The 57,671-nt window shown below is 63.6% G+C and carries 52 protein-coding genes; 18 read left to right on the top strand and 34 right to left on the bottom strand.

The genetic code is table 11. The features are described from left to right. Nucleotides 1–365: 365 nt before the first annotated feature. Nucleotides 366–1,463 (top strand): porin, encoded by a 1,098-nt coding sequence (locus RV1423_RS20060; protein WP_034300493.1) that lies wholly within the window; start codon nt 366–368, stop codon nt 1,461–1,463. Between the two features lie 226 nt (nt 1,464–1,689). Here RV1423_RS20060 and RV1423_RS20055 read toward each other — a convergent pair whose 3' ends face one another. The 19 genes from RV1423_RS20055 to RV1423_RS19965 form a co-directional block, all read right to left on the bottom strand. Beyond that, nucleotides 1,690–4,101: a xanthine dehydrogenase family protein molybdopterin-binding subunit gene (locus RV1423_RS20055; protein ID WP_034300490.1), complete on the bottom strand. Its 2,412-nt coding sequence runs from the start codon at nt 4,099–4,101 to the stop codon at nt 1,690–1,692. Then, nucleotides 4,098–4,601 carry a (2Fe-2S)-binding protein gene (locus RV1423_RS20050; RefSeq protein WP_051516808.1) on the bottom strand — a complete coding sequence of 168 codons (504 nt, stop codon included), beginning with the start codon at nt 4,599–4,601 and terminating at the stop codon, nt 4,098–4,100. Before RV1423_RS20050 ends, RV1423_RS20055 begins: the two co-directional genes overlap by 4 nt. After that, nucleotides 4,594–5,499 (bottom strand): xanthine dehydrogenase family protein subunit M, encoded by a 906-nt coding sequence (locus tag RV1423_RS20045; protein ID WP_051516807.1) that lies wholly within the window; start codon nt 5,497–5,499, stop codon nt 4,594–4,596. The genes RV1423_RS20050 and RV1423_RS20045 overlap by 8 nt, the downstream gene beginning before the upstream one ends. Nucleotides 5,500–5,588: 89 nt before the next feature. Continuing rightward, on the bottom strand, nt 5,589–6,299 hold the full coding sequence (locus RV1423_RS20040) for an ABC transporter ATP-binding protein (RefSeq protein WP_034300488.1): 711 nt from the start codon (nt 6,297–6,299) through the stop codon (nt 5,589–5,591). After that, complete coding sequence (locus RV1423_RS20035) at nt 6,292–7,062, bottom strand: ABC transporter ATP-binding protein (protein WP_034300486.1); 771 nt, start codon at nt 7,060–7,062, stop codon at nt 6,292–6,294. Before RV1423_RS20035 ends, RV1423_RS20040 begins: the two co-directional genes overlap by 8 nt. Beyond that, entirely contained in the window at nt 7,059–8,072 is a 1,014-nt protein-coding gene (locus tag RV1423_RS20030; protein ID WP_034300484.1) for a branched-chain amino acid ABC transporter permease, read from the bottom strand. Before RV1423_RS20030 ends, RV1423_RS20035 begins: the two co-directional genes overlap by 4 nt. Then, entirely contained in the window at nt 8,069–8,977 is a 909-nt protein-coding gene (locus RV1423_RS20025) for a branched-chain amino acid ABC transporter permease (protein ID WP_034300482.1), read from the bottom strand. Before RV1423_RS20025 ends, RV1423_RS20030 begins: the two co-directional genes overlap by 4 nt. A gap of 12 nt (nt 8,978–8,989) precedes the next feature. Continuing rightward, on the bottom strand, nt 8,990–10,165 hold the full coding sequence (locus tag RV1423_RS20020; RefSeq protein WP_034300480.1) for an ABC transporter substrate-binding protein: 1,176 nt from the start codon (nt 10,163–10,165) through the stop codon (nt 8,990–8,992). Nucleotides 10,166–10,237: 72 nt separating this feature from the next. Next, the gene (locus tag RV1423_RS20015) at nt 10,238–10,783 is read right to left on the bottom strand and encodes a carbon monoxide dehydrogenase subunit G (RefSeq protein ID WP_034300478.1); all 546 of its coding nucleotides are present in this window, start codon (nt 10,781–10,783) and stop codon (nt 10,238–10,240) included. Between the two features lie 40 nt (nt 10,784–10,823). Continuing rightward, nucleotides 10,824–11,843, bottom strand: coding sequence for an asparaginase (locus RV1423_RS20010; protein ID WP_081768906.1), 1,020 nt, complete (start codon nt 11,841–11,843; stop codon nt 10,824–10,826). Between the two features lies 1 nt (nt 11,844). Then, a complete protein-coding gene (locus RV1423_RS20005) occupies nt 11,845–12,183 on the bottom strand; it encodes a non-heme iron oxygenase ferredoxin subunit (RefSeq protein WP_034300474.1) in 339 nt (112 codons plus the stop codon). Then, entirely contained in the window at nt 12,180–13,118 is a 939-nt protein-coding gene (locus RV1423_RS20000; RefSeq protein WP_034300472.1) for a dihydroorotate dehydrogenase, read from the bottom strand. The genes RV1423_RS20005 and RV1423_RS20000 overlap by 4 nt, the downstream gene beginning before the upstream one ends. After that, nucleotides 13,112–13,975: a dihydroorotate dehydrogenase electron transfer subunit gene (locus RV1423_RS19995; protein WP_034300470.1), complete on the bottom strand. Its 864-nt coding sequence runs from the start codon at nt 13,973–13,975 to the stop codon at nt 13,112–13,114. Before RV1423_RS19995 ends, RV1423_RS20000 begins: the two co-directional genes overlap by 7 nt. Further along, the gene (locus tag RV1423_RS19990; protein WP_034300468.1) at nt 13,972–14,538 is read right to left on the bottom strand and encodes a nuclear transport factor 2 family protein; all 567 of its coding nucleotides are present in this window, start codon (nt 14,536–14,538) and stop codon (nt 13,972–13,974) included. The genes RV1423_RS19995 and RV1423_RS19990 overlap by 4 nt, the downstream gene beginning before the upstream one ends. Continuing rightward, the gene (locus tag RV1423_RS19985) at nt 14,535–15,767 is read right to left on the bottom strand and encodes an NAD(P)/FAD-dependent oxidoreductase (protein ID WP_034300466.1); all 1,233 of its coding nucleotides are present in this window, start codon (nt 15,765–15,767) and stop codon (nt 14,535–14,537) included. The genes RV1423_RS19990 and RV1423_RS19985 overlap by 4 nt, the downstream gene beginning before the upstream one ends. Continuing rightward, nucleotides 15,764–16,132 (bottom strand): cupin domain-containing protein, encoded by a 369-nt coding sequence (locus tag RV1423_RS28625; RefSeq protein ID WP_051516806.1) that lies wholly within the window; start codon nt 16,130–16,132, stop codon nt 15,764–15,766. The genes RV1423_RS19985 and RV1423_RS28625 overlap by 4 nt, the downstream gene beginning before the upstream one ends. Nucleotide 16,133: 1 nt before the next feature. Beyond that, complete coding sequence (locus RV1423_RS19975) at nt 16,134–16,547, bottom strand: cupin domain-containing protein (protein WP_034300464.1); 414 nt, start codon at nt 16,545–16,547, stop codon at nt 16,134–16,136. A gap of 39 nt (nt 16,548–16,586) precedes the next feature. Further along, nucleotides 16,587–16,937 (bottom strand): hypothetical protein, encoded by a 351-nt coding sequence (locus RV1423_RS19970; RefSeq protein WP_034300462.1) that lies wholly within the window; start codon nt 16,935–16,937, stop codon nt 16,587–16,589. Between the two features lie 10 nt (nt 16,938–16,947). Next, the gene (locus RV1423_RS19965; protein ID WP_034300460.1) at nt 16,948–18,225 is read right to left on the bottom strand and encodes an SRPBCC family protein; all 1,278 of its coding nucleotides are present in this window, start codon (nt 18,223–18,225) and stop codon (nt 16,948–16,950) included. 359 nt (nt 18,226–18,584) lie between these two features. Here RV1423_RS19965 and RV1423_RS19960 point away from each other — a divergent pair, with 359 nt between their 5' ends. The 3 genes from RV1423_RS19960 to RV1423_RS19950 all read left to right on the top strand — a co-directional run bounded on the left by RV1423_RS19960 (nt 18,585) and on the right by RV1423_RS19950 (nt 21,141). After that, the gene (locus tag RV1423_RS19960; protein ID WP_231502431.1) at nt 18,585–19,241 is read left to right on the top strand and encodes a TetR/AcrR family transcriptional regulator; all 657 of its coding nucleotides are present in this window, start codon (nt 18,585–18,587) and stop codon (nt 19,239–19,241) included. Between the two features lie 156 nt (nt 19,242–19,397). Then, nucleotides 19,398–20,330, top strand: a complete 933-nt coding sequence (locus RV1423_RS19955; protein WP_034300458.1) for an AEC family transporter — start codon at nt 19,398–19,400, stop codon at nt 20,328–20,330. 1 nt (nt 20,331) lies between these two features. Further along, entirely contained in the window at nt 20,332–21,141 is an 810-nt protein-coding gene (locus RV1423_RS19950) for a metallophosphoesterase (RefSeq protein WP_034300456.1), read from the top strand. Nucleotides 21,142–21,160: 19 nt separating this feature from the next. Here the strand turns inward: RV1423_RS19950 and RV1423_RS19945 are convergent, their stop codons facing one another. From RV1423_RS19945 to RV1423_RS19930, 4 genes are all read right to left on the bottom strand, one after another. Continuing rightward, the gene (locus RV1423_RS19945) at nt 21,161–24,013 is read right to left on the bottom strand and encodes an EAL domain-containing protein (protein WP_034300454.1); all 2,853 of its coding nucleotides are present in this window, start codon (nt 24,011–24,013) and stop codon (nt 21,161–21,163) included. 294 nt (nt 24,014–24,307) lie between these two features. Continuing rightward, a complete protein-coding gene (locus RV1423_RS19940; protein ID WP_034300452.1) occupies nt 24,308–25,444 on the bottom strand; it encodes a GTP-binding protein in 1,137 nt (378 codons plus the stop codon). Between the two features lie 29 nt (nt 25,445–25,473). After that, nucleotides 25,474–26,121 (bottom strand): GTP cyclohydrolase II, encoded by a 648-nt coding sequence (gene ribA / locus RV1423_RS19935; protein ID WP_034300450.1) that lies wholly within the window; start codon nt 26,119–26,121, stop codon nt 25,474–25,476. A 180-nt stretch (nt 26,122–26,301) separates the two neighbouring features. Further along, entirely contained in the window at nt 26,302–27,552 is a 1,251-nt protein-coding gene (locus RV1423_RS19930; RefSeq protein WP_034300448.1) for an MFS transporter, read from the bottom strand. Nucleotides 27,553–27,648: 96 nt separating this feature from the next. Between RV1423_RS19930 and RV1423_RS19925 the strand changes: the two genes are divergently transcribed. Next, complete coding sequence (locus RV1423_RS19925; RefSeq protein WP_034300447.1) at nt 27,649–28,626, top strand: LysR family transcriptional regulator; 978 nt, start codon at nt 27,649–27,651, stop codon at nt 28,624–28,626. A gap of 15 nt (nt 28,627–28,641) precedes the next feature. Here the strand turns inward: RV1423_RS19925 and RV1423_RS19920 are convergent, their stop codons facing one another. Both RV1423_RS19920 and RV1423_RS19915 read right to left on the bottom strand, forming a co-directional pair. After that, entirely contained in the window at nt 28,642–29,685 is a 1,044-nt protein-coding gene (locus tag RV1423_RS19920; protein WP_034300533.1) for a DUF4105 domain-containing protein, read from the bottom strand. 5 nt (nt 29,686–29,690) lie between these two features. Beyond that, on the bottom strand, nt 29,691–30,392 hold the full coding sequence (locus RV1423_RS19915) for a hypothetical protein (protein ID WP_231502422.1): 702 nt from the start codon (nt 30,390–30,392) through the stop codon (nt 29,691–29,693). Nucleotides 30,393–30,671: 279 nt separating this feature from the next. Between RV1423_RS19915 and RV1423_RS19910 the strand changes: the two genes are divergently transcribed. After that, complete coding sequence (locus RV1423_RS19910) at nt 30,672–30,962, top strand: DUF4148 domain-containing protein (protein ID WP_034300446.1); 291 nt, start codon at nt 30,672–30,674, stop codon at nt 30,960–30,962. 24 nt (nt 30,963–30,986) lie between these two features. Here RV1423_RS19910 and RV1423_RS28620 read toward each other — a convergent pair whose 3' ends face one another. Then, nucleotides 30,987–33,707, bottom strand: a complete 2,721-nt coding sequence (locus RV1423_RS28620) for an EAL domain-containing protein (protein WP_155835180.1) — start codon at nt 33,705–33,707, stop codon at nt 30,987–30,989. A 332-nt stretch (nt 33,708–34,039) separates the two neighbouring features. Between RV1423_RS28620 and RV1423_RS19900 the strand changes: the two genes are divergently transcribed. The 4 genes from RV1423_RS19900 (at nt 34,040) to RV1423_RS19885 (ending at nt 38,003) form a co-directional block, all read left to right on the top strand. Continuing rightward, complete coding sequence (locus RV1423_RS19900; RefSeq protein WP_034300445.1) at nt 34,040–35,101, top strand: sensor histidine kinase; 1,062 nt, start codon at nt 34,040–34,042, stop codon at nt 35,099–35,101. A 13-nt stretch (nt 35,102–35,114) separates the two neighbouring features. Then, a complete protein-coding gene (locus RV1423_RS19895; protein WP_051516810.1) occupies nt 35,115–35,756 on the top strand; it encodes a response regulator transcription factor in 642 nt (213 codons plus the stop codon). 151 nt (nt 35,757–35,907) lie between these two features. Beyond that, nucleotides 35,908–36,315, top strand: a complete 408-nt coding sequence (locus RV1423_RS19890) for a response regulator transcription factor (protein WP_231502420.1) — start codon at nt 35,908–35,910, stop codon at nt 36,313–36,315. Next, entirely contained in the window at nt 36,312–38,003 is a 1,692-nt protein-coding gene (locus RV1423_RS19885; RefSeq protein ID WP_081768904.1) for a bifunctional diguanylate cyclase/phosphodiesterase, read from the top strand. Before RV1423_RS19890 ends, RV1423_RS19885 begins: the two co-directional genes overlap by 4 nt. Nucleotides 38,004–38,194: 191 nt before the next feature. Here RV1423_RS19885 and RV1423_RS19880 read toward each other — a convergent pair whose 3' ends face one another. The 5 genes from RV1423_RS19880 to RV1423_RS19865 all read right to left on the bottom strand — a co-directional run bounded on the left by RV1423_RS19880 (nt 38,195) and on the right by RV1423_RS19865 (nt 47,227). Continuing rightward, nucleotides 38,195–40,432 carry an NADP-dependent isocitrate dehydrogenase gene (locus RV1423_RS19880; protein WP_034300442.1) on the bottom strand — a complete coding sequence of 746 codons (2,238 nt, stop codon included), beginning with the start codon at nt 40,430–40,432 and terminating at the stop codon, nt 38,195–38,197. Between the two features lie 252 nt (nt 40,433–40,684). Then, nucleotides 40,685–40,822 carry a hypothetical protein gene (locus tag RV1423_RS29960; RefSeq protein WP_155835179.1) on the bottom strand — a complete coding sequence of 46 codons (138 nt, stop codon included), beginning with the start codon at nt 40,820–40,822 and terminating at the stop codon, nt 40,685–40,687. Between the two features lie 41 nt (nt 40,823–40,863). After that, complete coding sequence (gene chrA / locus RV1423_RS19875; RefSeq protein ID WP_034300441.1) at nt 40,864–42,231, bottom strand: chromate efflux transporter; 1,368 nt, start codon at nt 42,229–42,231, stop codon at nt 40,864–40,866. 59 nt (nt 42,232–42,290) lie between these two features. Continuing rightward, on the bottom strand, nt 42,291–45,878 hold the full coding sequence (locus RV1423_RS28615; protein ID WP_051516803.1) for a response regulator: 3,588 nt from the start codon (nt 45,876–45,878) through the stop codon (nt 42,291–42,293). Between the two features lie 389 nt (nt 45,879–46,267). Further along, complete coding sequence (locus tag RV1423_RS19865; RefSeq protein ID WP_034300439.1) at nt 46,268–47,227, bottom strand: LysR family transcriptional regulator; 960 nt, start codon at nt 47,225–47,227, stop codon at nt 46,268–46,270. A gap of 162 nt (nt 47,228–47,389) precedes the next feature. Between RV1423_RS19865 and RV1423_RS19860 the strand changes: the two genes are divergently transcribed. The 8 genes from RV1423_RS19860 to RV1423_RS19825 all read left to right on the top strand — a co-directional run bounded on the left by RV1423_RS19860 (nt 47,390) and on the right by RV1423_RS19825 (nt 54,715). Next, entirely contained in the window at nt 47,390–48,055 is a 666-nt protein-coding gene (locus RV1423_RS19860) for an RraA family protein (RefSeq protein WP_034300436.1), read from the top strand. Between the two features lie 44 nt (nt 48,056–48,099). After that, on the top strand, nt 48,100–49,320 hold the full coding sequence (locus tag RV1423_RS19855; RefSeq protein ID WP_034300516.1) for a pyridoxal phosphate-dependent aminotransferase: 1,221 nt from the start codon (nt 48,100–48,102) through the stop codon (nt 49,318–49,320). A gap of 25 nt (nt 49,321–49,345) precedes the next feature. Beyond that, complete coding sequence (locus tag RV1423_RS19850; RefSeq protein WP_034300434.1) at nt 49,346–50,164, top strand: ABC transporter substrate-binding protein; 819 nt, start codon at nt 49,346–49,348, stop codon at nt 50,162–50,164. A 117-nt stretch (nt 50,165–50,281) separates the two neighbouring features. After that, complete coding sequence (locus tag RV1423_RS19845; RefSeq protein ID WP_034300431.1) at nt 50,282–50,980, top strand: amino acid ABC transporter permease; 699 nt, start codon at nt 50,282–50,284, stop codon at nt 50,978–50,980. A gap of 20 nt (nt 50,981–51,000) precedes the next feature. Next, the gene (locus RV1423_RS19840) at nt 51,001–51,735 is read left to right on the top strand and encodes an amino acid ABC transporter permease (RefSeq protein ID WP_197034970.1); all 735 of its coding nucleotides are present in this window, start codon (nt 51,001–51,003) and stop codon (nt 51,733–51,735) included. 64 nt (nt 51,736–51,799) lie between these two features. Beyond that, nucleotides 51,800–52,528: an amino acid ABC transporter ATP-binding protein gene (locus RV1423_RS19835; protein WP_034300429.1), complete on the top strand. Its 729-nt coding sequence runs from the start codon at nt 51,800–51,802 to the stop codon at nt 52,526–52,528. 72 nt (nt 52,529–52,600) lie between these two features. Continuing rightward, nucleotides 52,601–54,226, top strand: a complete 1,626-nt coding sequence (locus tag RV1423_RS19830; RefSeq protein WP_081768903.1) for a methyl-accepting chemotaxis protein — start codon at nt 52,601–52,603, stop codon at nt 54,224–54,226. 90 nt (nt 54,227–54,316) lie between these two features. Then, nucleotides 54,317–54,715 (top strand): OsmC family protein, encoded by a 399-nt coding sequence (locus RV1423_RS19825; protein ID WP_034300426.1) that lies wholly within the window; start codon nt 54,317–54,319, stop codon nt 54,713–54,715. A 19-nt stretch (nt 54,716–54,734) separates the two neighbouring features. Here RV1423_RS19825 and RV1423_RS19820 read toward each other — a convergent pair whose 3' ends face one another. From RV1423_RS19820 to RV1423_RS19810, 3 genes are all read right to left on the bottom strand, one after another. After that, entirely contained in the window at nt 54,735–55,598 is an 864-nt protein-coding gene (locus RV1423_RS19820; RefSeq protein ID WP_034300423.1) for an NmrA family NAD(P)-binding protein, read from the bottom strand. 159 nt (nt 55,599–55,757) lie between these two features. Beyond that, entirely contained in the window at nt 55,758–56,648 is an 891-nt protein-coding gene (locus RV1423_RS19815; protein ID WP_034300420.1) for an EamA family transporter, read from the bottom strand. A gap of 148 nt (nt 56,649–56,796) precedes the next feature. Next, the coding region (locus RV1423_RS19810; RefSeq protein ID WP_034300416.1) for an alpha-hydroxy acid oxidase at nt 56,797–57,671 on the bottom strand (875 nt) is incomplete at its 5' end.

Below are 57,671 nucleotides of genomic sequence, written 5' to 3'. Positions count from 1 at the left end.
TGCGCTGACCGGACGATATTTCAGACTTGAGAATCTTGTAACTATCAGATTAATTTCAATATTTTTTATAAAATTTGCACCAAAACCGCAAACAAAAATACGCCGGCATAATTTTCGAGTGCATATCCTTCGATATCTGCACCATTTGTTTTCGTTCAGCGTCTGCCGTCCCCTCCTTCGCCATTTCCCGCCGGCCTCATGCGTGCTCTTCACACCGACAATAACGATTGAGATTCATTTTATTCATATTAAATAATGATGTTCATTATTAGAAAGAACGCATTGCAGTCTGATTCACCAGTACGCCCACCGTCGCCGGTGGTTTCCAAAGACGTCTCGACTATCAACTTGAAGGGGAACTAAAAGTGAAAAAAAGTTTGTCAGCCGCGGTCTGCACCGGGCTCTTCCTCGGCGCGGCAAGCGCCGCGGCCGTGGCCCAGAGCAGCGTTACCATCTACGGCATCATCGATACCGGCGTCGAATACCTCAACCACACCAATGCCGCGGGCCAGGGCAAGCTGCGCACGCTGCCGTTGACCGGCCTGCTGCCTTCGCGCATCGGCTTTCGCGGCACGGAAGAGCTGGGCGGCGGCCTGCGCGCCTTCTTCAACCTGGAAAGCGGCTTCGTTCCCACCACCGGCGGCATGGGCCAAGGCAACCGCCTGTTCGGCCGCCAGTCTAACGTGGGCCTCGCCGATTCCGTATGGGGCACGGTCACGCTGGGCCGCCAGTACAACATGACAGCCATCTCGATGATCAACGCCGACATCATGGGACCCGCCAACCACGGCCTGTCCAACATGGACTCCTACCTGCCCAACACCCGCAGCGACAATGCCCTGGGTTACATGAACAAGATCGGCAACACCACCGTCGGCGCAACCTACAGCTTCGGCCGCGACACCTCGACCGCCGGCGGTCCCGCGGCCACCAGTTGCGCGGGTGAAACTGCCGGCGACTTCCAGGCCTGTAAGCAATGGACGGCCCTGGTCAAGTACGACACCGCCACCTGGGGCGTCGCCACCGCCTACGACACCTTGCGCGGCGGTCCCGGCGCAGGCAACCTGCTGACCAGCAGCAACTACAAGGACAACCGCGCTTCGTTCAACGGCTGGTTCAAGGTTGGCGACCTGAAGCTCGGCGGCGGCCTGATCGCCCGCCATCTGCAACGCGCCGTCGATATCAACTACAACCTCTGGTACCTTGGCGCCAGCTATCCGCTGTCGCCGGCATTGCAGATCGAAGGCCAGGTCGCCCATCTGGACACCCGCAACTCGCCGGACGACAGCACGCTGGGCACCGCCCGTGCGATTTACTACCTGTCCAAGCGCACCAGCCTGTATGCCTCCTACGCGTATATCAAGAACCGCGGCAACGCGGCCATTGCCGTCAGCTCGGGCAGTACCGTGGGCGCCGGCCAGAACCAGTCCAGCGTGATGGCGGGCATCCGCCACACCTTCTGAACCGGCTGCTGCGGCAAGGCCCGCCATCCCGCATGGCTGGCCGCGACCGCAGCGGCGGGAGCAAGCAGCACGGCAGCACCGGTAGTTTTTTCGTTTGTTTTGAGGTCCCTCTTTTGCGGGGCATGCCAATGCATGTCCCGTTTTTTTATGGGCGCGCCGGAATGCCCTGAACAGGCAAAAAAAAGCGCCGGCAAGCCGGCGCTGCGCAACAGCCTGGCAACGGCCCTCAGAACGGGCGCATCTTGACCGGCTGCTGGCGTGCTTCGGAATGATGAAGCACATCCAGCACATGCGCCGGCGTGAACGGCTGGCGCCACACCGCCTGCGAAGTCGGCCGCAACGCATCGTTGACGGCGCACCAGATCGCGCCGATCGCGCCCACGGTGCCGGCCTCGCCCACGCCCTTGGCGCCCAGGCTGGTTTCACGCTCGGGCGTACTGACGTGGCCGACATGGATCTGCGGCATCTCCGAGGCCATGGGGATCAGATAGTCGGCCAGTGAGGCATTGCTCATCTGGCCGGTGTCGGAGTAGATGCAATGCTCGTAGAGCGCGGCGCCTATGCCCTGCACCACCCCGCCGCGCACCTGCTCGTCCGTCAGCAGCGGATTGACGATGCGTCCGCAGTCTTCCACCACCCAGACATCCAGCACCTTGACCAGGCCGGTCTCGATGTCGACTTCGACATGCGCGGCCTGGATGCCGTTGGCAGCGAAATATGGTTTGCCGGCGGGCGCGTAGCTGCGCTCGACGCTCATCTCGGGAATGCTCGACAGCTTGATGCCGGTGGAATCATAGTGCGCGCGCAGCGCGATCTCCTGCAGCGTGTAGAGGCGCAGGCCTTCGCCATCGACCACCACGCCGTCTTCGATGCCGAGCGTGGCGGCGTCAATGCCCGCCAGGGACGCGGCGATGGCCAGGATGTTGGCGCGCAACTGCGCCGCAGCCAGCAAGGCGGCTTCGCCGGCCAGCGAAATGCCGCGCGAAGCCCAGGCCCCGCCACCCAGCGGATCGCGTCCGGTGTCGCCGGCCGCCACCGCCACGTCGTCCAGCGACGTTCCCATGGCCTGGGCGATGATCTGGGTCAGGCCGGTGCGCGTCCCCTGGCCCTGATCGGTAGCGCTGGTGCGGCACACGATCTTTCCCGACGGCTGCAACGTCAGGCGAACGCCCTCCTTTCCCGCCACGCGCACCTGGTTGGGACCGTACAGCCCGGCGCCCACGCCGGTCAGTTCAACGAAGGTGCACAGCCCGATACCGCGGTAGATGCCTTTGCCGCGCAAGCTATCCTGGGCCAGGCGCAGGCCGCTGTAATCCATGTTCGTCAAGAGCTGGTCGAGGCAGGCATCCAGCGACAAGGGGCCGAGCGGAATACCGGCGGCCGACGGCAGCAGCGGCGCGTCATCGGGACGTGCGGGCAGATGGTTCTTGCGGCGGATTTCCACCGGGTCGATGCCGATGCCGGCAGCCGCGTCGTCAAGCAACTGTTCGATGATGGCGCTGGCGATCGGTTGGCCGACCGCCCGATAGGCGCCGGTGGGCACCTTGTTGACGAAGGCGCCGCGCACGCGGCCGCGAAACGCCGGCACCTGGTAGGCCGAACCGCACAGGTCCAGCGCCTGCAAGGCTTCACCGATGCTGGAGCGAGGATAGGCCGAGACGGCGCCGAAACAGAACAGCAAATCCACGTCCAATCCGCGGATGCGGCCGTCGGCATCCACTGCCAGGCGCGCCTGCGCGCTGGCATCGCGGGCATGCACGTCGGACACGAACGACTCCAGCCGGTCGGCCTGGAACTTGACCGGCCGCCCCAGCAACATGGCGATGGCGGCCACGGCGATCTCGTCGGCGTAGGCGTGCAGCTTGATGCCGAAAGCGCCTCCCACATCCGGGCTCATCACCCGGACCTTGTCCAACGGCAGGTTGAGCTGGGTGGCGAAGATGTCCTGCATCTGGAACGGCACCTGGTGCGACTGGTAGACCTCCAGCTCGCCGGTGCGCCGGTCGAAGCTGGCCAGGATGCCGCGCGGCTCCAGCGGCACGCCGGTCTGGCGGCCGAATTCGAAACGCCGGCCGGCCACATGCGCCGCACCGCCGAAAGCGGCGTCCAGGTCGCCCTTGCTGGTGTTGCGATCCAGCGCCAGATTGTGCTGAATGGCCGGGTGGCAGGGCCTGGCACCCGGCTCCAGGGCGGCGGCGGCATCCACCACCGGCTCTCCTTCTTCCCAATCGATCTCGATGGCCTCCAGCGCATCCTCCGCCTGGGCACGGGTCGCGGCGACTACCGCCACCACCGCCTCGCCCTGCCAATACGCTTCATCGATGGCCAGCGGATTCTGCGGGGCCGACACATGCGATGGCCACATCGCAAAGCGCGTGGTCCACGATGCGCACACCCGGGCCAGGTCGGCCCCGGTGAACACCGCCAGCACGCCCGGCATGGCCGCGGCGTTGTCCACATTGAGCGAATGGAAGCGCGCACGAGCGAAAGGGCTGCGATAAAACGCCACATGCTGCATGCCGGCCAGCGCAATATCGTCGAGGTAGCGTCCGCGTCCGGCGACGAAACGCTCGGCATCGGGACGGGCGACGCTGCGGCCTATCCACTGGCCTTCGGCCTGGCGCGCAGTGTCCTTCATGGCTGCTCCCCGCTGGCGGTCTCGATGGCGTCGACAATGGCCTGATAACCCGTACACCGGCAATAATTGCCGGAGATGGCGTCGCGGATCTCTTCACGGCTGGGGCAGTTGTTATGCTTAAGCAGTTCGCACGCGGTCATCAGCATCCCCGGCGTGCAAAAACCGCACTGCATGGCGTTGCGGGCGACGAAGGCGCGCTGCAGGCCGGCGATCTCGCCGGAATCGGACAAGCCTTCGATGGTGTCCACTTCCAACCCGTCAACCTGCACCGCCAGCATCAGGCAGCCGCGCACCACGGCGCCGTCGACACGCACATTGCAGGCGCCGCACACGCCGGCTTCGCAGCCGACGTGCGCGGCCGTCAGGCCCAGGTCCTGGCGCAGGAAATCGACCAGGTTGCGGCGCACCGGCACGCTATGGGCGGCAGGCCGGCCATTGAGGATGAAGGAAATTTCAGCGACATCGGTGACGATATCGGTGGCGATGAGCGCGTCATCCATGAGTGACTCCGATAGTGGCGGCAGGCTGGCGGGGAACATTGAAGGTGGACGACAGCACGCGGCGGATCATGGCGCGCGCCTGCAGGCGCTTGACGGCCGGGCTGCCGAAATGGTTTTCGTCGGGATTGAGTTCGGCCACCGCGGCCTCGGCGACGGCCTCGCCCAATGCCTCGCTCCAGGCCTGGCCTTCGGCCAGCGCGGCGGCGGCTTCCGAGAGGATGGGCCGGGGATCGGTGGCGAAGGTGGTCAGACGCAGATTGCTGATGACGCCTTCATTGAAACTGGCCCTCGCCGCCACACCGACCATGGCGAAATCGCCATGGCGGCGGCTCAGCTCATCGAAGCCGCAGACCTCATCCTCCAGGCACGAGGGATACAACACCTCCACCAGCATTTCGTCGTCGCGCCGCGCGGTTTCATACAGGCCGAAGAAATAATCCACGGCCGGCACTTGGCGCACGCCTCCATCGCGACTTTGCAAGATCAGCAATGCATCGAGCGTAACGGCGCAGGCCGGCATCTCGGCCGAGGGATCGGCCAGCGCCAGACTGCCGCAGGTGGTGCCGCGGTTGCGCACGGCCGGATGCGCGACGTGGCGCATCGCCATGGCAATGAGCGGCAGGTGGCGCGCCACCTCGATCGACGCTGCGGTTTCGGCATGGCGCACCAGCGCGCCGATGCGCACGTAGCTGCCATCTTCGGCCACCACGATGCCCTTGAGCGACTCGATGCGGTTGATGTCGATCAACAAGGCCGGCGCCGACAGACGCAGGTTGAGGGTGGCGAACATACTCTGGCCGCCGGCCAGAATGCGGGCGTCGCCGCCATATTCGGCCAGCAGCGCGCAAGCCTCTTCGACCGAAGAGGGACGGGCATAGTGGAAGCCGGAAGCCTTCATGCAAATTCCGATACAGTCAAAACCGTGAAACCCAAAAAACTAACAGTTACCGCGCGCCGGTGAAAGCTGCGGCGCAACACACGCGGCAGCTAGACCCCCATGTAACGATGCACCAGCGCCGGGTCGTCGCGCAATTGCTGCGAGCCGCCGCTCCAGGCCACACGGCCCTTTTCGATGACGTAATGGCGATCGGCCAGCGTCATCAGCGACTGGATGTTCTTGTCGATGACGATCATCGACAAGCCTTCGCGCTTCAATTCATGCAGCGCGCGCCAGATGTCGGCGCGCGCTACCGGCGCCAGGCCTTCCGTGGCTTCGTCCAGCACCAGCAGCGAAGGATTTGTCATCAGCGCCCGCGAGATTGCCAGCATCTGCTGCTCGCCGCCGGAGAGCTGCGCCCCCATGTTCTGGCGCCGCTCGGCCAGGCGCGGAAAGAATTCATAGACGCGCTTCAGGTTCCAGCGGCGCTGTTTTCCGCAACCGGCGCGCGCGGTGGCGACCAGGTTCTCTTCCACCGTCAGGTCGGCGAAGATCTGCCGCCCTTCCGGCACCAGCCCCAGCCCGCGCCGCGCGACTTCATGGCAGGGCAGGCGCTCGATGCGCTCGCCGCCGAAACTGATGCTGCCGGCCTTGGCCGGCAACAGGCCGAACAGGCATTTGACGGTAGTGGAGCGCCCCATGCCGTTGCGCCCCAGCAAAGTGATCACCTCCCCTTCGGCCAGCTCCAGCGAGATATCGAACAAGGCCTGGGCTTGTCCGTAAGCGGCTTGCAAGCCGCGAATGCCTAACAGTTCAGCCATGGGCGACTCCCGTGAATTCACCTTGTTCATCGCCCAGGTAGATGGCGCGGACTTCAGGATGGTTGCGAATCTCGTCGGGGGTGCCGCAGAAGGCGGCGCGCCCCGATACCAGTACCGTGATGCGGTCGGCCAGGGCGAACACGGCATCCATGTCGTGTTCGATAAGCAACATCGAATAGCGCCCCTTGAGCGATTGCAAGAGTTGTACCACCGCCGCCGATTCTTCGATGCTCATGCCGGCCATCGGCTCGTCCAGCAACAGCAGCCGCGGCTGCGCCGCCAACGCCATGGCCAGCTCCAACTGGCGTCGTTCGCCATAGCCGAGTTCGCCGGCGGCCGCATCGCGGCGCGCTTCCAGGCGCGTTGCGTGCAGGGCGTCCTCGGCCTGGCGACGGGCGTCCTCCTGCCCCATCATCGCGCGCCAGAAGCCATAGCCGCCGCCCTTGGCGCCGATTGCGGCCAGCACGGCGTTCTCCAGCACGGTGAATTCCTCGAAGATGGACGTGATCTGGTAAGAACGCAGCAAGCCGCGGCAGGCGCGCCCGTGCAGCGGAACCGCGGTGACATCCTCATCGCCGAGCCAGACTGCGCCGGCGTCGGGCCGCAGTTCGCCGGAGAGCTGATTGACCAGCGTGGTCTTGCCGGCGCCATTGGGTCCGATGATGGCATGCAGCTCGCCGGGGCGGATATCCAGCGAGACATCGTCGGTGACCAGCAGGCCGCCGAAGCGCTTGGTCAAGCCTTGGGTACGCAAGCCGATCATCGTTCGCCTCCGTTGGCCGGAGCGATGTTGCCGATTGCCGCCTTGCGCGCCGGGCGCGAGCGCCAAGCATCGAGCCAGACCAGCGCGCCCATCAGACCATCGCGACCGGCCAGCGCGATCACCACGATCATGGGGCCGAACACCAGCATCCAATGGTCGGTATAAGACTTCATGATTTCTTCGATGCCGATGAAGGCGAGCGCCCCAAGCAACGGACCGAATACCGTTCCCATGCCGCCCATCACCACCATCACGATCAGCTCGCCCGAGACTTGCCAGCTCATCAGGCCGGGAGACGCATAGGCGTTCAGGTTGGCCAGCAGGAAGCCGGATAAGCCGCACAGCACGGCCGATATCACATAGACGATCAGTTGGAAGCGCTTGGCGGGAAAGCCCAACGCATTGACCCGCGCCAGGTTCTGGCGCGAGCCGCGCAGGGCCATGCCGAAAGGCGCGCTGCGCAGCTTGTGCATCCACAGCAGCGTGGCGGCCAGCACCAGCCAGGCGGCGTAGAACAACGGCGTGGCCGCCCCCAGGTCGATGCCCGCTCCCAGCCGGCTGGTAGCGATGATGGACATGCCGTCGTCGCCGCCGAACTGCTTCAGGCTGACGAAGACGAAATAACCCATCTGCGAAAACGCCAAGGTGATCATGATGAAGCCGATGCCGCGCGTACGCAGGCTGATGGCGCCGGTGACAAGTCCCGTACAGGCGCACGAGAGCAGCACCAGAAGCAACTGCGGCCAGGCCGACTCCACCCCGGCCAGCGACGCCAGCGATACGCAATAGGCGCCCAGGCCGACGAACAGCGCATGGCCGAAGCCGATCAGGCCGGCGTAGCCCAGCACCAGGTTGAGGGCGCTGGCGGCCAATGCGTACACCAGGATGCGCGCCAGGAAACCGACATAGAATTGCGCCCCCAGCGCGGCGGCTGCCGGCGGAACGAACAGGAAGGCCAGCAGCAGCAACAGCGGCAACCACTGGCTGGGACGGGACAGAATAGGATTCATCGCTTGGCCACGAAAAGGCCCTGCGGACGCAACGCCAGTACGGTCGCCATCAGCAGGTAGATCAAAAGGGAAGCCAGCGCCGGGCCGGCCGCATCGGCCAACTGGCGGCTGACCATTTCACGCAGGACCATGGGCAGGAAGGCCCGTCCCATGGTGTCGACCACACCGACAATCAGGGCCGAATAAAATGCGCCCTTGACCGAGCCGATGCCGCCGATGACGATCACCACGAAGGTGGCGATCAGGACCGGCTCGCCCATGCCCACCTGCACCGACAGGATCGGGCCTGCCACGGCGCCGGCCAATCCGGCCAACGCCGCGCCGACCGCGAACAACAAGGCATTGAGGAACTTGATGTTGATGCCCAGCGCGCCGACCATCGCGGCATTGTTGGCGCCGGCGCGGATGAGCATGCCCAGGCGCGTCCGGTGAATCATCCAATAGCAGAGCACCGCGACCAGCAGGCCCACGGCGATCACGGCGAAGCGGTACAGCGGGTAAGCCATGCCGAACAGATCGATGCTGCCGTCGAGGAATTCCGGCACCGAGACGAACAGCGGCTGCTTGCCCCATAGCATGGACGACAGTTCATTGAAGAACATGATCATGCCGAAGGTCGCCAGCACATGGTTCAGGTGGTCCTTGCCATACAGGCGCGCCACCGCCACGCGCTCCAGCGCCACGCCGATGGCCAGGCAGCCGGCCAGCGCGGCGACCAGCCCCAGCATGAAACTGCCGGTGGCGTTGGCGACCGAAGCCGCGATGTAGGCGCCCATCATGTACAGCGAACCGTGGGCCAGGTTGACGAAGCTCATGATGCCGAACACCAGGGTCAGGCCGGCTGCCAGCAGGAACAGCAGGACCCCGTATTGCAGCCCGTTGAGCAATTGCGCGAACAGTAGCATGGCAGGCTCCGCTCACTTCAACGGACAGGCGCCGACATAGGCATCCTTGTGGTCCACCAGCGGCGTGGCCACCAGCTTGCCCTTGACCTGGCCGCCTTCCTTGACGATCTCGAAGGCGTAGTAATTCTCGATGGGCATGTTGTTGGTATTGAAGCGGAACGGTCCGCGCACGGACTTGAATTCGGCGCCTGCGGCCTTGACCGCGGCGGCGAAGGCCGCCTTGTCGCCGGTGTTGCCATTGACCTTGCGTACCGCCACATCCAGCAGGTAGGCCGCGTCGTAGGCGTTGGCGGCATAGGTGCTGGGCATGCGCTTGTACTTGGCTTCGAAGGCCTTGACGAATTTCGCGTTGGCGGGATTGTCCAGCGCCGGATTCCAGGTATTGCCGCTGACGACGCCCACGGCCGCCTCGCGCAGCGCCGGCAGGTTGGTGCCGTCAACGGTGAAGGTGGAGTACACCGGCACCTTGCCGATCACGCCGGCCTGCTTGAGCTGCTTGGTAAAGTTCACGCCCATGCTGCCCGGATAGAACATGAAGATGGCGTCCATCTTGCTCATCTGCAGTTGCGTGATTTCAGCCGAATAGTCGGTCTGGTTGATCTGGGTGTAAACCTCGGCGGCGATGCCGCCCTTGTACCAGCGCTTGAAGCCGGCCAGCATGTCCTTGCCGGCCTGGTAATTGGGCCCCATCAGATAGACGTTCTTGTAGCCCCTGTCCTGCATCAGCTTGCCGATGGCCTCGCCCGAGCCGTCATTGGGATAGGCGATGGAAAACACGTTGGCGCCGCATTCCGCGCCGGCCATCGGCGAAGGGCCGCCGGCCACCGCGATCGACACCACGCCCGACTCCTTCAGGCGGCGCAGGTTGGCCATGATGATGTTGGAATAACCCAGGCCGACGATGGCATCGACGCGGTCGAGCTCGATGAATTTGCGCATGACCTGGGAGCCCACGTCCGGCTTCATCTGGTCATCGCCTTGCAGCACCGTGACCGGCTGGCCGCCGAGCTTGCCGCCCAACTGCTCCACGGCCAGGCCGAAGCCGTCGATGTACTCCTGGCCGTCGGCGGCCATCGGGCCTGAGAACGGACCCGACAAGCCGATCTTCACATCAGCCATCGCATTGAGGCAAACCACCATGGCGCCGATGGCGACCAGCATCGACTTCACTTCAGCAGATTTATTCATCTTCATTCCTGTTCGTGGCGTAAGGTTGAACTGCGGGTGCTGCTTGCTGCGTAGGAGGGGAAGGCGCCGGGCTCAACGCGTCATGCGCGACCACATGCTCCTGACGGCTCCGGGCGCCTTCGCTGGCGCGTCGGCGGGAGGTGTTTCGGCCGCGACATCGGGCGCTTCGGCGGCAGGGTCGAATACCTTGACGAAGCGTGCGAAGAAGTCGTCGGCCATCTTTTTGGCCGAGCTGTCGATGAGGCGTGCGCCGAGTTGCGCCAGCTTGCCGCCGACCTGTGCACGCACTTCGTATTGCAGCAGCGTGCCCTCGCCTTCGGCGGGCTCGGCCAGCTTCACGGACGCCGTCCCCTTGGCGAAACCGGCCATGCCGCCCTGCCCTTCGAAGACGATGGCGTAGGCATCCGGCGCGACGATGTCCCTGAGCGTCATCCTGCCCTTGAACTTTGCCGCCACCGGGCCGATCTTGATCGCCATGGCGACGTCGTATTCGTTCTCGCCGACCAGTTCCAGCTTCTCGCAGCCGGCGATGCAGCCGCGCAGGGTTTCGGGCGCGTTCAGCGCTTCCCAGACGGCCTGGCGTAGTGCGGGGACGATGCGTTCGCTAATCATTTCCATGGTGCTGCGCTCCTTATTGAATGGTGATTCCCGCCTGGCCTCAATGGGCCAGCAGCAGGCGTTGTATGTCGGCCGTGTCGGGCGTTGGTGCGTGAGCCAGGATCAGCATCAGCAGGATGCGCAGCTTGGCGGGCGCCAGGTCGCCGCCGGCCAGCACGCCGTCGCGGCGCAGGAAATCCTGCGGCGGCACCACGCCGCGCGGTGCGCGTGTGGCCTGCACCACCACCACGCCAGCCTTGACCGCGCACTGCAACGCCGCGCGTTCGCCGTTGGCCGGACGCCCCGGCGCCAGCCCGATGCTGATGATGCCGCGCGTGCCGGCGCGCAGCAGGCCGTCGATGGCGGCGCCATCGGCGCCTGCATACGACACCACCATGTCCACCCGCGGCAATTCCCGCCACTGTGCAAGCGGCCGCAACATTCGCTCGCTGCCCGCCACCGTCGCGCGGCGCAGCACCACGGCGCCATCGGCATCGACCCGCCCCAACGGCCCATAGGGCGCCGCCTCGAAAGCGTGAAGCTCGAAACTGGCGGCCTTGGTGACATCGCGTGCCGCAAAAACCATGCCATCCATGACCGCCACCGTGCCGATGCCGGCGGCCTGCGGCGCCGCGGCCACGCAGAGTGCGGCGCGCAGATTGGCCTGGGCATCGCTGCCCGACGTGTTCTGCGGGCGCTGCGCGCCGGTCACCACCACCGGCTGGCGCAAGTCCAGCGCCAACTGCAGGAACCAGGCCGTTTCTTCCAACGTGGCCGTACCGTGGGTGACCACGAAGCCATCGATGCCATCATCTTCGCGCGCGGTCTTCTCGATCAGCCGCGCCAGTTCCAGCCAGTCTGCCGGCACGATGCCGGTGCTGCCGATCATGCGAAACGAGATCAGCACCACGTCCATGTCCAGCCCCAGCTCGTCGAGCTGGGGAATCAGGGCCTCGATCGGATGCACCACGCCGCTTTCGCCATATTCGACCCAGTCGAAGCAATGGCGCGCATGCATGGCAAAGGTGCCGCCGGTACCGATCACGGCCACTTTCGGGCGACGGTTGCGATTGCCTGCCATATCAGTCCGCCAGCTTGATGAACAAGGCATCGCCGTCGCGCCGCACGCCGTGGCTGCGCACGTCGCGCGTCAACGGCGCGGTCAGCGCCTTGCCCGAACGAAGGTCGAACAGGCCGGCGTGCAAGGGGCATTCCACCTCGAAACCATCGACGTCGCCTTCAGAGAGCCTGGCGTTGCCGTGGCTGCAGATGTCGTCGATGGCATAGACCTGGCCGTCGACCAGGAACAGGCCGATCTGTACTTCCTCGATCTTCATCGAACGGCAGGCGCGGGTACCGAACACCTCGGCCATGCTGCCCAGCGCCACCCAGCCTTCGACCGCCTCCGATGGCGCGCTCACAGGCCGGCCCTCAGTTCCAGCAACTTGGCTTCATGCACTTTCAGGGCGCCGACCAGGTCGCGCACACGAGTCACGCCGCGCCGTTCGCAATACGCCTGGATGCCGTCGATAATGCGCGGCATGGCGTTGGGGCTGATGAAGTTGGCGGTGCCGACCTGCACCGCGCTGCAGCCGGCCAGCAGGTATTCGATGGCATCCTCCGCACTGCTGATGCCGCCGCAACCGATGACCGGGATCTTCACCGCCTGCGCCGCCTGGTAAGCCATGCGCAGAAGGATGGGCTTGGTCGCCGCACCCGTGATGCCGCCCATCAGATTGGCGACCTTGGGTTGATGGCTATCGATGTCGATGGCCATGGCGAGGATGGCGTTGGAGCTGACCAGGGCATCGGCCCCGCCCTGCTCGGCCGCACGCGCGATGACGGCGATGCTGCCGACATTGGGCGAAAGCTTGGCCCAGATCTGCAGGTCGGTGCAGCGCTTCATCGCGCGGATCACCGCTTCGGTGGCTTGCGGATCCATGCCGAACGCCATCCCATCCTTCTTCAGGTTGGGGCAAGAGATATTGGCTTCGATCGCAACCACGCCGGGCACGCTGATGCGTGCGGCCAGCTCGCCGAACTCCTCCACCGTGTTGGCCGAGATGCTGGCCACCAGCGGCGGCGAGTAGCGACGATAGAAAGGCACCAGCTCTTCAAGGTAATGCTCCGGTCCCTTGCTGGGGATGCCGATGGAAAACAGCGTGGAATTGTTGAGTTCGGCCACGCGTGGCGGCGTGTTGCCCTCGCGCAGGTCGTTGGTGATGGTCTTGGTGACGATGGCCCCGAGGCGGTTGATGTCGATCACCTTGGCCATGCCCTCGGCGAAGGTGCCCGAACCCGGCATCACCGGGTTGTTCAGGCTCAGTTTGCCGATCGATACGCTCATGTCTACCATGTCACTGTCTCCTGCGCGTCGAACACCGGACCATCCCAGCACACGCGCCTGTAACCCATCTTTTCCGAATCCGCTCCCTTGCGGAACGGCCGCACGCAGGCAAAGCACATGCCTAGCGCACACCCCATGTGCTGTTCCAGCGCCACTTGCGCCGGCACTGCCAATTCCTTGCCCAACCGTTGCAGCGCCAGCAGGAAGCGGTTCGAACCGCAGGTGGTCAGCAGGTCGAAAGGCAAGCCGGCATGCAGCTCACGCACCATTTTTTCAATATGGACGATGTCGCTGCTGCCATCCTGGTCATGCACCACGATAACCTCGGCGCCGACCGAACGCAGGTAATCTTCCGACATCACCAACGCCGGCGAACGGGCGCTGAGGATGGCGGTCACGCGGGCGCCGCGCGCCACCGCGTATTGCGCCAGCGGCGCCATGGTGGCCAGCCCGACGCCGCGCGCCAGCACCAGCACATGGCGCGCGCCGTCGGGCAACGCAAAGCCTTTGCCGACCGGGCCGAAGGCGTCCAGCGTGCCGCCCGGCTCCAGCGTGGCCAGGCCGCGCGTGCCGGCGCCCTGGACCTTGTAGAGGAACTCGATGGTGCCGGCCTCGACGCTGACGCGATACAGGCTCATCGGCCGGCGCAGGTAAGGCGCATCGTTGCCCGAGGGCGGGCAACTGAGGTGGAAGAACTGGCCGGGCAGGACCGCCAGGGCGACCTTGGGCGCTTTCAATACAAGGTGCTTGTATTCGGCGTTGACCCATTCGTTGCTGATGACCTCGCACAGGTTTTCTGCGATCGGAAAATCGCCGCAGGCGTTCCCTCCTGGCGCTGCCGTGTTGGCTTGGATGCTTTTGATCATGATGTGGATGCTTGGTTGATGGGTAGCGATGCGCGCCGCGCGGCATCGTTGATCTGTTCGAAGGAAGTCACCAGCGGGAAAGGACCGCCCGCCATCGGCAACATCTGGGTCTGGTCGAAGCGCATGCGCGAACACAGCCAGTTGCCGTCTTGCTGGCGCGCATATTCCTCGTAGGTCAACGCGCCCAGCAGTACCGCCTGCTTGGTTTCTTCGCGCAGGGCGACTTGCCATAACCGCCAGTGGGCGGAAGCGCTGTCGCCGTCGACCGTGATTTCCGGACTGCCGTAGTAATGCAACGCATAGCACCATGGCGAGCGATTGAACCATTCGGCCAGCGCTTCGCGCCCGACCAGGCTGGAGCCGAATTCGGCGCCGCCTTCCCAGACTGCGTCTTCGGTAAAGCAGGCGGCCTGGGCGCGCGCGATCTTGTGCATGCGCACCGCCGGCTGCCGCTGATAGCTGGCGGTGTATTTCTGGTCGGCCAGGCTGGCGTAACGTGCCTTGAGCTGGCGGATGGCTTCGGCCGCTTCCAGCGCGGCCAGGCGTTGTTCCATGTTCATCATGCGCGGGCCAGCTCCTTGAGCGAAATCGCGGTGTCGCTCAGCGTTGCCGGTTCGACCTCGGCCTGGCGCCGCGCCAGGATTTCGAGCTGCTTGCGTTCGCGGCCGCAGTCGACCAGCATGCCGCCGGCCACCTTGCCCTCATGCAGCCACAACAGGACCCCGCCCTGTTCGCCCGGGGCAATCCGCGACACCACCAGGTCGCCCGGGGTATAGATGCCGACCACCTGGATATTGCGTTCGTGCTGGTCGGTCCACATCCAGGGCATCTCTTCATACGCCTCGCCGCTTCCCATGATGGACGCCGCGACGGCGCGCGCCTGGTTCTCTGCGTTGCGCCAGGTTTCCTGGCGCACATGGCGGCCGTAGAGCGGATTGAAGCTGTTGGCGATATCGCCCACGGCGTAGCACCAGGGCGCGGCCGGGTTGCGGCACCGGGCATCGGTAAGCACGCCGTTGTCGAGCGCCACGCCGCTGCCCGCAAGGAAAGCCGTGGCCGGCGTGATGCCGACTGCGGCCAGCACGAGGTCCGCATCGAACTGCAGTGCCTGGCCGGCACGGCTCGCCTGCGCCGACAACACACCATCCGCACGCCGGATGGCCTCGACCGCGACGCCGGTCTCCACCCGTACGCCGCGCTCTTCATGCAGCGCCTGTAACCACCGCGAACCTTCCGGCGGCAAGCAGCGCGCCATGATGCGCGGCCCCGTTTCGAGCACGGTGACATGCATGCCGAGCGCGGCCGCCGATGAGGCCGCCTCCATGCCGATCACGCCGCCGCCGATCACCAGCAGCCGGCGGCCTTCGGCCAGGGCGCCGCGCAAGGCCAGGCAATCGTCGATGCTGCGCAGGGTGCGTACCTCGGGAAGATCGCCGCCGACGACGGTCAGCTTGCGGGCATGGCCGCCGGCAGCGACCACCAGGATGTCGAAGGCGATGGTTTCACCGCTGTCAAGGCGCGCCACGCGGTCGGCGCCGACCGCCGCGATGCGGCCGTTCACGGCGGCGACCTGCTGTTCATCGCGCCAGAATTCGCGCGGCTCCAGCATGATTTCTCCCACGGTCTTCCGGCCCAGCAGCAATTCCTTGGACAGGGCCGGCCGCTCGTAGGGGGCATGCGACTCTTCGCCGACCATGGTGACGCGGCCCGTGAAGCCGGCCGCACGCAGCGCTTGCGCCACGCGTCCGCCTGCATGCCCGGCGCCCGCGATCAATACGTGCGGCGCGCTCATGTCGGCTCCTGCGGCGGCGGATTGTCGAGCCTGGTGATGACACGGTACAAGGCGCCTCGTTCGCTCTGGCAGGTCCAGCGGCGCGGCTCGCGAGGCGGAATGATGATGCCTTCGCCCGGCGACAATTCGTAACGTTCGCCGGCGGCCTCCACCAGGAAACTGCCGGCCAGCACGGTCGCCACTTCCTCGCCCTGGGGATCGGCCGCCGCCTCGCTTTGCTCCCCGCAGGTATAGGTGGAGATGCCGATGGACAGGTGCTCGCCGTCGACGATCGCCGATTGCGAAGGCGCGCCCGGCGCCTGCCAGTCGATCTCGAGACGTTCGCAATGGCGCTCGCCCGCGGCGAGTTGTTGTTGCGCGATCATGTCAGTTGCTCCTGCCCTTCAGGGGGTAATAAGGGGTGGAATCTTCCGGGCCGTATTCCTTGCGGGCCGGCGTCACGACGTTCAGGCGCAGCGACACGCCTTCCGGGCCGAAGCGGTTGCTGCCGTAGTGCATGGTGCCGGCGGGAATGATCAGGGCGTCGCCGCTGTCCATCACCGATTCCCAGTCGCTCTGTTCGCTGTCGCTGCTCTCGAACACCGAGCAGCCGCCGCTCAGTTGCAGCGAAGCCTCTTCGCCATGGCTGTGCGACTTGGCAGGCAGGTCGCGGCCTTTCTCTTCGACGAACTTGACCACCGCCACGCTGACTGTTGCGCCGAACATGTGCTTGCCGTACAAACCGTCGGCGACGATTTCCTTCAGGTTGTCATCGATGGCGAAGATCCTGCATTTGGGCATGGTGTGCTCCTGGCTGGAATAGCGTGAATCGGGAACGCCTCAGATCGGCGGACGCATGATGAAATTTTCGTCGGCGGCGAAGCGCGAGAACGCATAGCCGTCGACCACGCCAGGCTGGTTATAAGCCTCCACCGCCGGTGCGACTTCGGCCAGCGACAGCAGCATGTGCATCAACGCCGCCTCTCGCGGAGGCATGGCCTCCAGCGGGAACGCGTTGAGATAGGCGACGATGGCATCCACGTCGGCCAGCATCGCGTCCTTGAAGGCGATGATGTCGCTCATGGCGCTGGTGTTGCGCATGCGGGTGCGTTCGGTTTCGGTCGCCAGGCTCCAGCCGATGAATGGCGACAGGTGCGCGAATTGCGCGGGCAGTTGTTGGGGAGTGGTCATGTCCTGTTCCTCACGCCTTGGTTTGTTCGTTGACAATGCGGTCGACCACGTAGGCGCCATGGCGCACCAGCAGCTCGAAGTCCTGCAGCAGCATTTCCTTCTTGATGCCGGTCTGCACCGCGGTCTGGGTGCGCTCCAGCGTGCTGAGGTCTTCCAGCAGCACGTCACGCAGCGCGACCTTCATGTACTCGAGGTAGAAGCGGCCGCCCGCGGTCTTCATTTCCGGGTAATACACACGCGCTTCCAGCAGGGTCTTGCCTTGCGAAATCGGGCGGAAGTTATAGGCCTGGAAGTAGTTCGGACGCAACGACAGGTAGAAGTCGGGGAACACCACGTTGATGTCGAACAGCCAGTTTTCATGGCCGGTCCAGTTCATGCCGCGGGGCAGGTCTTCCTTGCGGAAGTGGTAGCTGGCCGCGCCCATGCCGGCGCGCAGGGCGGCCGCGGCGATCGGTTTTTTCGCAGCGGAGTCGGCAATGGTCTGCCTGGCCGCCTCGCCGCCGGCAGTCACCGCATTGGGATTGCCGTACACCGACTTGGGATTGCCCGCAATCGACAGCCGGCGATGGAATTCACCGCACTGGGCATCGAGCGGCGGCATGGCGCCATCGGCGGCAGTATCGATGGCGTCGGCAATCGAACGGCCATGTACGTAGGCCACATGGTAGGCCTCCTGGAAGGCGTCCAGCGCCAGTTTCCAGTTGCAGTTGACCACCGTGGTCCATTGGAAACCGGTGGTGATTTTGTCGAATGGATAGCCTTCGATGTCGCCGAACATCGGCTTCATGAAATCGGCCAGCGACAGCGCGGGTTCGGGATCGAGGTTGATGAAGATAAAACCCTGCCAGACATCGCAGGCAACCCGGGACAGGCCGTGGTCGCATTTGTCGAAGTCGAAGAAGGATTCTTCCTCCGGCACGCCGGTGAGATTGCCTTCCAGGTCGTAAGCCCAGCCATGGAACTTGCAGAAGAACTTGCGCGCCTGGCCGCGCTTCTCGTAGACGATCTGGTTCATGCGGTGCGAGCAGACGTTGTGCATGGCGTTGATGCCGCCCTTCTTGTCTCGCACGACGATGATCGACGCTTCACAAGCATCCAGATCCTTGACGAAGTAGTCGCCGGCATTGGGGATCTCCTCCACGCGGCCGACGTGCAGCCAGGTCTTCTTGAAGATCCTGGCCTGCTCCTTGTCGAAGTACGGGGCCGAGATATACGGCTCGACCGGCACCGGCCCCTTGCCCAGCTCGGGATAGCGGTCGTGCAAATGCAGCTTGATGACTTTATTCATGAGCTCTCTCAATCGTGGATGGCGGGCCCGTTTTCCTCATGGGCCTCAGAACAAAAAGCCTTAATAACGAACATCATTCTGTATTCGCGAAAAATGAATGTCAAGCATTTTTGATCTCAATCATGGCAATTGTTTTTGGCCAATAAAAACGGCTGCCATTCCGCCACAGTCATGCTGCACCACAATATTTTCAAGGAATGCGGGAAAGCAGGAGTTTCGCACCACAATCAGGCGCATTAGCGAATATCATTTATCAATTTCACCGCTTTGGTGATCCAAAAATCCACCGCCTGGCGCAGCGGCCGCACAACATTGCATGCTAGAATCGCCGGCATCTTCACCAGCTTTCAAGAGGAACCGTGGCGCAAATCAAAAAAAGCGGGATGCGCGAAGCCATCCTGGAATCGGCCTTCGACCTGTTCTCGCGCAAGGGTTACACGCCCACCACCATGGCCGAGATCGCCCGCACGTCGAACATGACCGTGGCCAACCTTTATGTGTATTTCGATTCCAAGCTGGCCATCCTCTATGAAATCTACAAGCCCTGGCTGGAACAGCAGCTTGCGGCACTGGCCGATTCGGTGCGCAAGTTCCGCACCCCGCGTTCGCGTCTGCGCCGTATCTTCACCGGCATCTGGGGCGATATCCCGGCCGCCGACCACTCCTTCGCCAACGCGCTGATCGAAGCCCTGGCCGTCTCGCCCCAGGGCATGGCCAAGCCCAACACGCTGCTGATGGATGTGGAGAGTTTCCTGACCGGGCTGGTCGCTGAATGCCTGCCGGAAGAGCGCGCCCACCTGGTCAAAGATGACCTGCTCGCGCATGTGATCTGGATGGCCTTCGACGGTTTCACCATCAACCAGCACCTGGGTGACGTACGCGACATCGGCGCCATCGCCGACATCATGACCAACCTGCTGATTGCCGACGCCGGCGAAACTCGCTCCGTCGGGGCGAGCAAAGCGGCTGCCGCCAAGCACCCTCGCAAGAAAGCTCCCGGCAAAGCATCGGCCTGATGGCGCCCGACGCCGCCAGGGCCGGTGGCGCCGGGGTTGTTGCCGGCCACTTGCAGTTGAAAAAAGCGTGAAAAAGCTTGCCCGGAGAAAACGCATTACAATCGTCCGGACAAGTCCATCCACGCCGCCAGCCACCTGCCGCCTTGCGCTCACTTCATGCTCGCCATCTTCAATGTCGTTTTCCCGATTTTTGCGCTGATCTTCCTCGGCTATCTCTGCCGCAAGCGCAATATCCTCAGCGTCAACGCCGCCAGCGAGCTGAACCGCTTTGTCATCTATCTCGGCCTGCCGGCGCTGCTGTTCGACTCGATTGCGCGGCTGACGCCGGCCGATTTCAGCAACCTGCGCTTCATCGCGGTGTTCGCCGTCGGCATCGCCGTGGTGTTCGTGCTGACGGCCTGGATCAAATATCGCCAGGGCGCGGCGGCGGCCGACATCATCATCGACAGCCTCGGCACTTCCTATGCCAACGTCGGCTTCATCGGCATTCCGCTGTGCCTGCTGGCGTTCGGACGCGAGGGCATGCCGCCGGCCGTGATCGCGATGGTGATGACCGCCTGCCTGCTGTTTGCGATCGCCATCGTGCTGCTGGAAATCTGCCTGCACGCCGAGAAGCACATCGGCCGCAGCCTGCTCAAGACCGGCAACTCGCTGATCCGCAATCCCATCCTGATCGCGCCCGTGCTCGGCAGCCTGGTGGCGGCGAGCGGCCATGCGCTGCCGGCCGGCGTGCAACAGTTGTTCAAGCTGCTGGGCGCGGCCGCCAGTCCGTGCGCGCTGGTGTCGCTCGGCCTGTTCCTGGCGCAGCCGATACGGGACAAGCAATCCGGCTCGGTGGGCTTGCTGGTCGGCTTCAAGCTTCTGCTGCATCCCGCCATCACGGCGGTGTTCGCCTACTGGATACTGCCGCTGCCCAAATTGTGGGCGGACACGGCGCTGCTGCTGTCGGCCATGCCGATCGGCACCGGCCCCTTCATGCTGGCCGAACTCTACCGGCGCGAAGCGGCGCTGATGTCGCGCGCCATCCTGATTTCCACCACCACTTCGCTGGTCACGATCACGCTGATCCTGGCCTGGATCGCCCACTGACATGAAAATCCAGATCGCCTCCGACCTGCACTTGGAGCGCATGACGCCCAGGTTCCCCGACTATCGCGCCATCGAACCGACCGATGCCGACCTGCTGGTCATCGCCGGCGACATCCATCACGGCGCTGAAGCGATCGACGCATTCGCCGACTGGCCGGCGCCGGTGCTCTACGTGCACGGCAATCACGAGGCTTACCACGCGCAATATCCGCAGGTGGTCGACGACATACGCCGCAGCGCCCGGGCCAGCAAGGACCATGTCCGGCACCTGGAGAACAATGCGGTCGTCGTCGGCGGCGTGCGTTTCCTGGGCTGCTGCCTGTGGACCGACTACGCCTTGCAGCAGAAGGAACTGGAAGCGCTGACGCCGCAGGCGGCGATGGAACAGGCCGGCAACATCCTGTTCGACCACCGCGTGATCGGCATGCCGGACGGCGGCCTCTTCACGCCGCAGCATGCCTTGCAACTGCACCGGCAGTCGCGCGCCTGGCTGGAGGAACAACTGGCCCGGCCTTTCGACGGCAAGACGGTGGTCGTCACGCATCACGGCGTGCATCCGCATTCCATCCATGAACGTTTTGCCGGCTCGCCGCTCAATCCTGGCTTCATCAGCGACCTGACGCCGTTGCTGGCGCAGGCCGACCTGTGGATACACGGCCATGTGCACGACAGTTTCGATTACGTGGCGGCGGGTTGCCGCGTCGTCACCAACCCGCGCGGCTATGCGCTCAACCTGAAACAGGCGGCGACGCTGGACGATATCGAATGGGAAAATCCCGCCTTCGATGCGCGGCTGGTGATCGAACTCTGAACCGGAGCGGCCCTGGCCGTCAGCGCGAGCTGATCGCCAGTGTGCTGGTGACGGTATCGCTCTTTTCCTGCAGCAATTCTCCGAAGCGCTCGGCCGGCACCGGCGGGCTGAACAGGTATCCCTGCATCTCGTCGCAACCGTGCAGGCGCAGATAGGACAGTTGCGCCTGCGTTTCGACGCCCTCCGCAATGACGTGCAGCTTCAGGCTGTGGGCCAGCGAAATGATGGACACCGTGATGGCGGCATCGTCGGCATCGACGGTGATGTCGCGCACGAACGACTTGTCGATTTTCAGCACGTCGATGGGAAAACGCTTGAGATAGGCCAGGCTGGAATAACCGGTGCCGAAGTCATCGATCGACAGGCGCACGCCGAGTTCCTTGAGTTCGCTCAGGATGCCGATGGCGTGCTCGACATCGTTCATCACCAGGCTTTCGGTAAGTTCAAGTTCCAGGCAATCGGCGTCCAATCCGGTCTGTTTCAGCACCGCCGCGATCGACGACACCAGGTCCTTTTGCACGAACTGGCGCACCGACAGGTTGACCGACACGCGCAACTTGCTCCAGCCGGCGTCCTGCCACGCCTTGGTCTGTGCGCAGGCGGTGCGGATCACCCACGACCCGATCGGCAGGATCAGCCCGGTCTCTTCGGCCAGGCTGATGAAACGCACCGGCGACACCATGCCCAGTTCCGGATGCTGCCAGCGGATCAGCGCTTCCATGCCGACCACCGCGCCGCTGCGCAGGTCGATCTTGGGCTGGTAATGCAGCACGAATTCGTTGCGCTCCAGCGCGCTGCGCAGGTCGCCTTCGATGCGCAGGCGTTCCAGCGCCTGCGCGTTCATCGCGGGCGTGTAGAACTGGTAGTTGTCGCGGCCGTTTTGCTTGGCCCGGTACATGGCGATGTCGGCGTGCTTGACCAGCGTCTCGGCATCGCGGCCGTCGTCGGGATAGGCCGCCACGCCCAGGCTGCAGGTCGGGAAGAAGGTATGTCCTTCGATCGTCATCGGCGCCGCCACGGCTTCCTGGATGCGTTGCAGATGGCGCGTGTCGAGGCCGACGCCGGTGTATTCCGAGATCACGATGACGAACTCGTCGCTGCCCAGGCGCGCAATGGTGTCGGTGTCGCGCACGGCGGCGCGCAACCTGCCTGCGATGGTTTTCAGGAACACGTCGCCGGCCTTGTGGCCGAGCGAATCGTTGACGAACTTGAAGCGGTCGAGGTCGACGAACACCACCCACAGCGAGCGCTGGTAGCGTTCGGCATAGGCGATGGCTTCTTCCAGCAGCTTGCGCAGCATGTTGCGGTTGACCAGGCCGGTCAGCACGTCGCGGTTGGCCTGGAATTCCAGTTCGGTTTCGTAGCGCTTCATCGAGGTGATGTCGTACAGCGCCGCGACGAAATGCGTCACCTGGCCGTCGTCGCTCTTCACCGGCGCGATGTAGAAATCGTTCCACATCTCCCCGCCGTTCTTGTTGTGGCTGCGCAGCACGACATTGCCTTCGCGCTGCTCGCGCATGGCGTTCCAGATATCGGCGAATCCCTGGGCGTCGCCGTCCTTGCTCTGCAGCACGCGGATACTGCGCCCCGCAACCTCGCCGGCGCCATAGCCGGTGATGCGTTCGAAGGCGGGATTGACGTACTCGATCGGATAGTCCGGCGCCGTCGCCTGCATGATGATGATGGCGTTGGCGCTGGCCTCGATGGCGCGCTGGCGCAGTTGCAGCGCGCGCTCGACCTGCTGGCGCGCGTGGATGTCTTCCTTCAGCAGGACGTTGGTCAGGCGCAGCTCGGCGGTGCGCTCTTCGACCGTGCGCTGGATGCGGCGCGAACGCATCGACAGCGTGTACAGATAGGCAGCCGCCAGCAAGGTCAGCAAGGTGCCGGCGCAGAGGATCAACAGCGAATTCGCGTGATTGGCGGTCAGCGCTATCGGCGCCGATTTCGCTTCCAGATGCCAGGGCTGGCCGGCGATGTTGAACGTACGACGGATATGCAGCGGCTTGCGATAGCCCAGCCACGAGGGCAGCAACGTCCCGGTGCCGGCGTTGTCGCTGCGGTAGACCAGGTCGGCGGTGTCGGCGGAGGTGCCGATGTAGACGCTGACCTCGACATCCTCGCTCCTGAGCGGACCGACGGCATTGAATATCCTTTGCAGCAGGACGCGCGCATGAAACACCGCCGTGGTGTCGCCGACAACCGCCGCCCGGCGCTGCGCCACCGTGTTCAGCGGCATGCCGTAGCGGTATACCGGCACCAGCACCAGCAAGCCGCGCTCGTCGGTGGAAGCCTGCGCCAGCCGCAAGGCGCCGGTCGAGACCGGCTTGCCGCTTTCGATGGCTTGTTGCAGCGCCCGCATGACGACGTCGTTGCCCGATAGGTCGAGGCCGAGCGCGGCACGGTTGCCCTGCATCGGCTCAAGGTAATCGACCACGAGGTAACGCTCGCGCGGCGGCGCCGGCACGATCTTTCCGTCAACCATCGTGGAGATGCCGAACCCCGGATACGTCGCTTGCATGTGGCGCTCGAAGCCGGCGCGTTCGCTGCCGGCAACGAAGCGCTGGAAGCTGAATGCCTGCACGTGCGGATATTTTTCCAGCAGGGGTTCGGTAAAGGTATGGAATTGGTCGCGCGTCGGGCTGTCGATCGTGGCGAACAGGCGGTTGATCACGGTCAACACCTGCACGGCTTCTTCGAGACCACGCTGCAGCGTGGTCACGCGTATCATCACGCGCCGTTCGAAATCGAGACTGAAGGCGTCGTCCTCAAGCTTGCAGGTGCCCAGAAATAGCAGCGCGGTCACGCCGAAGCCGATGATCAGCGTCAGCGACACCGAGATCGAAGCTCCTATGCGTTTGATCGCTTTATACATGCTGGAACTCATTTCCGTGGCCAAACCCTGACCATCATAAACGCACAGCTCCGGCCGCATGTGCGTCGCGGATTATTTTTTTTCGGCTGGATAAAGGAGCACCGCCGCCTCGCAGACGACGATCGACGTCTCACTAGAATTGCGCAAGCTTGTCCTACGGAGAGAACCGGCGTTGCACGCGGAGTCTCACCATAACGGGGCAAGACTGAAAGCGGAACGCGCCACAAAATGTGGCGCGTTATCGTATCCGAAAGGAAATTTACCTTGTCGCGGCGTGCTGCGACTGCGGCATTTTTACCACGCGGCCGTGTCGTTCCCTTGCGCGCGCTGTTCCTGTTCGATCGCCTGCGCCTGCATGAAGGCCGCGAAGGAGCGCTCGATGGTGGCGCGTTCGATATCCCGGGTGATGAACACGATGCGCGTGCGGCGATCGTCGGACGGCCACGCCGGCAGCGTCACGGTGGGATGGAAGATATGCTGCACGCCGTGGATCACCACCGGCTTGTCCTGCCCGGCAAGATTGACGATGCCCTTGATGCGCAGGATGTTCTGTCCCTTGAAGCCGACCAGCAGGCTCAGCCATTCGTCGAACAAATCGGGTTCGATCGGCTGCTCGAAGCTGAAGCAGAACGCGCGGATATGGTCGTCGTGGCGGTTGACGTCGTGCCGGTGCGCATGATCATGCTCATGTCCGTGCCCATGATCGTGGCCGTGATGATGACCATGATGATCATGCGCCGGTTCGGCATACGACTCTTCGTTCAGCCAGCGCCCGACGTCGGGCGTTTTGTCGGCGGCATTGAACAAGCCGGCGTCCAGCAATTTCTGCGGCGCAACCTGCCCTTGCTGCGACAGGATCTGTTCCGCGCCGGGGTTGAGTTGCTTCAGCCGCGCCCGCAAATCCTGCAGCGTGGCGGCATCGGCAAGATCGCTCTTGGTCAGCAGCAGCCGGTCGGCCACCGCCGCCTGCTGCACGGCTTCGATGTGGTTGTCGAGCGTCCGGTTGCCGTTGACGGCGTCGATCGTCGTGATGACGCCGTCGAGGCGGTATTTGGAGGCGATGAAGCTGTCGGTCATCAAGGTATGCAGGATCGGAATCGGCGACGCCAGTCCGGTGGTTTCGATGATGACGCGATTGAACTTGCGCTTGCCGCCTTCGGCAAAACGCCAGGTGATGTCCTTGAGCGTCTTCTTGAGATCACCGCGTATCGTGCAGCACAGGCAACCGCTGCTCATCTCGACCACGACATCGTCCTGGCTGTGCGCGACCAGCAGATGGTCGAGGCCGATTTCGCCGAACTCGTTGATGATGACCAGCGTGTCTTTCAACGCGGGCTGGGCCACGAGGTAATTGAGCAAGGTGGTCTTGCCGCTGCCGAGGAAGCCGGTCAGCAGGGAAATCGGGATCAGTGCGGGCGTGTCTTGTGTCATGGCAAAAATGGGATGGCCGGCCGGATCATTCAGTCGTTGTCGTGCGACGGCAGCAGATGGCCCATCTTGGTGGCCTTGGTGCGCAGGTAGCGGATGTTGAAGGGGTTGCGGTTTTCCACCAGCGGCACGCGCTCGAGCACGTCGATGCCGCACTCCTTGAGCGCACTGACCTTGCGCGGATTGTTGGTCATCAGGCGCAGCCCGGCGATGCCGAGATGTTCCTGCATCGGCTTCACGATGGTGTAGCGGCGCATGTCGGCCGGGAAGCCCAGTTGCAGGTTGGCTTCCACCGTATCGGCGCCGCCGTCCTGCAATTGGTAGGCGCGTATCTTGTTGAGCAAGCCGATGCCGCGACCTTCCTGGCGCAGGTAAAACACCACGCCGCGCTTTTCCTTGGCGATGCGCTTGAGGGCAGCTTCCAGTTGCGCGCCGCAATCGCAGCGCTGGCTGAACAGGGCGTCGCCGGTCAGGCATTCGGAATGCACGCGCGCCAGCACCGGCTCGCCGTTGCCGACGTCGCCCAGCACCAGGGCCAGATGTTCCTTGCCGGAAACGTGGTCGACGAAAGCATGCAGTTGGAAAGTTGCCCACGGCATCGGCAATGCGCAGGAACTGACGAATTCCAGGTTTTCTTCCGGAATGACGACGTCTGTTTCGATGTTTTCTGGTGACGACATGATGAACCTATTTGAGTGCCTGAATTCGGCGCAGCCTTGTATCTTACAACGCGACCGTATTTATTTCAGGTACATCCCCGCTTTCTTCAAGTGCCGCAGACGATATCGATGGCGCAGGCAAAGCCGAAAGCCGCCACCGGCGGCCTTCGGCAATTTCTTGTCGGCAATGAAAGTAACCGCTTATCTGTCGCGGTTACGGCCCGGCCACAGGCGCACCGCCAGCGCACTGGCCGCCGCCGCTGCTGCAAGCGCCACCACGGCAATCCATCCCCATTGCGCCAGCAGCAGGCTGCCCAGCGCGGCGCCGGCGGCCATGCCGATAAACATGCCGACGAACAATACCGCATTGAGGCGGCTGCGAGCGCCGGGTTCGATGCTGTAGACGATGGTCTGGTGCGCCACCAGCGTGGCCTGCACGCCGAGGTCGAAACCGATCGCGCCGAGCGCCAGCAGCCACAACTGGCCGCCGGTCGAGAGGGCGGGCGCGAACGCCATGGCGGCGAAGGAAACGAGGGCCAGGCCGATGCCCAGGCGCGTCACCAGTTCAGGCCCCTTGCGGTCCGAGATGCGGCCTGCCAGCGGCGCCGCCAAGGCGCCGGCCGCACCGGCCAGGCCGAACGCGCCGGCGGCGGCGCTGCCCAGATGGAAAGGCGCGGCGTGCAGCATGACCGCCAGCGTCGACCAGAAGGCGCTGAAGCCGACCGACAACAAACCCTGCGCCAGCGTGGCGCGACGCAACGCCGGATGCTTCTGCACCAGCTTGCCGAGGGAGCCCAGCAGCGCGCTGTAGGACAGATGCGTGGTGGCCTTGAAACGCGGCAGGCCGCGCCATGCGGCGACGCCGATCAGGGCGATGCTGACCGAGGCGGCGACGAACATGGTGCGCCAGCCGAAATGCTCGGCGACGAAGCCGCTCAATACGCGCGACAGCAGGATGCCCAGCAGCAGGCCGGTCATCACGGTGCCGACCGCCTTGCCGCGATGCGCTTCCGACGCCAGCGTGGCGGCCGCGGGAACGATGTCCTGCGCCAGCGTCGCCGACAAGCCGATCGCCAGGCTGGCCGCCAGCAGCAGGCCGATGCCGGACGATGCGCCGGCCAGCAGCAAGGCGCCCGTCAGGACCGCGGCCTTGATCAGGATGATGCGGCGGCGATCGTAGCGGTCGCCCAGCGGCGCCAGCAACAGAATGCCGAGCGCGTAGCCGAGCTGGGTCAGCATCGGCACCATGCCGACGGCGCGGTCGGAAGCGCCAATGTCGGCCCCGAGGATGCCCAGCATCGGCTGCGAGTAATACAGCGAAGCCACCGCCAGGCCGGCTCCCGCCGCCAGCAACAGCATCAGCGAGGCCGGCAGGTCGTTCGATGCAACCGCCGCAGCGGCCGCATCGTTGTTAGCACTATTTTTTATATGCGTATTCTGAATGGAAGACATGATAGACACCCCTTGTAAGTTGATGGGATGCAGTTTGCCTTGCCATGTTGCGTTGCGGTAGTGGCAAAACTTGCAGAATTGTTATACGCTCTACGTATGAGCAAGCAAGACAACTTCAATCCTCCTTCGCCCACGGCCTCGGACCGGATCGAACTGATCCAGACCTTCGTGCGCATCGTCCAGGCCGGCAGCCTGTCGGCGGCGGCTGCGCAGCTCGGCACCACGCAGCCGACCGTCAGCCGCCGCCTGCAGTTGCTGGAGCGCTCGTTGGGACTACGCCTGTTGCAGCGTTCCACGCATGCGATGAAACTGACCGAAGACGGCGAACGCTGCTATGAGCGCGCGCTCGATCTGCTGGCGGGCTGGGAATCCTTCGAATATGACCTGCGCGGCGCTGGCGTCCAGGCCGAAGGCTCGTTGCGCGTGGTGGTGCCGAACGCCTTCGGACAGAGCCAACTGATCGGGCCGCTGGCCGAATTCATGCGACGCCATCCCGGCATTACCGTGGAATGGCTGCTGTACGACCGTCTTGCCGACTTCATTGCGCACGGCATCGACTGCGCGATCCAGGTCGGCGAAGTCCGCGATCCGTCGGTGGTGGCGATCCGGCTGGCCGAAGTGCCGCGCATGCTGGCGGCAGCGCCTGCGCTGCTGGCGGACTATCCGATGCCGACGCATCCGCGCGACCTTGCGGCGATGCCGTGGCTGGCGATCCCGCAGTTCTATCGCCGCGACGTCACGCTCAGGCATGCCGTCACCGGCGAGGTCGCCGAAGTCGCGTTCCAGCCGCGGCTCAGTTCCGACAGCCTGTATGCGCTCACCAATGCGGCGGTGGAAGGCGTCGGCCTGATCCTCGGCTCGGCCTGGCTGCTGCGCGACCACATGGCCGGCGGCCGTCTGGTGCCGCTGCTGCCGGAGTGGGAAGCGGCGCCCTTGCCGGTGTCGATCATCTATCCGTATGCGCGCTTTTATCCGGCGCGCCTGCGCTATTTCATCGAGACCATGCGCGAGGCGATGCCGGCGGCGGTCGGCAGCGCGGCACGCTGGCCGCAGCGCGACGACAAGCAGCAGTGAATGCACAGACGATGATTATTGCGGCGGCTTCTGCGCCGCGATGCCGGGAATGCCGACGCGGATCAATTCCGAAAAACGCGGATCGTCGCCTGCCGCGCGGGCGCGCTCGGTGATGCGTCCGCGCGCACGCAGCGTGGCATAGTCGACGCCGGGCGCGAGGCCGCCGACGTCATAGGCGTACTCTCCCAGATGACCGGAAGCAAGCAGCCGGTAATCCAGCGGCAATCCGGGATTGATGGCGCGCGCAAGGCCGAAGACGATGGTCGTGCAGTTGCTGGTCAGCGTGTTGTAGAACGCCGGCGCCTGTTCCAGTTTGCGCGCCTCGCCGGCATAGCCGAGGAACATGGCGCGCAGCGTCGGCGGCGATACCTGCAATCGGTAGAAATACACATCTTCGCCGCGCACGTTGCTGCGCACGCGAATGATGTCGCGCTCGTCCGCCGCCACCAGCACCGTCTCGAACTTGCGGAAGAAACCGCCGATGGCCGAGAAGCTCTCGCCCTTTTCCTTGCGGATCTCCACCGACAAGGTCAGGTAGCGCCCGTCGTCGAAACCGAACGATACCAGCGTATGCGCAATCGTCGGGCCCATCCAGTACGAGAGCACCAGATCGGCCGAAACCACATGATCGAGATCGTATTCGCGCTCTTCCCAACGCACGGTGTAATCGGTCTCGCTGCGCCAGTCGAAGTTGCGCACGTTGCTCAGGCGAACCTTGCTGCCGTCAACCTCGACATGCAGCAGCCGCGCCACGTCGTCAGCCCAGATGCGATCATGCGACGGCTTCAGCGTGCCCCACCAGCCCAGCACGCCGGCAAACACCACGCCGAACCACACCAGCGGCTTCCAGCGCCGCTGCCACAAGGCCTTCAGCGCAACCAGCAGGGCCAGCGCCAGCACGGCGACCACCGTGACCCTGACCTGCGTCGGCGCCTGCAATTGGTGCCATAGCGCAAAGCCGGCCCAGACGCCGGCCAGCGTTGCCAGCAACGTCGCCAGCAAGGTCAGCGCGATGCCGGTCAGCTTGGGGACGATGCCGCGACCGCCGGAATCTTTCATGGCGGTCACTGGCGGCGCATCACCAGTTGCACCGAACCCTGGCCGTGGCATTCGAACGCCAGCGACACATCAGTCAACAGCTTTGCCGAACACGTGGTCTGCCGGTCTGCCCAGCTCAGCGTGCTGCCGCTGACCGTGCCGCTGGCGCTGATCGGCATGGTGGGAAAGCTGCCTTCCATGGTGCCGGTGATGGCCGCCTTGCCGGCCGCCGTGGTGGCAAAATTCAAGGTCCAGCGCTGCGCCGAGCCGAAGGAATTGGTGCCGGTGCCGAACCACTGGCCGTCGAACAGCGTCGGCTTGAGTTCGCTATTCTCGGGTTTCTTTTCCTGCGGCACGGGCGTCATCGCAACCTGCTTGCACACCTGGCAACTGATGTCGGTAATGTTGGCGCGGGTAATCTGCTTCTGCCCCCAGATGTTGTCGGCGCCGGTGTTGCCGCTGACCAGCACATTGAAGTATGGCGTGCCGTCAACGTAGTAATTGATCTTGGAACACGCCGGCGCGGAAGAGGTAAACCGCAGCTCGGAGGCATACGAGCCGATGGTGGTCGCCTCGACCGGCCTGACTGCAATCGAAGCGGAACATGCACCCACGGCTTGCTGGCAATCGCAGCTCGGCGCGGTCGCCTGCGCGACGGCGGGTGTTGCATAGGCGACATAAGCGACAACGCCGGCGAATAGCAGCGCAAGATGGAACCGTTTCCTCATCGATGTCTCCCCCTGTCATGTATACACGCGGCGCGATGCTGACTATGGTACACCGCCGCTCCCCGCACGCGGCGCGCCGGTGTTCGGCCAAGCTGAACGCAAGCTGAAAATAACCTGACGCCGATATGACGAAATTGTCATGCGTTGGTCATGATCCTGTTGACCGGCGCGGCGCACACTTCGTTCCACGATGGTCGCAGCCCCCTTCAATGCTTCCCTCAAGCCATGCTGCCTGCATGGCTGACTGCGACCATCGTCTGACTTTTTTGGAGAAACATCATGCGTACATTGCGAACCTTGCATATAGCCCTCGCCGTCCTCACCTTCAGCAGCGCCGCCAGCGCCTTCGCCGAAGCGCCGTATCCCGTGGAACAGCCTTTCGTCTCGACGCTCTCGCGCGCCCAGGTCAAGCAGCAACTGATCGAGGCCGAACACCAAGGCTTGCTGTCGCAAGGCGACGACTATCCCGTCCTCTCGGAAGCGCCCTCGCAACTGAGTCGCCAGGACGTTGAACGACAATTGCAAACTGCACAAAGCGTCCATGGCGACGCGACTTACGCCGGCGCGTAATCGCTTTTCCCTGCCGCCCTGCCCCTATTCAGCGAAGCGCGGCTTGCCGGTTCGCAGGATATCGGGAGAGGCGGCGTAACATTCCAGTTGCACCGATGTGCAAGGCTTGCAAAACAGATAGCCTTGAAATGCCCGGCAACCGTGCCGGCGCAGAAAATGGTATTGCGAAAGAGTTTCGACTCCCTCCGCCACCACCTTCAACCCCAGCTCATGGGCCAGCGCAAGAATGCTCTTGACGATGGTCGCGTCCTGCGCCGAACCGGCCACCTCCGAAACGAAAGATCGGTCGATCTTGAGAACGTCCAGCGGCAGACGCCGCAAATACGACAGCGACGAATAACCGGTGCCGAAATCGTCCAGCGAAAAGGCGATGCCGGTTTCACGCAGTGCCGTCATCTTGGCGCCGACTTCCTCAATGTCGTTGAGCAGCATGCTCTCCGTGATCTCCAGCTTCAGCAATGCCGGGTTGGCGCCGGTAGATTCGATGGCGCCCAGCACCTGTTCAACGAAATCGCTCTGGCGGAACTGCCGCGCGCTGACGTTGACCGCGATGCTGACGTCGGCCATGCCAGGATCGCGGCTCCAGACCACCAATTGCTGACAGGCTTTCCTGATCACCCAGGCGCCGATGGCCAGGATCAGCTCCGACTTTTCCGCATGGCCGATGAATTCGGCCGGCGGAATCAGGCCGCGCACGGGATGCTGCCAGCGCACCAGCGCTTCGGTGCCGATGATGGCGAAGCCGTCGTCGATGACCGGCTGATAGTGCAGCACCAATTCTTCGCGGACGATCGCGCGGCGCAGGTCGGCTTCCAGCTCGGCTGCCTTCAGGACATTGACCTGCATCTGCGGATCGAAGAAGCGGAAGGTATTGCGGCCGGCCGACTTGGCCTCGTACATCGCCATGTCGGCCTGTTTGAGCAGGTCTTCCAGCGCCCCGCCGGTCGGCCCGAAAAGGGCGATGCCCATGCTGGGCGCGCTATGCAGGACATGGCCGTCGATTGCATAGGTCTCGTTGAGCGCATGCAGGATCTTGCGCGTTTTCAGCTCGCTGTGCATGGCGGCTTCCTGCCGCGACGAACCCAATTGTTCCAGCAACACCACGAATTCGTCGCCGCCCCAGCGCGACACCGTGTCGGCTTCGCGCGTCTGCTGTTGCAGGCGCGAGGCCACGCGCCTGAGCAACTGGTCACCCATGTCGTGGCCGAGCGTATCGTTGAGTTCCTTGAAATTGTCGAGGTCGATGAACAGCAGCCCGCCGTATTGGCCGTTGCGTTCGGCCTTGATCATCGCCTGGGACAGACGATCGCGCAGCAACCGCCGGTTGGGCAGATTGGTCAGGCCGTCGTAAAAAGCCAGATGTTCGATCTCGGCCTCAGCGATCTTGCGTTCGCTGATGTCCATATGCGTGCCGACCATGCGGATCGGCGCGTTGCCGGGACCGCGCTGCACCACCTTGCCGCGGCTCTGGACCCAGATCCAGTCGCCGTCGCTTTTGCGCAGGCGGTGTTCGGAAGCGAACATGGCGCTGTCGCCGCGGAAATGTTCTTCCAGCAGCCTCTGCACGCGGACCGCGTCGTCCTCATGCAGGAACTCGATCCAGCACCGCGCCCGGTCCCGTCCGACGCTGCGCAGCATCGCCTTGGCGCGCGCATCCGTCATGTAGCCGCCGTCCGGAATGTGCCAGTCCCACAGGCCCAGGTCGGCACCCTTCAAGGCCATGTCGATGCGTTCGGCATGCTCGGCCTGTTCGCGTTCGCGTTGCGTCGACAAGTCGTCGAACAAACGCCGCCTGCGCTGGATGACGCTCAAGGCGATGGCGCTGAGCACGGCGAACAGGGTCCACACGCTGCCGTAGATTTCGGCCAGGCGGCGCCAGCCGCTTTGCATGGCGCCGACGTTCCGGCTCAGGCTGACCACCAGCGTCTTGTTGAGCGCCAGCGCATCGCTGGCGATGGTCCTTTGCACCATCAGGCGTTCATCGCCGACGGGCGAGGATTTGCCGGTCAGTACGGTGGCCACGAGATGGCGGCTCAGGTGGCGGCTGATGAAGGTGTCGGTCTTGTCGCCGCTCATGCCGACGCTGTCATGCGGCACAAAGAACAGCCGCATGCCAGACTGATCGGTGATCGCGCTGCGCATGTCGGGTGCGTACAGGACTGAGCGCATGACCACTTCGAAGTATTCCGGATTGAGGATCGCCAGCACCACGCCCTGTGGATGCCGGCCGGTTGCCGGGATCGGCAGCGCCGCCTTGATGTTGATGGTGCCCGGCGTATTTTCGTAGGGTTGCGAAAGATAAAGCGTGGCGGGGTCGCTCATGCCGGCGATGCTGCCGATGAACTGGCGGTCGTCCAGTTTCTTGTCCATCAGGTCGTCGTCGGACGCCAGTATGCGTCCCGTGGCGTCCATCACCATGATGGCGCGCACGCCCGGCATCGACTTCTTGAGCGCTTTCAGCGGCAGCCGTTGTGGATATCGCTGCGCGTCGCCGATGTCGGCGCCGACGGCGCTGCGGATTTCTTCCAACGCATTGCGCACGCCGGTCAACTGATGCACCAGGTTTTCATCGATGATCCTGGCCTGTCCCTGCATACGGTCGATCTCGGCCGCCGCGCTCAGTTTCTTTTCGGACCAGACCAGATAGCCGCTGAGGGAAGCGCCGACGACCAGCAACGCCAGCAGCGTCGACCACTCCGCCAGCTTGCGCCGCGATTTTATTTTGGATGCAAAGAGATGCTTCATGTTCCACCTCGCCGAAAGCGCCGACAGATTGACGGGCAACGCCGGACAACTGAACAGGCCTGCAAACGATTCCCTGTGGAAACGCAGCCGTTTTGCATCGTCGTATTTCAAGTCCGGGGTTCGCTACGGGGCCGGTCGGAACGCGCCATCCTTAGCGTGGAAACAGCTTATGCCCTGGCGCGCGGCGCGCCTATCCGACATAGGTTTCAGCCACCTATACTTTGGTTTAGGACGGCTTCCGCCGGTAAATCGCTTGTCGTATACTGGGCGCACTGCGACAAACCTCGGCCGGTCGTGCGGACAGCCGGCAACAATAAATCCAAAAGAGTCCCATGTCAGAACCGGAACGTTCCTCGCTCTTGCAATTTATGGCCGGCGTGCTGGCGCTGGTTATCTTCCTGATCGACGCGCTGACGCCGCTGGACATCGCCATCGCGGTCCTGTACGTCGCGGTCGTGCTGGTCGCCGTGACGGCGTGGCCGCGCCGCGGCGCCCTGCTGATCATGGCCGGCTGCATGTTGCTGACCGTTGCCGCTTATGTGATCTCTTACGGCATGTCGATCGTCGGCGGCTCGTTCGCGCGCATGCTGGTCAGCCTGGTGGCGATCGCCATCACCACCTTCCTCGCGCTCAAGGGACAAGCCGCCACCAGCCGCCTGCTGCTGCGCGAAGAGGCCCTGAGCCGCGCCCAGGCCCAGCTTACCCACGTCACCCGCGTGACCATGCTGGGCGAACTCGCCGCCTCGATTGCACATGAAGTCAACCAGCCGCTGGCGGCGATCAACGCCAACGGCGAAGCCTGCCTGCGCTGGATCGACCGGCCGCAGCCCGAAATCCAGGAGGTCAAGGCGGCCGTGCAAGGCATGCTGGAAGACGCCACTCGCGCCAGCGAAGTCATTCGCCGCGTGCGGCTGCTGTCGCGCAAGAGCGAACCGGCCTATGCGCCGCTGGCCGTCAACGACATCGTCGAAGAAAGCGCCGCGCTGGTGCAGCGTGAACTGGCACGTCACGGCGTGCGCCTGACGCCGCGCCTGACCGGCGGCTTGCCGCTGGTGCATGCCGACCGCGTGCAATTGCAGCAGGTCATCATCAACCTGATGATGAACGGCATGCAGGCGATGGAGGATATTCCCGGGCACCGGCGCGAACTGGTGCTGGAAACCTCTCTGTCCGGCGACGATCGCGTCGCGGTGACCGTGATCGATTGCGGCCACGGCATCGATCCGGCGCACAGGGACCGGCTGTTCGATCCGTTCTTCTCGACCAAGACCGAGGGCATGGGCATGGGACTACCGATTTGCCGTTCGATCATTGAATCCCACGGCGGCCGCATTCGCGTCATCGATGGCGTCGACAATGGCGCAGCCCTGCAGTTTTCGCTTCCTTCGCTGTGATGCCGCCGCCATGATGACACCGAACGACAACCCGCCATCCGAAGCCGACAAAGCCATGGTGTTCGTCGTCGACGACGACGCCTCGATGCGCAAGGCTGTCGACAGCCTGCTGCGTTCAGCCGGCCTGTCGACGCAGACCTTTGCCTCGACCGCCGAATTCATGCAGCACAAAGCCTATGCCGGACCGGCCTGCCTGGTGCTGGACGTGCGGCTGCAAGGCGTCAGCGGCCTCGATTTCCAGACCGAACTGCAGCGCAGCGGCGATGCGCTGCCGATCATCTTCATGACCGGGCACGGCGACATTCCCATGAGCGTCAAGGCCATGAAGGCCGGCGCCATCGATTTCCTGGCCAAACCGTTCCGCGACCAGGATCTGCTGGACGCGGTGATGCTGGCCATCGAACGCGACCGCGCCAACCTCGCCGCCGGCAAATCCATTGCCGACCTCAAGGCGCGCTTCGCCACGCTGACGGCGCGCGAGCGGGAGATCATGGGACTGGCGGCATCCGGATTGATGAACAAGCAGATCGCCGGCGAAGTCGGCACCAGCGAGATCACCGTCAAGATCCATCGCGGCAATGCGATGAAAAAGATGCAGGCGAAAAGCTTCGCCGAACTGGTCAAGATGGCCCAGGCGCTAGGGCTGTCCTCCTGAGACGCTACCTGATACCTGGCGCCGGCGCGTCGCGCCACATTGTTGCCTTCCACTAATACCATCGTATGATTTCGCCGCTGTCGCAAAGGACTTATTCTTGCTTCCAGCGACGGACCTTTTTCGGCCCTGTCCATGCAACAGGATGGATCAATTGACGACACCCAACATTCGTACTATCGGCATCGTGGACGACGATCCATTCGTGCGCGCGGCAGTTTCCAGCCTGGTGCGGTCGCTGGGCATGCAGGCCAGGGTGTTCGCCTCCGCCGAAACCTTTCTGCAGGAACGCGGCTTCGATGCAGTCGACTGCGCGATCACCGACGTCCAGATGCCGGGCATGAGCGGGCTGGACCTGCTGGATCAGTTATTGTCCGACGGCTGTCGGCTGCCGCTGATCTTCGTGACCGCCTTTCCCGAGGAAAGCATCCGCAAACGCGCGCTGGCGGGCGGCGCCATCGGTTTTTTCAGCAAACCCTTCAACGCCGGCGAACTGATCGGTTGCATAGAACGTGCGCTGAACCAGCAAATCCGGCGCCATGACAACAAGGAACGACCATGACTCATGAACTCCAGGCGCCCAGGATGCCTTCTTCGCTTCTCTTGCCGCAGCGTCCGGGCGATCATGCCCGGTCCGGATCGTGGCGGCAGTTCCTGCGGCGGCATTCGCGCTGGTCCGTCTACGGTTTGCTGCTGCTGGTCATTGGCGCCAGTATCGCCTTGTCGATCGTCATGGAGCATACCGCCGGCGACATCCGCCACCGCACTGAACTGCTCTCGGCACAAAAGACGGATGACGGCAATGCAATGACGGCGATTGCCGCGAACCGGGCAGATGCGCAACTGATGGGTACGGCGCGCGATGTCATGAACATCATCCGGCTGGTGCATCTGTTCGATCTCCTGACGCTGGTGACCGCCGGCTTCATGCTGTATCACATCCGTGCGCGCCTGCGCATCGAAGCGCAACTGGCGCATCAGGCCGATCACGATCCCCTGACGGGACTGGCGCACCGGCGTTCGTTCGAGCGCCGCCTGCGCCAGTTGCCGGCGCAGGCGCATACCGTGGTGCTGGGCACCATCGACCGTTTCGAACGCGTGGTCGGCGGCTTCGGCCATGCCTTCGGCGACAAGATGATGAAGGATGTCGCCGAGCGCATCCGCATCTGCGCGGAGAGTTTCGGCGCCGAGGTGTACCGCCTTGACGGCGCCAACATCGCCATCCTGTTTCGTACCGCGCAAAGCCATCCTTCGTTTCTGGAGGCGCTCGCGGCGCTGCAGATGCAGATGCGCACGCCCTTCGTCAGCGAACGCCACGAGGTAGTGTCCAGCCTGAGCCTTGGTTATGCCGAATATCCGCGCCACGGCGCCGAAGCAGCGCGTCTGCTGAAAAACGCCGACGCCGCCTTGCAGGCCGCGCGTCAGGCCGGCGGCGATGTGCTGGTGGCTTATTCGGAAAACCTCAACGCCCAGGCCGACCATCGTCTGGACATGGAAACCCAACTGCGCCACGCGGTCGAGCGCGGCGAGCTGGAACTGCATTACCAGCCGCAGCAATCGCTCAATAGCAACCGCCTGATCGGCTTCGAAGCGCTGATCCGCTGGCGCCGCAACGGCGAGCTGATCTCGCCCGACAAGTTCATTCCGCTGGCGGAAGAGACCGGCCTGATCATCGGCATCGGCGAGTGGATTCTGGAGCAGGCTTGCCGTCAGGCGCAGGCATGGAAGCTTGCCACCGGCATGGACCTCACCATGGCGGTCAACATCTCGCCGCGGCAGTTCAATCATTCCGGTTTTTTCGAAATGGTGGAACGCACGCTGGCCGACACCGGCATCGCGCCGCACAGCCTGGAACTGGAAATCACCGAAGGCGTGATGATGGATAACGTCAAACGCTCGATCGAACTGCTGGGCACGCTGCGCCGGCTCGGCCTCAAACTGTCGATCGACGATTTCGGCACCGGCTATTCCAGCCTGGCCTACCTGAAGCGATTCCCGATCACCAAGCTGAAGATCGACCAATCCTTCATCCGCGAACTGCATCCGCAGTCGGAAGACGCCTCCATCGTCCAGGCGGTCATCGGCCTGGGCCACAACCTCGGCGTCGAAGTCATCGCCGAAGGCGTGGAAACCCAGGAGCAGCGCGAATGGCTGCGCCAATGGTCGTGCGATGAAGTGCAGGGATACCTGTACGGCCGTCCGCAGCCGGCGCATGCAACGCCTCCGGAACTGTTTGCCGTCGCCGCATAGGCGGCAGGAAAATAAAGCAGGGGAAATGCCGGGAATGTCGTTCAGTGAAGCCGGCAAATCCCGAACAACTGTCGTCCTGACGAACATCAGGACGACTATGTCGGCGAGCAACAGGCTTGACCGAACCCCATTAACCGCGCCGACGCGGATCCGCCGATTGCACGGATCCGCTTGTCATTGCCTGGCCGGGTTTAAGCCTTGACGGTTTCCAGCGCGGCGTTGAATGTCGCGCTTGGACGCATGACGGCGCTGACCTTGGCCGGATCGGCCATGAAGTAGCCGCCGATGTCCACCGGCTTGCCTTGCACCGACTTGAGTTCGGCGGTGATCTTCTGCTCGTTCTCGGTCAGTTGCTTGGCCAGCGGCGCGAACTTGGCGGCCAGTTCCGCGTCGTCTTTCTGTGCGGCCAGTTCCTGCGCCCAGTACATGGCCAGGTAGAAATGGCTGCCGCGGTTGTCCAGTTCACCGGTCTTCGGCGATGGCGACTGATTGTTGTCGAGCAGCTTGCCGGTGGCGTCGTCCAGTGTCTTGGCCAGCACCTTGGCCTTGTTGTTGCCGTTCTTGATGCCCATGTCTTCGAGCGACACGGCCAGCGCCAGGAATTCGCCGAGCGAGTCCCAGCGCAGGTGGTTTTCTTCCACCAGTTGCTTGACGTGCTTCGGCGCCGAACCGCCCGCGCCGGTTTCGTACATGCCGCCGCCGGCCATCAACGGAACGATCGACAGCATCTTGGCGCTGGTGCCCAGTTCCATGATCGGGAACAGGTCGGTCAGGTAATCGCGCAGGATGTTGCCGGTCACCGAGATGGTGTCCAGGCCGCGGATCACGCGTTCCAGCGTGTAACGCATGGCGCGCACTTGCGACATGATCTGGATGTCCAGGCCCTTGGTGTCGTAATCCTTGAGGTAAGTCTCCACCTTCTTGATCAGTTCGGCTTCATGCGGACGGTACGGGTCGAGCCAGAACACGGCCGGCATGCCGGAGTTGCGCGCGCGCGTGACGGCCAGCTTGACCCAGTCGCGGATCGGCGCGTCCTTGACCTGGCACATGCGCCAGATATCGCCTTGCTCGACATTTTGCGACAGCAGCACTTCGCCGGTCGCCAGGTCGACGATGTTGGCCACGCCGTCTTCGGCGATCTCGAAGGTCTTGTCGTGCGAACCGTATTCTTCCGCCTGCTGCGCCATCAGACCGACGTTCGGCACGGTGCCCATGGTGGTCGGGTCGAAGTTGCCGTTGGTCTTGCAGAAGTTGATGACTTCCTGATAAATGCGAGCGAAGGTGCTTTCCGGGATCACCGCCTTGGTGTCCTGCGGCTTGCCGTTGGCGTCCCACATCTTGCCGCCGATGCGGATCATGGCCGGCATCGAGGCGTCGACGATCACGTCGTTCGGCGCGTGCAGGTTGGAGATGCCCTTGGCCGAGTCGACCATGGCCAGCGAAGGACGATGTTCGTGACAGGCGTGCAGGTCACGGATGATCTCTTCCTTCTTGGTCGAAGGCAGCGCCTCGATCTTTTCGTACAGATTGACCAGGCCGTTGTTGACGTTCACGCCCAGTTCGTCGAACAGCTTGCCGTGCTTGGCGAAGGCTTCCTTGTAGAAAATCTTGACGGCGTGGCCGAACACGATCGGGTGCGACACCTTCATCATGGTCGCCTTGACGTGCAGCGACAGCATCACGCCGGTCTTGCGCGCGTCTTCGAATTGTTCTTCATAGAAGTCGCACAGCGCCTTCTTGCTCATGAACATGCTGTCGATGATTTCGCCGGCCTTCAGGGCGACCTTGGGCTTGAGCACGATGGTCTTGCCGCTCTTGCCGACCAGTTCCATCTTGACGTCGCGTGCGCCGTCCAGCGTCATGGACTTTTCGCCGTGGTAGAAGTCGCCGTGCTTCATGTGCGCAACGTGGCTGCGCGAAGCCATGCTCCACTCGCCCATGCTGTGCGGATGCTTGCGTGCGAAGCGCTTGATCGAGGCCGGTGCGCGGCGGTCGGAGTTGCCTTCGCGCAGCACCGGATTGACGGCGCTGCCGAGCACTTTCGAGTAGCGCTTCAGGATTTCCTTGTCTTCGTCGGTCTTCGGATCTTCCGGCAGATCGGGAATCTTGTAGCCGTGCGATTGCAGTTCGCGGATCGCGGCTTGCAACTGCGGCACCGAAGCGCTGATGTTCGGCAGCTTGATGATGTTGGCGTTCGGGTCCTGCGTCAGTTTGCCCAGCGTGCCCAGGTTGTCGGGGACTTTTTGCTCGTCGGTAAGACGATCCGAGAATTCGGCCAGAATCCGCGTGGCCACCGAAATATCGCTGCCGACGACATCGATGCCCGCCGGCGCGGTAAACGTCTTGATGATGGGCAGCAGAGAGTAAGTCGCCAACAGCGGCGCCTCATCGGTCAGCGTATAGATGATGGTGGATTTGTCTGTAGTCACGGTGATGTCCTTGCGGGGTTGGTGTTGGTAGAGCCTTGATCCGTCTCGGAAGCTGCCGCGCCATCAAGATGGCCGGGCACGGCGAAGCGGACGATACGGGTAGTACCTGGCTTGCATGCCCGGCAGCGCCTGGGCGCCGGATTGACGTTGCGACAACCTCGTATTGTATCGGTGCTTCCTTTCGCCAAACTGTAGGAAGACGGCGTTTCCTGCTGTCACCGCCTGAGCACCGACACAAAAACATCCCGTATTTTAGCGCGAAACCGTCGAAAATCGTTGAAGATGGGCTTGGAACAGCAGCGGCGCCGCTTTGCTGCCGGGGTTGAAGCCCGAACGGCGCATATTGGCCGACGATGCCGCCAGTTTTACTGATTGCGATGCCAGTGGCATCTGCCGTTTCCATCAACGGACGTGAATGCCGGAGGCCGCGTTCATTGCATGACCGACATTTTCAACACCAGTCCGACTGCCGCGCAAGCCGCAATCACATGGATCACATTGCGCTTGAAGCGGAACAGGGCCACCACCGCCGCCAGCGCAATTGCCGCCGACACCCAGTCGAAGCCTTTGCCGAAGCCTTGCGGCCACAGCACGTGATAACCGAAAAAAGTCGCCAGATTGAGGATCACGCCAACAACCGCCGCGGTAATCGCGGTCAGCGGCGCGGTGAATTTGAGGTCTTCATGGGTCGCCTCGACCAGCGGGCCGCCGGCAAGGATGAACAGGAACGACGGCAAAAAGGTAAACCACGTCACCAGCGACGCGGCAGCAGCGCCGGCCAGAAACAGATGGTCCGGTCCCAGCAGCGCTTTCGCATAGCCGCCCACGAAGCCGACAAACGCGACCACCATGATCAGCGGCCCCGGCGTGGTTTCCCCGAGCGCCAGTCCGTCGATCATCTGCACCGGCGCCAGCCAGCCGTAGTGGCCGACCGCGCCCTGGTACACATACGGCAACACCGCATAGGCGCCGCCGAAAGTCATCAGGGCCGCCTTGGTGAAAAACCAGCCCATTTGCGTGAATGAATGATTCCACCCCCAGATCGCCGCCAGCAATCCCATCGGGATCGCCCAGAGCAACACGCCCGCCGCCGCGACGCGCACCAGTCCCGGCCAACTGAACTTCGCATGCCCGGGCGTGGGCGTATCGTCGTCGATCACCGCCTTGCCGAAAGAGGTGTTCCCTTTGCCGTGGCCGCCGCCGAGCGCGAACCTGGCCGGCGCGATCTTGCCGCCGCAGTAACCGATCAGCGCCGCCGCGGCGACGATGGCGGGAAAAGGTACGTCCAGCGCAAAGATCGCCACGAAAGACGCCGCAGCAATCGCCCACAGCGCGCCGTTCTTGAGCGCGCGCGAACCGATGCGATGCGCCGCCTGCAGCACGATGGCGGTCACGGCGGGCTTGATGCCGTAGAAGAGTCCCGCCACCACCGGCAGGTTGCCGAAGGCGATGTACAGCCACGACAAACCCACCAGGATCACCAGCGACGGCAGCACGAACAGCGCGCCCGCAACGATGCCGCCGCGCGTCTTGTGCATCAGCCAGCCGATGTAAGTGGCCAGTTGCTGCGCTTCCGGGCCGGGCAGCAGCATGCAATAGTTGAGCGCATGCAGGAAGCGGCGCTCGGAAATCCAGCGGCGGTTTTCCACCAGTTCCTGATGCATGATCGAAATCTGCCCGGCCGGGCCGCCGAAGCTGATGAAGCCGAGCTTGAGCCAGAACAGGAAGGCTTCGCCGAAGGTGGGCGGCGATGGAGGAGATTCGATTTTTTCCGACGAGGGGGACGCAGGAGTAGTCATTCTTCACATTTTTTAAGCAACGATCGTTCTTCTTCGGACTCTGGCCCGTCCGGCGGCACTCATGCCGCTCCAGTGTACTCGGCAATGCTGCGCCGGGCGATGCGCAAGGCGGCGTCGAGTTCGGCGGCCTTGACCTTGTAATCCGGCGCGGCGCCGTCGCCGGACAACAGGCCTTCCAGTTCGCCGGCCAGCCGGTGCACCTCGGTCAGGGCCAGCGTACCGGCGCTGCCGCGCAGCTTGTGCGCCAGCGTCCTGGCCTGCATCAGCTCATCGGCCTGGATGTACGCCAGGATATCGCTGCCGGTCCGGCCGTACTGTTCGGCGAACTTGCCGAGGAACTTGCGGTAGGTTTCTTCGCTGCCCCAGGCTTCCAGACCGACGGCGACATCGATGCCGGACGCATCGCGCGCCGACGTCCCGGCAGGATAGGCGTCGCCGGGAGTTGCCGATGCATACGCCGGCGCGACGTGCTTGCGCCGCTCCAGTTCAGCCGCGGACAGATGGGCGATGTGCTGACGAACCATAGACACGATCTGGTCGACATTGTAAGGCTTGGACAGAAAACCGTTCATGCCTGCGGCCATCGCGGCTTCCTGCTGGGCCTTGAAGGCGCCCGCGGTCAGCGCGATCACGGGCAGGTCGCGCAGTTGCAGGGTTTCGCGGATTTCGTGCGTGGCAGTGTAGCCGTCCATGACTGGCATCTGGATATCCATGAGCACGATGTCGACGCCTTGCGGGCGCTCGCGCAGCCAGTCGACCGCCTCCTTGCCGTCGGCGGCGGTGAATACTTCGGCGCCGTCGGCTTCGAGGATGCGTTTGGCGACCTCCCGGTTGATCTCGCTGTCGTCGACCACCAGCACCCGCACGCCGGTGATGCGGTCGTCGCCTGCCGCCGCCGGCTTGTCGGCGGGACCGCTGCCGCCGTTATTATTGGCGCTGCTGCGACGCTGGCGCACATGCATGACCGTGTTGTACAGCGTCGATGGCGTCAACGGCTTGGTGATCACGGCGTCGAGCAGTTCGGCATCGGGCGAATTCAACACGTCGTCGCGCGCATGAGCGGTAACCATGATGACGATGGGCGGCTGCTTGTGCGGCGAGGACGCTTCGCGGATCGCCTTGGCCGCCTCGATGCCGTCCATGCCGGGCATCTTCCAGTCCAGCAGGAAGATGTCGTAAGGCAGGTTATGACGCAGGCGCACCATGGTCTTGGAAACCGCATCCTGTCCCGACTCCACCACGTCGACCTGCCAGCCCATGGACTTGATGGTATCGGACAGCATGGCGCGCGCGGCGGCGTTGTCGTCGGCCACCAGCACGCTTAGCGGATCGTCCGCCGGCGATTTTTCCGCTGCCTGCGGCATGATCTGGAACGGCAGCGTGAACCAGAACTGACTGCCCTTGCCCGGCTCGCTGATGACGCCGATCTCGCCGTTCATCAATTGCGTCAGATGGCGACAGATGGTCAGGCCGAGGCCGGTGCCGCCGTAGCGGCGCGTGGTCGAGGTGTCTTCCTGGGTGAAGGCCTGGAAGATGTCCTGTTGTCTTTCCGGCGGAATGCCGATGCCGCTATCGGTCACGGCGAAGCGCAGCATGACCTGGTTGCCGTTTTCGCTGACGACCGCGACGTGGATGCTGATCTCGCCGCTGGCGGTGAACTTGATGGCGTTGCTGGTCAGGTTGGTGAGAATCTGCTCCAGCCGCAGGGCGTCGCCGTACAGATGTTCGATGCCGACGTCGTTGAAACCGACCACCAGTTCAACGTTCTTGTCGCCGATGGCGGGCGCATTGATGTTGACGACGTTCTCCAGCACTGTGCTCAGGCGGAACGGCACGGACTCGACCTCCAGCCGGCCGGCTTCGATCTTGGACACGTCGAGGATGTCGTTGATGATGCCCAGCAGCGAATGGCCGGCCACGATGATCTTGCGCAGCAGATCGCGCTGGTCGGGCTGCAAGGCGGTCTTTTCCAACAGATAGGTGAGCCCCAGCACGGCGTTCATCGGCGTGCGGATTTCGTGGCTCATGTTGGACAGGAAATTGCTCTTGGCGCGCGTGGCCGACTCTGACCTGGACAAGGCCAGCTCAAGGTTGCTGTTGGTGTCGCGCAGCGTTTTGGTCTGCTGTTCGACCAGGCCTTCCAGATGCTGGCGATACTGGTTGAGTTCTTTCTCCAGGCGCTTGTGCTCGGTGATGTCGCGCGCGATATAGGACGTGCCGACGATCTTCTTCTCGCCATCAAGTATCGGCGACACCGTCACCGAGATATCCAGCAGGCGACCATCCTTGTGCCAGCGCACCGTCTCGAAGTTGGAAACAGTCTTGCCCTGCATGATCTGTTCGGTGATGTGGTGCGCTTCGCCGGACCTTTCCGGCGGCACCAGGATGTAGGCCGACTGGCCGAGCGCTTCGCCGGCGAGACGGCCGAACAGCTTCTCGGCGGCCGGGTTCCAACTGGTGATGACGTCGTCCAGGCCGACGCCGATGATGGCGTCTTCGGACGAAGAAACGATGGAAGCCAGGATGGAGCGCGTCTCCTGATGCCGCAACAGCTCGGCTACACGTTCTTCGCTGGCGCTCAGTTCGGCTTCGGCCTTGACCCGCTCATGCACGGCGGTCTCGCGGCGGCCGCGGTGGGTCGCCAGTTGCCAGCTCAGCATGGCCAACGCCAGCAGGATCAGGCCGACGAACAGGCTCAGGCGCAGCAAAACGCGGTAATTATCGAGCATCACGCGCTTTTCCGGCAGGTACAACGCGACCGTCCACGGCGATTGCTGGTGCAGGCCGTAACGTCCGGCGCCGCTGCCGATATCGACGCGCTGCCACGACCAGATGCCGTCTTCGATGAGATTGCCGGCCGGTTGTCCGGTGATCATCCGCCAGACCTTGGGATAGCGCTTGGCCACGGTCTCTTCGCGCTTGAACATGAAGGCCCATTCGTCGGCGCTGTTGCTGCTATACAGCCAGTAGCCTTCACCGTTAAGCAGCATGGCGCGGTTGCCGCCGCGCTCCACCTGGTTGGAAAAACGATCCAACAGCGGCGCCATCAGCAGGTTGATGATAAGGATGCCGCCGGGCTTGCCCGACGTCGTCGCGACCGGCACCGCCAGTCGCACAGTGGGTTTGTGCGGCATTTCGATCTTGCCGTTTTCAACATTCAGGTCCATCGGCGAGACCAGCATCTCGCCGTGCGGCAGAGCCATCGTATCCGCGAAATACGGGCGGTCCTTCTTGTTCTGCAGCGCCGCTGCGGGCGCCGCCACCGGTCCCATGCCGGTCATGTTGACGCGCACTTTTTCCATGCCGTCCGCATCGATCCAGCGCACCTGATCGTAGTAAGGATTGCGCAGCATCAAAGTGGAAAAATTCTCCGCCATCAGCGCCATATTGGCCGGACTGGGATCGTTGATCGCCCGGACGATGGGGACCTCGCTGACGAGAATGCTCAGATGCCGCAGCGGCGCATCCAGATCGTTGGCCAGGGTTGCCGCACCGAGGGCCACATGTTCGCGCTGCTCCAGTTGCATACGCCGCAGTTCGGCATCGACGCGGGTGTGATACAGGAAGGCTGTGGCGGCCAGCACCAGCGCCGCCAGCGGTAGAAACTGCGCCAGAAAATAGTACCGGTTTCCCCTCGACCTGGGCATGCGTTCTCCTGTCAGAAAATCCGCCCGGCGAGTTGCGACGCTGCGGTGCTGCGGATGCGGAACGGCTTCGTGCAGGTTCTTATGATGCGCCGCCGGCCATGCGTTCTTGTATTGTCCGGGCCATTATGCCCATGAACTTCAAGCGTGGCAATTTGTCGGCGGCGTGCATTGCGCTTACGGGGAGTTTCGCGCGGCGCTTACACTTCGGTGAAGCTGGTGTTGACCGATACCGCGGCCCATCTGGCCATCTCTTCCTGCAAGGCGCCCAGCTTCTTGCCGACATGCAAGATGGCGGCGGCGCCCGGCAGCAGATGCAGCGGCGGCTCCTCGGAAGCGATCGCTGCGCAGCATGGCGCACAAGATCGGCACTCATGCCGGCCGGGCCGGATTCAGAACGGCGACGCGCCCGAAAGCATGCCTTTTTCCGCACCGACCTCCTCGATCTGGAACAGGTCGGAAAACTCGCAGCACTCCTGCGCCAGCATCAGGATGGAAGAAATGAAATTGCTCTTGCGCTCGCCGCGATAGAGCGCGACGTAGGGTATTTCCGGCAGCGCCGGCGTGGTTTCCACGACTTCCAGCGCGCCGCGCTCGATCAGCGAGCGCAGGCACAGGTGCGGCAGGTAGCTCACGCCCATGCCCGATACGGTCAGACCGATCAACGCCACCAGGCTGCTGCAACTGATCGAATTGGAAGGCGACACGACCTGCGATTTGAACCAACGGTCATAAATGATCCCGGTGCCGGATTTGTCCCCCTGCGTCAGTATGGTGTGCGCCGCCAGCTCATGCATGCGCAGCACGCGCGAGCCCGAGGGCAAACGCGGCAACAAGCCCGGCTTGGCCATCCACACGCTCTTGACCTTGCCCATCGGCAGGACCGAGAAGCGCGACTCGGCAAATGCGTCCGGCACGATGATGGCGTCGATTTCATCGGCAAGCAGCTTGTCGCGCAGGGTGACGCTGAGATCGACGTCCGGCTCGATCACGACCTTGGGATAATGTTCGCGCACCAGCCGCACCAGGCGCGGCAGCCAGGTCATCGCCGTCAGCTCGGTGACGCCGATGCGCAAACGCCGCTCCACCACCTCCGGCTTGCTGAGCTGCTCGACGGCGGCGTCGCGCTGTTCCAGCAGGCGCCTGGCTACCAGCAACAGTTCCTCGCCCTTCTCGGTCAGCCGCGCCTGGCGCAGGTCGCGGTCGAACAGCGCGGTATCGAAACTGACCTCCAGTTCCTTGATGCGCTTGGATATCGCCGACTGCGTGGTGTTGAGCTTGCGCGCGGCAGCCGCGAACCCGCCCAGGGCGGCGATCCAGTACAGGGCTTCGAGCTGTTTGAAGGAAAACATGGGCGCTTGCGTTGAGATGGTGCAATACGCTTATCATAACGTCATTACATTCCAAAAAGCGATGCAAATTCATAATTAAATATCGCTTTTTTTAGTTTTCCGGCGCTCCTATCATCCAGCTAACGATAAATACATTAGCTGTCGATATACAGGAGATCATGAATGTCAGCCTCCCCTTATGTTATCCATCCCGCCCCCGAAGTCGCGCCTGCAGCCACGCTGGATGCGTTGCGCGAACTGGTGGTATCGCACCTGAGCGACAACCTGCAGCGACTGTCCGGCGTACGCGGACTGCAACGCCTGCATCGCGGCCGCAAGCTGGTCGGCACCGCCTTCACCGTCAAGACCCGCCCGGGCGACAACCTGCTGATCTACAAGGCGCTGATGATGATGTCGCCCGGCCATGTGCTGGTAGTCGACGGCGGCGGCGAAACCAGCAACGCGCTGGTGGGCGAACTCATCATGCTGTACGCGCAGCAGCGCGGCTGCGCCGGTTTCGTCGTCGATGCCGCGGTGCGCGACAGCGCCGCTTTTCACACGGCCGATTTTCCTTGCTACGCGCGCGCCGTCGGCCATCGCGGTCCGTACAAGAACGGCCCGGGCCAGATCAACGTACCGGTCGCCGTCGGCGGCCAGACGATCCGTCCCGGCGACCTGGTCGTGGGCGATGAAGACGGCGTCGTTTCATTCCCCTTCGACCAGGCCGATGCGCTGATCGCGGCCGCGCAACAGACCGCCGCCATCGAGGAAGCCATCAAGGCTGAAATCGCCAACGGCAAGGTCGAACAGGCCTGGCTGAACAAGGTGCTGCAACCCTACGGCCTGTAGAAATCATTTCATCCGCTATTTTTCTGGAGCAGTAATTGGACAATCTGGACAACCGGGACACCCTCCTGGCAAACCGTCTTTCCGCCGTCAAACCTTCGCCGAGCATGGCCGCCAAAGCCCGCGTCGACGCCCTGCGCGCCGCCGGGCGCAAGATCATCGATTTCACCATCGGCGAACCTGACTTCGCCACTCCTGCGCATATCGTCGCAGCCGGCGTCGATGCCCTGCAATCGGGCCACACGCGCTACACCGGCTCGACCGGCACGCCGGCGCTACGCGCTGCCATCGCCGCCAAACTGGAGCGCGAGAACGGCCTGAAGTACGGCGCTGACGACATCGTCGTCGGCAACGGCGCCAAACACATCATCTACAGTGCCTTCGCCGCCACGCTCAACGACGGCGACGAAGTCATCATCCCGACGCCCTACTGGGTGTCCTATCCCGACATGGCGGCCATCAACGGCGGCGTGCCGGTGATCGTGCATTGCGATGCCTCCAGCGGCTTCAAGCTGACCGCCGCCGCGCTGGAATCGGCCATCACACCACGCACGCGCTGGCTGGTGCTGAACACGCCGAACAATCCGAGCGGCGCGGTCTATACCGCCGACGAGTTGCGGGCCATTTGCGCCGTGTTGCTGCGCCATCCGCAAGTGTGGCTGATGACCGACGAGATCTATGAACACTTCGTCTACGGCGGCGCGCGCCATGTGTCGCCGCTGCAGGTCGAACCGGCGCTGGCCGCGCGCACGCTGGTGGTCAACGGCGTCTCGAAAGCCTATGCCATGACCGGCTGGCGCATCGGCTACGGCGCCGGTCCGCGCGTGCTGATGAAAGCGCTGGCGCTGCTGATGTCGCAAAGCACCACCTGTCCCAACGCGATGAGCCAGGCCGCTGCCGTCACCGCCCTGTCCGGGCCGCAGCAATGCGTGCAGGAGGGACGCGATCTGTTCAGCAGCAGGCGCGACCGCATCGTCGCGCTGATCAATGCGATTCCCGGCTTGTCCTGCCTGCCGCCGGACGGCGCCTTCTATGTGTTCGTCGACGTCGCCGGCCTGGTCGGCAAGCATACGCAGCAAGGCGCGGCGCTCGGCAACGATGTCGATGTCATGATGTATTTCCTTGAGCAGGCCGGCGTCGCGACGATCGACGGCGCATCCTACGGCCAGCCTTCCTATTTGCGCATGTCGTTTGCCACCTCGATCGAACAGATCGAATCGGGTTGCCAACAACTGCGCGATGCTGTATCTCAATTGACGCCAAAGTAATTCAACCAAAACCAACGGAGGAATCATGTTCAAACTCAAACAGTCTGCTGTCGTCGCTGCGGTCCTGATGGCGGTCAGCTTCTCTGCGGCAGCCGACCAGCTCGCCGACATCAAACAAAAAGGCACGCTGATCTGCGGCACGCTGGGCACCGCCGAGCCGTTCAGCTTCCCCAATCCTTCGACGCGCGAAATCCAGGGTTACGACGTCGACTTCTGCAAGGCCGTGGCAAAGAGCCTCAACGTCAAGCTGGAGCTGAAGATGATTTCGGTCGCGGCCCGCATCCCCGAGCTGCAGCAAAACCGCGTCGACATCGTTGCCGCCAACCTCGGCTGGACGCCGGAACGCGCCGAGCAGATCGCCTACAGCGACAGCTACTACGTCAGCCTGCAAAAGGTCGCCGCCAAGCGCTCGTCCGGATTCAAATCGCTCAACGACCTGGCCGGAAAACGCGTCAGCGCGACCAAGGGCTCGACGTCGGAGCTGGGCGTGCGCAAGTCGCTGCCGACCGCCAGCACGACCACTTTCCAGGATCCGCCGGCAGCTTTCCTCGCCATGCAACAAGGCAAAGTGGAGGGTTTCGCCGTATCTGAACTGATGCTGGTCAAGTTCAAGCAGCAGACCGAAGACAGTTCGCCGATCGACATCCTCGAACCGCCGCTCATGAACGAAGCCTGGGGCATCGGCATGCGCAAGGAAGAAACCGCGCTGATCAAGCATGTCAACGGCGTGCTGGAGAACATGGAAAAAACCGGCGAAGCAAAACAGGTCTTCGACAAATGGCTTGGCCCCAACACGGCATATAAATTGCATCGCGGCTTCAAGATCGAACCGATCAAGGGTTGATCGGCCGCCGGCCGCGACGTTGACTGACGACTGAGCGGCCGGGATGACGATCTTCGCTGCCGCCTGTCCGGTGCAAACGGGACAGGCGGCAGCAATGCAATGGGGGAAGGCTTTTTTATGAGTATCAAACTGGATTTTTCGGTGTTGCTGCGCGAAGATTACCCGCGCCTGATCATCGAAGGAATCGCCACCATGCTGCAGCTCACCGGCTATGCCTGGCTGCTGGCAATGGCGGTCGGCATCCTGCTGGCGTTGCTGCGCATGACGCGCAACCGCTGGGCCGAGCGCGTCGTCGCCTTGTTTGTGGAGTATCACCAGAACGTGCCGATGCTGGTGCAGATTTTCCTGTGGTATTTCGGCGTGCCGACCTTGCTGCCGGATTCCGTGCAATTGTGGTTCAACCAGCGCCACAGCGAATTCCTGTTCGCCGTCATCGCGGTCGGACTGTGCATGTCGGCCTACATCTCGGAAAGCCTGCGCAGCGGCATCCGCGCGATTCCCTCTTCGCAGATGGAAGCCGCCCGCGCGCTCGGCCTGTCCTATCTCAAGGCCTCGCGCCTGGTGATTTTGCCGCAGGCCCTGCGCATCGCGCTGCCGACGCTGGTCAGCCATACCGTGCTGCTGTTCAAAAACACCAGCCTGGCGATGGCCATCGGCGTGGCCGAGCTGACTTACGCCACGCGCGAAATTGAAAGCCAGTCCTTCCACACCATCGAAACCTACCTGCTGACGACCGTGGTCTATCTCGGCATTTCGCTGCTGATCATGGCCGGCGGCGCGGTGCTGGAAAACCGTTACCGCATCAAGACGCGCTGAGGACTATTGTGATCATCGACATTTTTCATATCCTGCGCGACAACTGGACGCTGCTGCTGATCGGCCAGTATCCCAACGGCCCGCTCGGCGGACTGGCGATCACGCTGATTCTCTCCGTCGCCGGCCTGGCGCTGGCGTTTCCGGTCAGCGTGCTGCTGGCGCTGGGACGCGTCAGCCCGCTCGCGCTGCTGCGCCTGCCGGCCGCCGCCATCGTCTACACCGTGCGCGGCGTGCCGCTGGTGATGTTCATCTTCTGGGTGTACTTCTTCGTGCCGCTGCTGATCGGCACCACCATTACGGGTTTCACCACCATGCTGGTGACCGTGGTGCTGTATGAAGCCGCCTACCTGGCCGAAGTCATCCGCGCCGGCATCGAAGGCCTGTCTAAAGGCCAGACCGAGGCCTCGCGCGCGCTAGGCATGAGCTATCTGCAAACCATGTTCAAGATCGTGCTGCCGCAGGCGCTCTACAACATGCTGCCGGCGATGGTCAGCCAGTTCGTCTCGACCATCAAGGAGACCTCGCTCGGCTACGTCATCAGCGTCAACGAGCTGACGTTCGCCGCCAACCAGATCAACAGCACGCTGCTGACCAAGCCTTTCCCCGTGTTCCTGATGCTGGCGCTGATTTACTTCGCGCTCTGCTCGCTGCTGACGCAGTTGGCGCGCTGGCTGGAACGCCGCATCGCCAGACGCCGCAGCGGCAGCGCGCGCACGGCGCCCGCGGCTGCCGTGGCGGCGCCGATGGCGGTCTAGAAATTACTATTGGATATTCATCATGGCAGAAAATCAGAACCGGCAAGACCCGCTCTCTCCACACATGATCTCGTTCGAACAGGTCAACAAATGGTACGGCGCCTATCACGCGCTGGCGGATGTCGACGCCCATGTCGCCAAGGGCGAAGTGGTGGTGGTGTGCGGTCCGTCCGGATCGGGCAAATCGACGCTGATCCGCACCGTCAACCGGCTGGAAGAAATCCAGAAGGGCAGGATCGTTTTCGACGGCCAGGACATCCATGCGCCGAAACTGGACCTGAACCATTTCCGCGCACGCGTGGGCTTCGTGTTCCAGAGTTTCAACCTGTTCCCTCACCTGTCGGTGCTGGACAACATCGTCATGGCGCCGGTCAACGTACGCGGCGCCAGGCGCAGCGACGCGCGCGTGCGCGCACTGGAACTGCTTGAGCGAGTCGGCCTGGCGAGCAAGGCCGGGGCCTATCCCGGCCAGTTGTCGGGCGGCCAGCAACAGCGCGTGGCGATCGCCCGCGCGCTGGCGATGGATCCGCCCGCCATGCTGTTCGACGAGCCGACATCGGCCCTCGATCCGGAAATGGTCGGCGAAGTCCTGCAAGTCATGAAGCAATTGGCGCGCGACGGCATGACCATGATTTGCGTCACGCATGAAATGGGCTTCGCGCGCGAAGTGGCCGATCGCGTCTGGTTCATGGACCACGGGCGGTTGGTCGAAACCGGTACGCCGGACGATTTTTTCCTGCGGCCGCAAAGTCCGCGCGCGCAAAAATTCCTGACGGAGTTGCGCACTCACTAAACCCGCTAAACCATTACGTCGCCGATCAGGGGCAATCATGCCGCATCATCGATACGGCCAGGAGAAGACTTCATGAAATGGAATGACATGCGCGTGTCGCTGAGGCTGTCGGCATGCATCACCGCCTTGCTGGTGGCAATGCTGAGCGTGACCGCGATCACGCAATACTATGCCATCGACTCGGCCGGCAGGGCCTTGTCCTCGGTGCAGGATTACGACCGGCGCATCGTCACCGCCGTCACGTGGCTGGGCACGGCCGAGCTGACCAGCGAACGCATGGTCGCGGCCTTGCACACTTCGGACGGCGACCTGGCGGCGCAGTACGAACAGGACGTGCAATCCGGCCTGGCGCGCATGCACGCCGCGCAAAAGAATGTCTCCGCCCAATCGCAAAGCGCCGCGGACCGCGCCGCCCTGACCGGCATCGAAGCGATTCGCGGCAAGCTCCTCGACATCTCGAAGCAAGCCAGCGCGCTCTCCTACAAAGGCGACGTCGGCGGCGTCCAGACCCTGATCGACAATGCATTGAAGCCGGCCATCGCCTCCTATCTCGGCGCACTGGCCGGCTTTGTGAAGCTGCAGGAACAGCAGCGCGACGACATGCTGCTGCAAGTGCAGGAGCAGCGCCTCACGCTGATCTATGCCGGGCTGGCGGGAGCGCTGCTGCTCCTGCTCGCCGGCGGCCTCACCGCTCTGGCGATTGCCCGCTCCATTACACGTCCGCTGACCCATGCCGTCGCGCTGGCTGAAAAAATCGCCCACGGCGATCTGGCGGAACAGCCCGGCGCCGGCAGCATGCGGCGCGATGAATTCGGCCAGTTGTTGCAAGCCCTGGGCAGCATGTCCGCGCGATTGCGCACCGTCGTCTCGAACGTGAGGAGCGGCGTCGGCTCGGTGTCGACGGCATCGGCCGAGATTGCGTCCGGCAATCACGATCTGGCGGCGCGCACCGAACAAACGGTCGCCAAATTGCAACTGACGGCATCGCGCATGGAGGATTTTGCCGGCACCATTGCGCAATCGATGCGCTCCGCCGGCGAAGCCAACCGGCTTGCCGTGACAGCGGCCCGCGCAGCAGAGCATGGCGGCAAGGTGGTCGGCGACGCGGTCAGCAGCATGGCCCACATCACGCAATCCTCGCATCAGATTGCCGACATCACGAGCGTGATCGACGGCATCGCATTCCAGACCAACATCCTGGCGCTCAATGCCGCCGTGGAAGCGGCGCGCGCCGGCGAGCAAGGGCGCGGCTTTGCGGTCGTGGCAGGCGAAGTGCGCAGCCTGGCCCAACGTTCCGCCCAGGCCGCCAGAGAGATCAAGACACTGATCGAGACCTCGCTGGAGACCGTACGCACCGGCTCGCGCCAGGTCGGCGATGCCGGCAGCGCCATGTCGGATATCGTCAGCGGCGTGCGCCAGGTCGCGCAACTGATCGAAGAAATCGCCGCCGCCTCGCACGAACAGAACGACGGCATCGGCCAGGTCAATCGCGCCGTCGCCGATCTCGACGACATGGCGCAACAGAATGCCGCCCTGGTGGAGCAAGCCGCGGCAGCCGCGCAATCGCTGCGCGATCAGGCCGCCGAACTTGCGCAACTGGTCAGCGTGTTCAAGCTGGACGACGACGCCGTCGCCCGCCTGCCCGGCCCGCAGGCTTCTCCCGGGGATGCCCGGCTGCTGATCGGCTCGTCGGCATAAACTTTCGAGATGGCGCCGGCGCGCCGACAACGCGTCGGGAGATGGAAAAAGCGCTACATTGTGGGTTTTCCCACACTTCAAGGAATGACCATGTCCATCCAAGTCAAGCGCGACCAGTCGCTCGCCATGCGCCACATCGTCCACGTGCGCAACCACCTCATCTCGGTCGATGGCCTGGTGGAAGAAGGCGGCGCCGACGCCGGCCCCAACCCGCACGACCTGTACGATGCCGCGCTGGGCGCCTGCAAGGCGCTGACCCTGGTGTGGTACGCCAAGCGCAAGAACATCCCGGTTGAAGACATCCAGGTCAGCATCGAACGCGACGCCAGCGGAGAACGGCAAGGCGTCTACCGCCTCGCCGCATCGATACACCTGAGCGGCGACCTCACCGACGCGCAGCGGCAGGAACTGCTGGCCGTCGCCGACAAATGCCCGGTGCAAAAACTGATGACCAGCGTCAGGACCGAAGTGACCACGACGCTGGCCTGATCGCCGCTTTGACGACGCCTTAGCGCCTGTTTGCGATCAATTCGCGCAACACCGTTTCCAGTTCCACCACGCCCTTGCGGCTGCCGGCCCGTCCGCCTTCGAACTCGATCCAGCCTTCGTTGAAGCCGTCCAGCATCTGCATGCGCGGCAGCGGATTGCGCATGCCCTGGGCGCGAAACGCGTCGGCCCAGGTGAACCGCGGCACGGCCTGGGCCGCCACGTCGCGGCCGAGCAGCTTGCCGAAGCAGGCGGCGACCTCATTGGGCGTCATGCGCTTTGGACCTTCCAGCTCGACGACGCGCTTGCCTTCCCATTCCTCTTGCAGCAACTCTGCCGCGACGCGGCCGACATCGGCGGTGGCGACCATCGGTACCGGCTTGTCGAGCGGTTGCAGGTAACTCGGCATGACGCCGTCGCGGGCCGGAGCAACATCCCACAGCGCGTTTTCCATGAACCAGCCGGCGCGCAGGAAGGCCGCCGGCATCGGCAGGTCGCGCAATGCTTCCTCCAGCAAGCCGAGCTGGTTCAGCAGATTGGACTGGCTGGCCTGGGCGCCGACGGTCGACAGGCAGACCACCTTGCGCGGCTGCGCAGCGAGCAGCGCCTTCCTGATTGCGGCGATGGTGGCGCGCGCTTCCGGAAAGCCCGCGCCCGGATCGAAGGTCGGCGGCAGCAGGATGAACACGCCCTGGGTGCCGTGGAAGGCGCGCTCCAGCGCGTCGGCGTCGTTCATGTCGGCCAGCGCCAGGTCGCAGCCCTGCGCCACCCATTGCGCGCCCTTGGCGGCATCGCGCACGACGGCGCGCACCGCTTTGTGTTGCCCCAGCAGTTGCCGCGCGACGACGCCGCCGACCTGACCTGTGATTCCTGTGATTGCGTACATGGTTCTCTCCATTGCTTGATATGACTGTGACGGAATGTCACGGCGGCGAAACGCTGCATGGAGAGAATTGTGGCCTTCTGCGTTATGGATTAAAACAGCATCAATGTCATTTGATTCATGACTGATTTACACGAATAGAGATTTCGCTTGCCAACGCCGTCACATCTTAAGCTTCAACCGCGCCAGCAACGGCGCGCCGAACAGGTTGACGGCAAGGCCGATCATCAGCAATGCGCCGCCGGCGAGATGCACCGCTTGCAATTGCTCGCCGAAGGCCAGCCAGCCGGTGGTGAGTCCGACCAGCGGCACCAGCAGCGTGAATGGCGCGACGCGATTGACGGCATAGCGCGACATGAGGAAATTCCACACCGCATAGCCGAACAAGGTCGACGCCCATGCGATGTAGGCGACCGCACCGAAGGATTGCAGGCTGAAGTTGTGCAGCGCCGACGTGATGGCGGCCGGGCCTTCGATCAGCCATGACAGCGCGAACAGGGGCAGCGGCGGCACCAGGCTGGCCCACACCACGAAGGCCAGTTGATTGATCGGACCGTGGCGTCCCACCGCGCGGCTGACGATATTGCCGCATGCCCACATGGCTGCCGCCGCGATCGTCAGCAGGAAACCGGTCAACGGCATCGAAGCGCCATGCGCGCTGCCGATCAGCAGCAAACCGCCGGCCGCCAGCAGCAGACCGACGAGCTGGTTGGCCTGCCACTTCTCCCTCAGCCATAACGCCGTCAGCAGCAGCGTGAAAAACGATTGCGACTGCAACACCAGCGACGCCAGTCCGGACGGCATGCCGGCATGAATGGCGCTGAACAGGAAGGCGAACTGTCCGACCGACATCGTCAGCCCGAACGCCAGATAGAGGCGCAGCGGCAGCTTGGGCGGCCGCACCAGCAGCAAGGCCGGAAAGGCCGCGAGGATGAAGCGCAGGCTCGCCAGCAGCAATGGCGGCACGCCGACCAGGCCTACTTTGATGATGGCGAAATTGACGCCCCATACCAGGATGACGAGCAAGACGAGAGCCAGATGGCTGGGGCGCATCGGTGGGACATGCATGGTGGTGAATCGGCGCGCGACGACGGGCGCCCGATAAAGCGTTGAAAGGCAGACATTCTATCGCTTCATCGGAAAATGAGCTGGCCGCCGCGGGCGGTGCTCCAGGGAGTCCAACCGCCCTCGTCCGCCCGGTTCAGCGCATCGCCAATATCCGCGCGTCCACGTTCCTGATGTCCTTGGTGCCGGTCAGCGCCATGCTGACGTCGAGTTCCTTGTGCAGGATCTGCAGCATTTTGGTGACGCCTTCGCCGCCCATGGCGCCCAGGCTGTACAGGAAGGCGCGGCCGATCATCGTGCCCTTGGCGCCCAGCGCGGTGGCCTTGAGGATGTCCTGGCCGGTGCGGATGCCGCCGTCGAACCAGACTTCGATCCGGTCGCCGACCGCTTCGGCAATCGCCGGCAAGGCTTCGATCGACGAGATCGCGCCGTCCAGTTGGCGGCCGCCGTGGTTGCTCACGACCAGCGCGTCGGCGCCGGTCTGCGCGGCGATCCTGGCGTCTTCCACGTCGAGGATGCCTTTGAGGATCAGCTTGCCGCCCCATTGTTCCTTGATCCAGGCGACGTCGTCCCAGTTCAGGGTCGGGTCGAACTGGCTGGCGGTCCACTGGCTCAGCGTCTGGATGCCGCTGCCGCCGCCGGTGATGTGGCCGGCCAGGTTGCCGAAGGTCTTGCGTCCGCCCAGCGCGCGCAGCGCCCAGCCGGGTTTTCCTGCCAGGTCGAGCAGGGTGTCGAGCGTGAGTTTGGGCGGCACCGACATGCCGTTCTTGAGGTCCTTGTGGCGCTGGCCGAGGATTTGCAAATCCAGCGTCAATACCAGCGCCGAGCATTTGGCGGCCTTGGCGCGATCGATCATCGATTTGACGAAGCCGCTGTCGCGCATCACATAGAGCTGGAACCAGAACGGCTTGGTGGTGACGCTGGCGACGTCTTCGATGGAGCAGATGCTCATGGTCGACAGCGTGAACGGGATGCCGAACTTTTCGGCGGCGATGGCGCCGAGCATTTCGC

This window comes from Herbaspirillum sp. RV1423 (assembly GCF_000577615.1).
Taxonomy (GTDB): domain Bacteria; phylum Pseudomonadota; class Gammaproteobacteria; order Burkholderiales; family Burkholderiaceae_D; genus Herbaspirillum.
Note: the sequence above shows the minus strand (reverse complement) of the source record. Positions and strands in the feature narration are given on the sequence as shown.

Bases quoted from the DNA above. Each gene is read 5' to 3' on its own strand.
- RV1423_RS20055 (WP_034300490.1), bottom strand. From the start codon at position 4,101: ATGAAGGACACTGCGCGCCAGGCCGAAGGCCAGTGGATAGGCCGCAGC.
- RV1423_RS20050 (WP_051516808.1), bottom strand. From the start codon at position 4,601: ATGGATGACGCGCTCATCGCCACCGATATCGTCACCGATGTCGCTGAA.
- RV1423_RS20045 (WP_051516807.1), bottom strand. From the start codon at position 5,499: ATGAAGGCTTCCGGCTTCCACTATGCCCGTCCCTCTTCGGTCGAAGAG.
- RV1423_RS20040 (WP_034300488.1), bottom strand. From the start codon at position 6,299: ATGGCTGAACTGTTAGGCATTCGCGGCTTGCAAGCCGCTTACGGACAA.
- RV1423_RS20035 (WP_034300486.1), bottom strand. From the start codon at position 7,062: ATGATCGGCTTGCGTACCCAAGGCTTGACCAAGCGCTTCGGCGGCCTG.
- RV1423_RS20030 (WP_034300484.1), bottom strand. From the start codon at position 8,072: ATGAATCCTATTCTGTCCCGTCCCAGCCAGTGGTTGCCGCTGTTGCTG.
- RV1423_RS20025 (WP_034300482.1), bottom strand. From the start codon at position 8,977: ATGCTACTGTTCGCGCAATTGCTCAACGGGCTGCAATACGGGGTCCTG.
- RV1423_RS20020 (WP_034300480.1), bottom strand. From the start codon at position 10,165: ATGAATAAATCTGCTGAAGTGAAGTCGATGCTGGTCGCCATCGGCGCC.
- RV1423_RS20015 (WP_034300478.1), bottom strand. From the start codon at position 10,783: ATGGAAATGATTAGCGAACGCATCGTCCCCGCACTACGCCAGGCCGTC.
- RV1423_RS20010 (WP_081768906.1), bottom strand. From the start codon at position 11,843: ATGGCAGGCAATCGCAACCGTCGCCCGAAAGTGGCCGTGATCGGTACC.
- RV1423_RS20000 (WP_034300472.1), bottom strand. From the start codon at position 13,118: ATGGTAGACATGAGCGTATCGATCGGCAAACTGAGCCTGAACAACCCG.
- RV1423_RS19995 (WP_034300470.1), bottom strand. From the start codon at position 13,975: ATGATCAAAAGCATCCAAGCCAACACGGCAGCGCCAGGAGGGAACGCC.
- RV1423_RS19990 (WP_034300468.1), bottom strand. From the start codon at position 14,538: ATGATGAACATGGAACAACGCCTGGCCGCGCTGGAAGCGGCCGAAGCC.
- RV1423_RS19985 (WP_034300466.1), bottom strand. From the start codon at position 15,767: ATGAGCGCGCCGCACGTATTGATCGCGGGCGCCGGGCATGCAGGCGGA.
- RV1423_RS28625 (WP_051516806.1), bottom strand. From the start codon at position 16,132: ATGATCGCGCAACAACAACTCGCCGCGGGCGAGCGCCATTGCGAACGT.
- RV1423_RS19975 (WP_034300464.1), bottom strand. From the start codon at position 16,547: ATGCCCAAATGCAGGATCTTCGCCATCGATGACAACCTGAAGGAAATC.
- RV1423_RS19970 (WP_034300462.1), bottom strand. From the start codon at position 16,937: ATGACCACTCCCCAACAACTGCCCGCGCAATTCGCGCACCTGTCGCCA.
- RV1423_RS19965 (WP_034300460.1), bottom strand. From the start codon at position 18,225: ATGAATAAAGTCATCAAGCTGCATTTGCACGACCGCTATCCCGAGCTG.
- RV1423_RS19955 (WP_034300458.1), top strand. From the start codon at position 19,398: ATGCTCGCCATCTTCAATGTCGTTTTCCCGATTTTTGCGCTGATCTTC.
- RV1423_RS19950 (WP_034300456.1), top strand. From the start codon at position 20,332: ATGAAAATCCAGATCGCCTCCGACCTGCACTTGGAGCGCATGACGCCC.
- RV1423_RS19945 (WP_034300454.1), bottom strand. From the start codon at position 24,013: ATGTATAAAGCGATCAAACGCATAGGAGCTTCGATCTCGGTGTCGCTG.
- RV1423_RS19940 (WP_034300452.1), bottom strand. From the start codon at position 25,444: ATGACACAAGACACGCCCGCACTGATCCCGATTTCCCTGCTGACCGGC.
- ribA (WP_034300450.1), bottom strand. From the start codon at position 26,121: ATGTCGTCACCAGAAAACATCGAAACAGACGTCGTCATTCCGGAAGAA.
- RV1423_RS19930 (WP_034300448.1), bottom strand. From the start codon at position 27,552: ATGTCTTCCATTCAGAATACGCATATAAAAAATAGTGCTAACAACGAT.
- RV1423_RS19925 (WP_034300447.1), top strand. From the start codon at position 27,649: ATGAGCAAGCAAGACAACTTCAATCCTCCTTCGCCCACGGCCTCGGAC.
- RV1423_RS19920 (WP_034300533.1), bottom strand. From the start codon at position 29,685: ATGAAAGATTCCGGCGGTCGCGGCATCGTCCCCAAGCTGACCGGCATC.
- RV1423_RS19915 (WP_231502422.1), bottom strand. From the start codon at position 30,392: ATGAGGAAACGGTTCCATCTTGCGCTGCTATTCGCCGGCGTTGTCGCT.
- RV1423_RS19910 (WP_034300446.1), top strand. From the start codon at position 30,672: ATGCGTACATTGCGAACCTTGCATATAGCCCTCGCCGTCCTCACCTTC.
- RV1423_RS28620 (WP_155835180.1), bottom strand. From the start codon at position 33,707: ATGAAGCATCTCTTTGCATCCAAAATAAAATCGCGGCGCAAGCTGGCG.
- RV1423_RS19900 (WP_034300445.1), top strand. From the start codon at position 34,040: ATGTCAGAACCGGAACGTTCCTCGCTCTTGCAATTTATGGCCGGCGTG.
- RV1423_RS19895 (WP_051516810.1), top strand. From the start codon at position 35,115: ATGACACCGAACGACAACCCGCCATCCGAAGCCGACAAAGCCATGGTG.
- RV1423_RS19885 (WP_081768904.1), top strand. From the start codon at position 36,312: ATGACTCATGAACTCCAGGCGCCCAGGATGCCTTCTTCGCTTCTCTTG.
- RV1423_RS29960 (WP_155835179.1), bottom strand. From the start codon at position 40,822: ATGCCACTGGCATCGCAATCAGTAAAACTGGCGGCATCGTCGGCCAAT.
- chrA (WP_034300441.1), bottom strand. From the start codon at position 42,231: ATGACTACTCCTGCGTCCCCCTCGTCGGAAAAAATCGAATCTCCTCCA.
- RV1423_RS28615 (WP_051516803.1), bottom strand. From the start codon at position 45,878: ATGCCCAGGTCGAGGGGAAACCGGTACTATTTTCTGGCGCAGTTTCTA.
- RV1423_RS19865 (WP_034300439.1), bottom strand. From the start codon at position 47,227: ATGTTTTCCTTCAAACAGCTCGAAGCCCTGTACTGGATCGCCGCCCTG.
- RV1423_RS19860 (WP_034300436.1), top strand. From the start codon at position 47,390: ATGTCAGCCTCCCCTTATGTTATCCATCCCGCCCCCGAAGTCGCGCCT.
- RV1423_RS19850 (WP_034300434.1), top strand. From the start codon at position 49,346: ATGTTCAAACTCAAACAGTCTGCTGTCGTCGCTGCGGTCCTGATGGCG.
- RV1423_RS19845 (WP_034300431.1), top strand. From the start codon at position 50,282: ATGAGTATCAAACTGGATTTTTCGGTGTTGCTGCGCGAAGATTACCCG.
- RV1423_RS19835 (WP_034300429.1), top strand. From the start codon at position 51,800: ATGATCTCGTTCGAACAGGTCAACAAATGGTACGGCGCCTATCACGCG.
- RV1423_RS19830 (WP_081768903.1), top strand. From the start codon at position 52,601: ATGAAATGGAATGACATGCGCGTGTCGCTGAGGCTGTCGGCATGCATC.
- RV1423_RS19825 (WP_034300426.1), top strand. From the start codon at position 54,317: ATGTCCATCCAAGTCAAGCGCGACCAGTCGCTCGCCATGCGCCACATC.
- RV1423_RS19820 (WP_034300423.1), bottom strand. From the start codon at position 55,598: ATGTACGCAATCACAGGAATCACAGGTCAGGTCGGCGGCGTCGTCGCG.
- RV1423_RS19815 (WP_034300420.1), bottom strand. From the start codon at position 56,648: ATGCGCCCCAGCCATCTGGCTCTCGTCTTGCTCGTCATCCTGGTATGG.